Origin of the sequence: Selenomonas dianae (genome assembly GCF_030644225.1) — a bacterium.
Classification (GTDB): domain Bacteria; phylum Bacillota; class Negativicutes; order Selenomonadales; family Selenomonadaceae; genus Centipeda; species Centipeda dianae.
Genome location: NZ_CP128650.1, coordinates 2,057,652 through 2,115,322, shown reverse-complemented (window position 1 = coordinate 2,115,322; position 57,671 = coordinate 2,057,652). Strand labels below are relative to the sequence as shown.

The 57,671-nt window shown below is 58.7% G+C and carries 45 protein-coding genes and 3 riboswitches (2 of these 48 cut by a window edge); of the genes, 37 read left to right on the top strand and 8 right to left on the bottom strand.

All coding sequences use genetic code 11. The features are described 5' to 3' along the window. Positions 1–460, top strand: partial view of a YwqG family protein gene (locus tag QU667_RS10275; RefSeq protein ID WP_304987082.1) — the 3' end only. Its footprint begins 758 nt before the window's first position; only the last 460 of its 1,218 coding nucleotides appear in the window; the start codon falls outside the window, past its left edge; its stop codon occupies positions 458–460. A 293-nt stretch (positions 461–753) separates the two neighbouring features. Here the strand turns inward: QU667_RS10275 and QU667_RS10270 are convergent, their stop codons facing one another. Then, the gene (locus QU667_RS10270) at positions 754–1,509 is read right to left on the bottom strand and encodes a hypothetical protein (protein WP_304987081.1); all 756 of its coding nucleotides are present in this window, start codon (positions 1,507–1,509) and stop codon (positions 754–756) included. A gap of 153 nt (positions 1,510–1,662) precedes the next feature. Next, positions 1,663–1,819: riboswitch (molybdenum cofactor riboswitch) on the top strand. A gap of 99 nt (positions 1,820–1,918) precedes the next feature. Between QU667_RS10270 and QU667_RS10265 the strand changes: the two genes are divergently transcribed. The 11 genes from QU667_RS10265 (at position 1,919) to QU667_RS10215 (ending at position 12,886) form a co-directional block, all read left to right on the top strand. Then, positions 1,919–2,923 (top strand): FecCD family ABC transporter permease, encoded by a 1,005-nt coding sequence (locus QU667_RS10265; RefSeq protein ID WP_304987080.1) that lies wholly within the window; start codon positions 1,919–1,921, stop codon positions 2,921–2,923. Beyond that, a complete protein-coding gene (locus QU667_RS10260) occupies positions 2,923–3,708 on the top strand; it encodes an ABC transporter ATP-binding protein (RefSeq protein ID WP_304987079.1) in 786 nt (261 codons plus the stop codon). Before QU667_RS10265 ends, QU667_RS10260 begins: the two co-directional genes overlap by 1 nt. Before the next feature lie 215 nt (positions 3,709–3,923). Further along, positions 3,924–4,979 (top strand): ABC transporter substrate-binding protein, encoded by a 1,056-nt coding sequence (locus tag QU667_RS10255; RefSeq protein WP_304987078.1) that lies wholly within the window; start codon positions 3,924–3,926, stop codon positions 4,977–4,979. A gap of 104 nt (positions 4,980–5,083) precedes the next feature. Continuing rightward, positions 5,084–6,331, top strand: a complete 1,248-nt coding sequence (locus QU667_RS10250) for an S-layer homology domain-containing protein (protein WP_304987077.1) — start codon at positions 5,084–5,086, stop codon at positions 6,329–6,331. 73 nt (positions 6,332–6,404) lie between these two features. Next, positions 6,405–7,535 (top strand): ABC transporter substrate-binding protein, encoded by a 1,131-nt coding sequence (locus tag QU667_RS10245; RefSeq protein ID WP_304987076.1) that lies wholly within the window; start codon positions 6,405–6,407, stop codon positions 7,533–7,535. After that, positions 7,532–8,551 (top strand): FecCD family ABC transporter permease, encoded by a 1,020-nt coding sequence (locus QU667_RS10240; protein WP_304987075.1) that lies wholly within the window; start codon positions 7,532–7,534, stop codon positions 8,549–8,551. The genes QU667_RS10245 and QU667_RS10240 overlap by 4 nt, the downstream gene beginning before the upstream one ends. Beyond that, positions 8,548–9,321: an ABC transporter ATP-binding protein gene (locus tag QU667_RS10235; protein ID WP_304987074.1), complete on the top strand. Its 774-nt coding sequence runs from the start codon at positions 8,548–8,550 to the stop codon at positions 9,319–9,321. Before QU667_RS10240 ends, QU667_RS10235 begins: the two co-directional genes overlap by 4 nt. A 239-nt stretch (positions 9,322–9,560) precedes the next feature. Next, positions 9,561–9,694: riboswitch (molybdenum cofactor riboswitch) on the top strand. Positions 9,695–9,774: 80 nt separating this feature from the next. Then, a complete protein-coding gene (locus tag QU667_RS10230) occupies positions 9,775–10,584 on the top strand; it encodes a molybdate ABC transporter substrate-binding protein (RefSeq protein ID WP_304987073.1) in 810 nt (269 codons plus the stop codon). Further along, positions 10,581–11,393: an ABC transporter permease gene (locus QU667_RS10225; RefSeq protein ID WP_304987072.1), complete on the top strand. Its 813-nt coding sequence runs from the start codon at positions 10,581–10,583 to the stop codon at positions 11,391–11,393. The genes QU667_RS10230 and QU667_RS10225 overlap by 4 nt, the downstream gene beginning before the upstream one ends. Beyond that, on the top strand, positions 11,377–12,105 hold the full coding sequence (locus QU667_RS10220; RefSeq protein WP_304987071.1) for an ATP-binding cassette domain-containing protein: 729 nt from the start codon (positions 11,377–11,379) through the stop codon (positions 12,103–12,105). The genes QU667_RS10225 and QU667_RS10220 overlap by 17 nt, the downstream gene beginning before the upstream one ends. A gap of 13 nt (positions 12,106–12,118) precedes the next feature. Next, on the top strand, positions 12,119–12,886 hold the full coding sequence (locus tag QU667_RS10215; RefSeq protein ID WP_304987070.1) for a Rossmann-like domain-containing protein: 768 nt from the start codon (positions 12,119–12,121) through the stop codon (positions 12,884–12,886). 322 nt (positions 12,887–13,208) lie between these two features. On the opposite strand, the gene QU667_RS10210 is transcribed toward QU667_RS10215, so the two are convergent. Next, positions 13,209–13,343, bottom strand: coding sequence for a secretion protein HlyD (locus QU667_RS10210; RefSeq protein WP_304987069.1), 135 nt, complete (start codon positions 13,341–13,343; stop codon positions 13,209–13,211). Positions 13,344–13,850: 507 nt separating this feature from the next. On the opposite strand from QU667_RS10210, the gene rpoB reads away from it, so the two are divergent. From rpoB to QU667_RS10185, 5 genes are all read left to right on the top strand, one after another. Next, entirely contained in the window at positions 13,851–17,597 is a 3,747-nt protein-coding gene (gene rpoB / locus QU667_RS10205) for a DNA-directed RNA polymerase subunit beta (RefSeq protein ID WP_304987068.1), read from the top strand. Between the two features lie 209 nt (positions 17,598–17,806). After that, positions 17,807–21,805 (top strand): DNA-directed RNA polymerase subunit beta', encoded by a 3,999-nt coding sequence (rpoC, locus tag QU667_RS10200; RefSeq protein ID WP_304988452.1) that lies wholly within the window; start codon positions 17,807–17,809, stop codon positions 21,803–21,805. A 411-nt stretch (positions 21,806–22,216) separates the two neighbouring features. Further along, complete coding sequence (locus QU667_RS10195) at positions 22,217–22,771, top strand: biotin transporter BioY (protein ID WP_304987067.1); 555 nt, start codon at positions 22,217–22,219, stop codon at positions 22,769–22,771. A gap of 322 nt (positions 22,772–23,093) precedes the next feature. Further along, entirely contained in the window at positions 23,094–24,788 is a 1,695-nt protein-coding gene (locus tag QU667_RS10190) for a methyl-accepting chemotaxis protein (protein ID WP_304987066.1), read from the top strand. A 137-nt stretch (positions 24,789–24,925) separates the two neighbouring features. Further along, positions 24,926–25,735 carry a dCTP deaminase domain-containing protein gene (locus tag QU667_RS10185; protein ID WP_304987065.1) on the top strand — a complete coding sequence of 270 codons (810 nt, stop codon included), beginning with the start codon at positions 24,926–24,928 and terminating at the stop codon, positions 25,733–25,735. A 124-nt stretch (positions 25,736–25,859) separates the two neighbouring features. On the opposite strand, the gene sstT is transcribed toward QU667_RS10185, so the two are convergent. From sstT to QU667_RS10165, 4 genes are all read right to left on the bottom strand, one after another. Next, a complete protein-coding gene (sstT, locus tag QU667_RS10180; RefSeq protein ID WP_304987064.1) occupies positions 25,860–27,107 on the bottom strand; it encodes a serine/threonine transporter SstT in 1,248 nt (415 codons plus the stop codon). A 109-nt stretch (positions 27,108–27,216) separates the two neighbouring features. Next, on the bottom strand, positions 27,217–28,071 hold the full coding sequence (rfbD, locus tag QU667_RS10175) for a dTDP-4-dehydrorhamnose reductase (RefSeq protein WP_304987063.1): 855 nt from the start codon (positions 28,069–28,071) through the stop codon (positions 27,217–27,219). Between the two features lie 84 nt (positions 28,072–28,155). Further along, the gene (locus tag QU667_RS10170; protein ID WP_304987062.1) at positions 28,156–29,586 is read right to left on the bottom strand and encodes a sensor histidine kinase; all 1,431 of its coding nucleotides are present in this window, start codon (positions 29,584–29,586) and stop codon (positions 28,156–28,158) included. Beyond that, positions 29,570–30,259, bottom strand: a complete 690-nt coding sequence (locus QU667_RS10165) for a response regulator transcription factor (RefSeq protein ID WP_304987061.1) — start codon at positions 30,257–30,259, stop codon at positions 29,570–29,572. The genes QU667_RS10170 and QU667_RS10165 overlap by 17 nt, the downstream gene beginning before the upstream one ends. A gap of 178 nt (positions 30,260–30,437) precedes the next feature. Between QU667_RS10165 and rsmI the strand changes: the two genes are divergently transcribed. From rsmI to QU667_RS10110, 11 genes are all read left to right on the top strand, one after another. Beyond that, positions 30,438–31,292, top strand: a complete 855-nt coding sequence (gene rsmI, locus QU667_RS10160) for a 16S rRNA (cytidine(1402)-2'-O)-methyltransferase (protein ID WP_304987060.1) — start codon at positions 30,438–30,440, stop codon at positions 31,290–31,292. Between the two features lie 304 nt (positions 31,293–31,596). Next, the gene (locus QU667_RS10155; protein WP_304987058.1) at positions 31,597–33,021 is read left to right on the top strand and encodes an ATP-binding protein; all 1,425 of its coding nucleotides are present in this window, start codon (positions 31,597–31,599) and stop codon (positions 33,019–33,021) included. Between the two features lie 102 nt (positions 33,022–33,123). Then, positions 33,124–34,662 (top strand): methionine--tRNA ligase, encoded by a 1,539-nt coding sequence (gene metG, locus QU667_RS10150; protein WP_304987057.1) that lies wholly within the window; start codon positions 33,124–33,126, stop codon positions 34,660–34,662. Continuing rightward, positions 34,659–35,447, top strand: coding sequence for a TatD family hydrolase (locus QU667_RS10145; RefSeq protein ID WP_304987056.1), 789 nt, complete (start codon positions 34,659–34,661; stop codon positions 35,445–35,447). Before metG ends, QU667_RS10145 begins: the two co-directional genes overlap by 4 nt. A 42-nt stretch (positions 35,448–35,489) precedes the next feature. Continuing rightward, entirely contained in the window at positions 35,490–35,639 is a 150-nt protein-coding gene (locus QU667_RS10140) for a secretion protein HlyD (protein WP_071985981.1), read from the top strand. A 217-nt stretch (positions 35,640–35,856) separates the two neighbouring features. After that, positions 35,857–36,594, top strand: a complete 738-nt coding sequence (locus QU667_RS10135; protein ID WP_304987055.1) for a ubiquitin-like domain-containing protein — start codon at positions 35,857–35,859, stop codon at positions 36,592–36,594. A gap of 107 nt (positions 36,595–36,701) precedes the next feature. After that, a riboswitch (cobalamin riboswitch) is annotated at positions 36,702–36,934 on the top strand. Positions 36,935–37,379: 445 nt separating this feature from the next. Then, positions 37,380–39,563, top strand: coding sequence for a methylmalonyl-CoA mutase family protein (locus QU667_RS10130; protein WP_304987054.1), 2,184 nt, complete (start codon positions 37,380–37,382; stop codon positions 39,561–39,563). Next, positions 39,563–41,761, top strand: a complete 2,199-nt coding sequence (scpA, locus tag QU667_RS10125) for a methylmalonyl-CoA mutase (protein WP_304987053.1) — start codon at positions 39,563–39,565, stop codon at positions 41,759–41,761. The genes QU667_RS10130 and scpA overlap by 1 nt, the downstream gene beginning before the upstream one ends. A gap of 222 nt (positions 41,762–41,983) precedes the next feature. Then, complete coding sequence (gene meaB / locus QU667_RS10120) at positions 41,984–43,162, top strand: methylmalonyl Co-A mutase-associated GTPase MeaB (RefSeq protein ID WP_304987052.1); 1,179 nt, start codon at positions 41,984–41,986, stop codon at positions 43,160–43,162. A gap of 8 nt (positions 43,163–43,170) precedes the next feature. Beyond that, on the top strand, positions 43,171–43,728 hold the full coding sequence (locus QU667_RS10115) for a peptide-methionine (S)-S-oxide reductase (RefSeq protein ID WP_304987051.1): 558 nt from the start codon (positions 43,171–43,173) through the stop codon (positions 43,726–43,728). A gap of 129 nt (positions 43,729–43,857) precedes the next feature. Further along, complete coding sequence (locus QU667_RS10110; protein WP_304987050.1) at positions 43,858–45,060, top strand: type IV pili methyl-accepting chemotaxis transducer N-terminal domain-containing protein; 1,203 nt, start codon at positions 43,858–43,860, stop codon at positions 45,058–45,060. Between the two features lie 94 nt (positions 45,061–45,154). Here the strand turns inward: QU667_RS10110 and QU667_RS10105 are convergent, their stop codons facing one another. Together QU667_RS10105 and pfkB are read right to left on the bottom strand one after the other, a co-directional pair. After that, entirely contained in the window at positions 45,155–47,056 is a 1,902-nt protein-coding gene (locus tag QU667_RS10105) for a PTS fructose transporter subunit IIABC (protein ID WP_304987048.1), read from the bottom strand. Between the two features lie 21 nt (positions 47,057–47,077). Continuing rightward, the gene (pfkB, locus tag QU667_RS10100; RefSeq protein ID WP_304987047.1) at positions 47,078–47,986 is read right to left on the bottom strand and encodes a 1-phosphofructokinase; all 909 of its coding nucleotides are present in this window, start codon (positions 47,984–47,986) and stop codon (positions 47,078–47,080) included. Between the two features lie 193 nt (positions 47,987–48,179). Between pfkB and QU667_RS10095 the strand changes: the two genes are divergently transcribed. The 9 genes from QU667_RS10095 to QU667_RS10055 form a co-directional block, all read left to right on the top strand. Next, positions 48,180–49,085, top strand: coding sequence for a YitT family protein (locus tag QU667_RS10095; RefSeq protein ID WP_304988451.1), 906 nt, complete (start codon positions 48,180–48,182; stop codon positions 49,083–49,085). 20 nt (positions 49,086–49,105) lie between these two features. Beyond that, a complete protein-coding gene (gene rfbG / locus QU667_RS10090) occupies positions 49,106–50,167 on the top strand; it encodes a CDP-glucose 4,6-dehydratase (RefSeq protein ID WP_304987046.1) in 1,062 nt (353 codons plus the stop codon). Between the two features lie 116 nt (positions 50,168–50,283). Then, positions 50,284–51,123 (top strand): N-acetylneuraminate synthase family protein, encoded by an 840-nt coding sequence (locus QU667_RS10085; RefSeq protein ID WP_304987045.1) that lies wholly within the window; start codon positions 50,284–50,286, stop codon positions 51,121–51,123. 2 nt (positions 51,124–51,125) lie between these two features. Then, positions 51,126–51,593 carry an HAD family hydrolase gene (locus QU667_RS10080; protein WP_304987044.1) on the top strand — a complete coding sequence of 156 codons (468 nt, stop codon included), beginning with the start codon at positions 51,126–51,128 and terminating at the stop codon, positions 51,591–51,593. After that, positions 51,590–53,374: a thiamine pyrophosphate-binding protein gene (locus tag QU667_RS10075; protein WP_304987043.1), complete on the top strand. Its 1,785-nt coding sequence runs from the start codon at positions 51,590–51,592 to the stop codon at positions 53,372–53,374. The genes QU667_RS10080 and QU667_RS10075 overlap by 4 nt, the downstream gene beginning before the upstream one ends. A gap of 120 nt (positions 53,375–53,494) precedes the next feature. Beyond that, positions 53,495–54,562 carry a radical SAM/SPASM domain-containing protein gene (locus QU667_RS10070; protein ID WP_304987042.1) on the top strand — a complete coding sequence of 356 codons (1,068 nt, stop codon included), beginning with the start codon at positions 53,495–53,497 and terminating at the stop codon, positions 54,560–54,562. Next, positions 54,562–55,602 (top strand): radical SAM/SPASM domain-containing protein, encoded by a 1,041-nt coding sequence (locus QU667_RS10065; RefSeq protein WP_304987041.1) that lies wholly within the window; start codon positions 54,562–54,564, stop codon positions 55,600–55,602. The genes QU667_RS10070 and QU667_RS10065 overlap by 1 nt, the downstream gene beginning before the upstream one ends. Then, positions 55,599–56,534, top strand: coding sequence for an FkbM family methyltransferase (locus QU667_RS10060; protein WP_304987040.1), 936 nt, complete (start codon positions 55,599–55,601; stop codon positions 56,532–56,534). Before QU667_RS10065 ends, QU667_RS10060 begins: the two co-directional genes overlap by 4 nt. A gap of 8 nt (positions 56,535–56,542) precedes the next feature. After that, positions 56,543–57,671, top strand: partial view of an FkbM family methyltransferase gene (locus tag QU667_RS10055; protein ID WP_304987039.1) — the 5' portion only. 8 nt of this gene lie beyond the right edge of the window; 1,129 of the gene's 1,137 nt are visible here — the first part of the coding sequence; its start codon is at positions 56,543–56,545; its stop codon lies beyond the right edge, outside the window.

Sequence of the window (57,671 nt, the reverse complement as noted above, 5' to 3'; positions counted from 1 at the left end):
GAAGGAGTGGAGCGTGGGCGAACAGGCACTGACGTTTGCGGATGCCGTCAGTCTCCTGTCGTCCTTTGCATACAGCCGCAGGAGCGGGAAAGAGGTGGATTGGGACACCTACAACGAACTGCGGGCGGAGTTCGGATACGATGCTGCCGCACACGAGGACAATCCCATGAAGATGCTCGGCTATGCGGATGAGATTCAGGGCGAAATGGAGCCGGAGTGTGAGCTTTACAGCAGAGACATCGAGGGGGATGTGCACGCACGGCGCCCCGAAGAGGAGGATGCGGATCCGGTGGAAACATCCGTGGATCGTTGGGTATTGCTGCTGCAAATGGGGACGGTGACGGACGAGGATACGGAGCTGATGTACGGCGACTGTGGTCTGATCTACTTCTGGATTCGGAAGGAAGACCTTGCCGCACGGAATTTCGACCGTGTCCACCTGATTTTGCAGTGCGGTTGACGTGTGTTTAATGGGATTGATTTTTTGCGCAAATCAGATACAATGACCATAGAACCGCGCGTGTGTCGCCGCTCAGAGTGCGACCACAACAAACGGAGAGGGGCGATGCCTTCGTTTGCTTTGATATGGACAGAATAAAGGAATCGCTGATAAAATAGACCCTCAGATTGGCGTAGATTTTTTCGTCCGATTTTCGCCTGTCGCGGGCATTACAACTGAGCCCAATACCCATTTACAAAAAACGAGGAACCCTTGCACGTTTGCAGGGGCTCCTCGTTTTTGCTTGCCAATCTTTAGTTCTTGACGTTCGTCTCGTTCGGTGTTACGTCGATGGGAGCGTCCTCAATGACCTGCTGCGGCTCCTCCTCCGTCTCCTTGCGTCTGCGGAGGAAGAAGAACGCGCACGCGCCGAGGAGAACGACGACAAGGACGACCGCGCCGATGATCGCCGTCTTGTTCCAGATGCGGAACGCGACCTCGATCTTGGACGACTCGCCTGTTACGAGGGTCTTGCCGAGGTTCCATGTGAGCTGCTTGCCGTCGTCCTCCGAACGGTCGGCGTTCGAGCTCGTGGGTGCGACGGGCAGCGTCATCTGATACGTGAACGTGATGTTGCTCGCAAACGCACCCGCGCCGCCGCCGTTCTGGCTGCCCTCAAAGAGCAGGTCGAAGTTGTAGTCCGTGTAGAACAGGCTCTTGTTCGCGGTGATGCCCGTGTTTTTGCCCTCGTTCGCCTTGAAGAAGTCGTTCTCCGACAGCTTTTCGACCGTCGCGTAGTGCTCCGTGATCTCGTAGCCGGACATATTCTCCTTCGTTACGGGCGTGACCTGCGCATCCGGATTCTTTGCCGTCGTCGCTGTCTTGCTCTGCTCGACGATCTCGGCGAGCATCGGCACGCTGATGAGCGTGGTCTTGAGGTCGGCACTGCCGTCCTCGTTGATGACGACGTCCACATCGCCGCTGAAACAGCCGCTCGTGAGTGCGAGTACGCCCAGCATCGCCGCAGCGAGGACGGTGCGCATCGCGTGCGTGCATCGTATCAGAAACATAAGATACCTCCTATAAATTCAAATCATACCAATCTTATTCCATTTTACATGAGCACGCCGCCTTTTGCAAGATGGACGTTTGGCAGGGGCAATACAGTGATTTTTCTCATTGTATTATTTTGAATCTCATGCTATACTCATACAAACTACATTTGTTTTTCAGTTTTTCGAGCTGCCGTACCTGTGGCGTATGCTATGGTGCGTCGGCCTGACTGCGGTGGGGATCGCGGTCGCGGGGGAAGGTATGGAAACGTCCTTCCCTGCCCGCAGACATTTGTCTGCATTGCAAAGGAAAACCGGCAGGGGGAGGACTGCGCTCTTTTTGTGCGCTGTAATTGCTCACCGGATTTTCCGGCGGGCATTTTTTGTTGGGAAAATTTGGAGATTTGCGGAACGGGAAAGGGGCTTTATGGGGCAGTATGCGCGTATGATGGCGGCGGGCAGTGTGCTCGCTGTGCTGTTTTTCGTCCTCTCACTTTCGGTGGGGCGGTTTTACGTCCCGTTTGATCAGGTGGTGGCAATTCTCGCGTCGAATTTTATCGAACTACCGATCACGTGGGACGCGTCGATGTATAACGTGGTCATGGTGATCCGTCTGCCGCGCGTGCTCGGCGACATTCTCGTGGGTGTTGCGCTCGCGGTGTCGGGCGCGGCGTATCAGGGGGTCTTCCGCAACGATCTCGTATCGCCCGACCTCCTCGGTGTCTCGCAGGGCGCGAGCGTGGGCGCGTGCCTTGCGATTCTCGCGCATCTGACGCTCGGCGGCACGGCGGTCGCGGCATTCCTCGGCGGCATTGCGGCGGTTACGATGACGCTTATGTTGCCGAAGCTCGTGCAGAGCCGCTCACGCATCGTGCTCGTGCTCTGCGGCATCATCGTGTCGGGCTTTATGGCGGCGGTGATCGGTCTGCTGAAATACCTCGCCGACCCCGATACGGAGCTCGCGGATATTGTCTACTGGCAGCTCGGCAGCCTCGCAAAGGTCTCGTGGGACAACCTGCTCTACGTCACGCCGATCATCGTCCTCACGCTCGCGGGGCTGCTTGCAATGCGCTGGCGCATGAATGTGCTTTCGCTCTCGGATCAGGAGGCGGCGAGTCTCGGCGTGAATGTGAACCGTGAGCGGCTTGCCGTGATCGCGCTCGCGACACTCCTCACGGCATCGGCGGTATGCCTGAGCGGGACGATTGGGTGGATCGGCCTGATCCTGCCGCATCTGGCGCGGATGCTCGTCGGCGGCAACCACGCGCAGCTCCTGCCCGCAACGGCGGTACTCGCGGCATCCTTCCTGATGCTCGCCGATCTCCTTGCACGCACGCTGACCTCGGCAGAGGTGCCGCTCGGGATTCTCTGCGGCTTTGTCGGCACACCGTTCTTCGCGTGGATTCTCTACCGCCAGCGGAGGTATTTCTGATGGAGCGCGCAATGCTTTGGCTCGACGACGGCTCGTTTCGCTATCGCGCGGATGCGCCGTACATCTTCGAGCATATCTCGTTCTCGATCAAGGGTGGCGAGGTGCTTGCGCTCCTCGGGCGCAACGGTGTCGGCAAGTCCACGCTCCTCGCGTGCCTGATGGGCTTTCAGGAGCTGACACAGGGACGCATCTATACGAACGGACACAACATCTATGCAATGTCGCCGCGCGAGCGTGCGCGGGAGATCGCGTTCGTTCCGCAGATTATCAGCGCAGAGAGTTCGTTCACGGTGCGCGACTATGTGTCCTTCGGTGCGACGGTGCGCACGGGGATGTTCTCCGCACCGAGCAAGGCGGACTACGGGCAGACGGATGTGATTCTTGAGGAACTGGGCATCGCGCACATCCGCAACCGCCAGTGCAGGGAACTCAGCGGCGGGCAGCGGCAGCTGGTCGCCATCGGGCGCGCACTGCTTCAAAATACGAGGCTGATCCTCATGGACGAGCCGACGGCGGCGCTCGATGTGCGCAATCAGGTGCTCGTCCTACAGACCATCGACAACTTGCGTGCAAAGGGCTACGGTGTGGTCTTTACAACGCATCTGCCCGAGCAGGCGCTGCTGCTGAACAGCCGCGTCGCGCTCTGCTTCGGCACACATATGGATTTTTACGAATCCGTGGACGAGGTACGGGCATCGCATCTGGAGGAACTGTACGGAACGAAGCTGAGCCTTTTCCACAGCGACAATGTGGGGCGTACGGTCTGCGTGATTCCGCGGCTGTAGTATGTCGTGCATCCCCCTCGCGAACGCCTCGTTGCACAAGCGGTCGCACACTTATCTGCCTAAATACCTGCGGATTCCAAACGCGCTTCGCTTGAACGAATAAAATCCGCAGGGGGCAGAACGTGTGCTTTTCCCGCTTGTTCCACTAGGGTTCGCTACGGGGGATTACACGCTCACAATAAATTTTCAGGTTTTCAGATGAAAGGATGTATGCAATGAAGAAAAATCTCATTGCGCTGCTGGCACTCATCATGGTGCTTGCAGCACTCGTGGGCTGCGGGACGGAGAACGCTGCGCAGGGCAAACAGGAAAGGGCGCGCACAGTCACGGACATCGACGGCACGGAGGTCAAGATCCCCGCGAACGTCGAGCGCATCGCCGACCTCTGGCACGCGAACAATCAGGTCGTGCTGCTCCTCGGCGGCGCGGACAAGCTCGTCACGACGACGAAGAACGTGCAGGGGCTCCCGTGGTTCGCGCAGGTCTATCCGCGCATTGCGGAGATCTCCGCACCCGTCAAGGGCACGGATGTGAACTGGGAAGAGGTTGAGAAGGAGAAGCCGCAGGTCGTGCTTGCGAGCAACAAGGAGCAGATCGAGACGGCACGCAAGAACGGCTATACGGCGGTGCGTGTCAACTTCGCGACCTATGACGGGCTGCGCAAGGTTGTGAAGATCACGGGCGATGTGCTCGGCGGCGATGCCGTGAAGAATGCGGAGACATACCTCTCCTACCTCGACGAGAAAACGAAGTTTACGGATGAGCGCACGAAGAAGCTCAGCGATGCCGAACGCCCCGTCGTGCTCCACATTGTCGGCGGCGACGACCTCTTCAAGGTGGATGGCGTGGATACGATCATTGACGAGTGGATTCGCTATGGCGGCGGCAGGAATGCCATCACGGCGAAGGGGCCGCAGATCAAGACGACCATCGAGGAAGTCCTCAAGGCGGATCCCGACATCATCATCATCGGCGGCACGCAGTCCGCGAAGGGCATTGAGGCGATCAAGAACGATCCGCAGTGGTCGAGCCTCAAGGCGGTGAGGAACGGGCGCATCTATGCGAACCCCGTTGGCACGTTCAACTGGGATCGCTACAGCGCCGAGTCTGCTCTGCAGCTCCTCTGGGCGGCACAGACCATCCAGCCGCAGCTCTTTGCCGATGTCGATCTCGTGAAGGAGACGGTGGACTTCTACAAGCGTTTCCTCCACTATGATCTGAGCGAGGCGGATGCACAGCGCATCATCAAGGGCGAAGCACCTGCGAAGTAATTGTTTCATTGCTTGTCGGCACTGTTCCAGAACTCTCTGCGGCAGTGCAGCAATATATTTTAGGACAGCGGGGACTCCTCGCGAAGAAAGGACTGTTTTATCTTATGAAGAAGAATCTTGTTGCGGCGTTTGCCACAGCACTCACGATTGGCGCAGCATCGACGACGTTTGCGGCGGCGAATCCGTTCAGTGATGTTCCGCGTGACCACTGGGCGTACGACGCTGTGACGCAGCTCGCAGCGGACGGCGTGGTCGAGGGCTACGGCGACGGCACGTACCGCGGCGACCGCAGCATCACGCGCTATGAGATGGCGCAGATGGTTGCAAAGGCGATGGCAAAGGAGAACGTTCCCGTCTCGGACAAGGCGCTCATCGACCGCCTTGCCGCTGAGTTCGCCGATGAACTGAACAATCTCGGCGTGCGCGTGGCGAAGCTCGAAAAGAACGCCGATATGGTGAAGTGGACGGGCTTCTTCCGCTATCAGTACACAAGTGATCGTCATGATGGCAATGCGCGTACGAATCAGAATATGGCGATGTTCCGCGTGCTTCCGACGGCTGAGGTCAACAAGAACTGGAAGGTGACGGCGCGTCTGACGGGCTCTTATCTGATGGATAAGGATGCAGGCGACGGGAAGGGCAGCGAAAACTTCAAGGTAGATCGTGCGCATGCCATCGGTACGTTCGGCAAGTTCGAGGTGCGCCTCGGTCAGATGCCGCTCTTCTCCGACGTGGATAACGGCATGGTTTCCGATCCTCCGACGATGTCCGGCGCGACGGTGCGCTTCGGCAACGTCGTGAGGGCAAAGGTTGCAGCGGGGCGCGTCAGCAAGCTGGGGACTTCGAGTGATCCTGCGGCGAACGTGCAGGTGATCGAGCTGACGGGCAAGAGCGGCAAGATCAATGCGGGCGTTGGCTACTACCATGCGAACAGCGAGAAGTATCGCGTGGCGGGCTACAAGAACTCCGGCTCGACGGACGAGGCACGGATCTTCTCCGTGGGCGGCACCTATACTTTTGATAAGAATGTCAGCCTCTCGGGCGCATATGCGCAGAACACGGAGGCGGATCACTATAAGAAGGCGGACAGCGTGCAGCTCTCGTACAAGGGCGCGAAGAAGTCGGATGTCGGCTCGTGGGGGATGTTTGTCACCTACCGCAATCTTGGTGGCAATGCTGTGTTCAAGCCGACGTACAACGCGATCAGCGCAGGACAGAAGGGCTGGGAAGCCGGTCTCCATTACGTTCCGTTCAAGAACGTTGTCGGCAAGGTCGAGTATTTCCGCGGCAAGGATCTCAAAGGCGATAAGGATGCGAGCAAAATCTTCGCGCGTGTAGATTTCAATTTCTAAACGAATTATTTTCACACTGAACCACCCGATGACACCCATCGTCGGGCGGTTTTTCTAAACGAAAGGAGATTTTATGAGAGACACATTCATCCTGCGGCGTGTCTTGACCGCCCTTTTCGCCGCCGTCTTTATGGCAGCACTGCTTGTGGGCTGCGGGCAGGACGCAAAACAGGCGGCGGAGCAGAAGCCCGCAGCAGCGGAGAGCTACACGTTCACCGATCAGGCGGGCAACGAGGTCACGGTGAAGGCACCTGTGGAGCGCATGGTCGTTCTGCAGCATCACTCGCTCGACATCATCTGCCAGCTCGGCGGGCAGGATAAGATCGTCGGTGTCGAGTCGACGTGGCAGCGTGACCTCGGTGACTACATCGCGGACATCTGGCCCGCGATCAAGGATATGCCGACACAGGGTACGCTCACGCAGCCGAACATCGAGGAGATTGCCAAGCTGAAGCCCGACATCGTGATCGTCGCATCGCAGTCCGACCAAGGCTCGGCGGCAAAGCTGCGCGAGATGGGCATTCCCGTTGCGGTCATTTCGCTGCGCGGCGAGGGCAAGCAGGCGGAGGCGCAGAACCCGCGCCTGTCGAATGCGGACAAGGCGTATACGGATGGGCTGCGCGGTGCGATTGAGATTCTCGGACACCTCACGGGGCGCGACGCGAAGGCAAAGGAACTCTGGGCGTTTGCCGAGGAGAGCCGTGCCATCGTCGAGAAGGCGGTTGGCAGCATTCCCGACGATCAGCGCGTGACGGCGATCCCCGTCAGCAGCAAGCACATGGTCTACGGCAACGACAAGTACGTCGGCTGCATGCTCCTGCGTGCGGGCGGCATGAACCCCGCAGCGAAGGACATCCAGGGGAACGGCGAGTATAACGTCGAGTCGCTCGCGAAGTGGAATCCAGAGGTCATCATCTCGCAGGACCGCTACCCCGAGATCTACAAGGAACTCACGACGGATCCCGCCTACGCACAGCTGCGTGCGGTGCAGAACGGCAATGTGATCGAAGCCCCGTACTGGGCAAAGCCGTGGGGCAACCCCGATGCGGACTCGGTCGCGCTCGGCGAGCTGTGGCTTGCACATATGTTCTATCCGGACAAGGTGAGCGCGGACGTGGTCATGGAGCGAGCGAAGAAGTTCTATGAGACGTTCTACGGCGTGCCGTTCACGGGCAAGGTCGCAGACGGCATCGTGCGGAAATGACGCGCGTAAGTAAATACGTCATGGGGGGGCAGGGCATTCTTTTCGTCCTGCTCCCTTTGGCGTGCATCCTCTACTCGCTGACGCTCGGTGCGTATCATATCTCGCCGACGCACGTCTACCAGATTCTCCTTGCGGACGTCACGGGCGTTCTGCCGCCCGACGTGACGGCGATGGAGGTGTCGATGATCTATGACGTGCGCCTGCCGCGCATCCTCGGCGCAGTCGTCGCGGGCTGCGGGCTTGCCGTTGCGGGCGGCGTCTTTCAGGCACTTTTCGGCAACCCGCTCGCGAGCCCCTATACGCTCGGCGTATCGAACGGAGCGGGCTTTGGCGCTGCACTTGCGATTGTGCTGTCGCTGCCGGCGGCGGGCGTGCAGATGGCGGCACTCGCGTTCGGCATCGTGTCCGTGGGGCTGACGTTCCTCCTCGCGGGGCATAAGCGCGGCGCGTCCGTCACGATGATTCTCTCGGGAATGCTCGTGAGCGCGTTTTTCTCCTCGCTCGTGGCACTCTTAAAATTCACCGCCGACCCGCAGGAGAAGCTGCCGCAGATCGTCTACTGGCTCATGGGCTCGCTCGCAAGTGTCAAGTTCGATGGGCTGCTGCTCATCCTGCCCGCGTATCTTGCGGCACTGACGCTGCTGTTCCTCTATCGTTGGCGCATCAACATCCTCAGCATGGGCGAGCAGGAGGCACAGTCGATGGGCGTTGCCGTCCGACGTGACCGCGCCATCATCATTCTTGCCGCGACGCTTGTCACGGCACTTGTTGTGAGTATTTCGGGCATTATCGGCTGGGTCGGCATCGTCATCCCGCATCTCGCGCGCATGATCGTCGGCCCCGACTTTCGGCGGCTGATGCCCGTGTCCGCATCGCTCGGCATTGTCTATCTGCTTGTGATCGACGACCTCTGCCGCACACTGACGGCACTTGAGATTCCGATTGGTGTCATTACGGGCATCGTGAGTATTCCGATCTTCATTTACTTCATCCTGAGAAAGAAGGTGCGCTGGTGAGACTGGACGTAGAGCAGTTGGGCTTTTCCTATGATGCACAGCGCACGATCTTGGAGAATGTGACATTCTCCCTCGCGGGCACGGGGATCTACTGCATTCTTGGAAAGAACGGCACTGGCAAGAGCACCCTGCTGAAATGTATCGTGGGCGAGCACGGTGGCACGGGGCGCGTGCTCCTCGATGGGAAGGAGCGCAGCGCGTACGGACAGCGGGAACTCGCGCGAAAGATCGCCTACATCCCGCAGAATCACACGCCGACCTTTCCCTTCCGCGTGCTCGATGTCGTCATGATGGGGCGCACGGCGCACATGCGCTACTTCGGTTCGCCCGGGACGCGCGAGGCGGAGATCGCCCTGCATCATCTGCGTTTTCTCGGCATCGCTCATCTCGCGGAGCAGCCCTATACGAACATCTCGGGCGGCGAGCGCCAGCTCGTCCTGCTCGCGGCGGCACTTACGCAAAGCCCTGCGTTTCTTATCCTCGACGAGCCGACGGCGCACCTCGACTTCGGCAACGCGCACCGCTTCCTCGATCTCGTCCTGCGTCTCCACGCGCAGGGCATTGGCATCCTGATGACGACGCACTTTCCAGATCATGCGCTTTATCTTGCTGCGGAAACACTTATCTTAAAAGATAAGACTCTCTGGAAGCACGGCGCGGCGGCGGAGGTTATCGACGAGGCGGGTATGACCGCACTCTACGGGCTGCCTGTGCACATCGGACAGATCGGCACGCGCACGGTCTGTGTCGGCGGGGATATTGGTGTGTAAGTTGTAAAATAAATTGACGCAAAAGAGTAGGCGTACGCTTGTGTGGAGGCAATGAAAACGGGCATCGGATGCTGCGCAGATTTCTTCCCATATAAGACAGCAAACGATATGTATGCCCCGATGATATAATTTGCCCAAATTTAACGAGGTCTTGCGCCAATTAAACTTGCAATTTGCCGCGCTCCATATCGGAGTAATTTATCCTTGCATTTCTCTAATGTTTTTACTATACTGTCGTCAAATACATATTGTTCCAAGCAATCATCGCTGTGTACTGTTCGTATATGTGGTGGTTGCCGGAGCTTCGGCTCCCGAGTCAGCTCGGAAACGAACTGGCTTTCCGTGCTTGAGAAGGAATATCTGCGACAGATGGATGTCATCTGCCTGTTTTTGTGTGTCGTAGGCACGTCCTTCAAGGGCGTGTCTTTTTTATGTATAGGAGGATGTTTTGCGATGCGTTGGAAAAAAGAATTGCTTGTCTTTGGGTTGATGTCGGCTGTGGCTTTGAACGTTGTCGGCTGTGGGGGGACAGCGGAGCAGCCTTCGAGCAGTACGACAGCATCCTCGCCGGTGGCTGCAGAGACGGAGAACCTGACGGGGCAGGTGCTGCGCATCTACTGTGGTGCGGGGATGCAGAAGCCGTTCCAGAAGATTGCGGATGCGTTTCGGGAAAAGACCGGCTGCGATGTGCAGGTAACCTATGCGAATGCAGCGCAGATCCAGACGCAGATCAAGACATCGCAGGAAGGCGATTTCTTTATCGCGGGCTCTGAGCAGGAGGTAAAGCCGGTGCAGGAATCCGTGAAGGAGAGCAAGCCGCTCGTCCGACACATTCCCGTTCTGGCAGTCAGCAAGGGGAATCCGAAGGGGATCGACAGCCTGAAGTCCCTGACGAGAGGGGATGTCCGCGTGGTGATGGGCGATGCCCAATCGACGGCAATCGGAAAGCTGTCCGAAAAGGCGTTTCAGGATGCGGGGATCAAGGAGGCGCTGAATATCACGTCGACCACGACGACGGCACCCCAGATGGCGACGCTCCTCTCCATGCAGGAGGCGGATGCCGCAATTCTTTGGAAGGAGAACTGCGGGGATGGCGTGGACATTGTTTCGACGGATGATCTGAAACCGTACATCAAGACGATTCCGGCGGCGCGTCTGAAGTTCCGGTCCGACAATCGGGCGGCGGATGCTTTTTCGACGTTCTTGGATAGTGACGAAGCCCATGAAATCTGGAAATCGTTCGGCTATGAACTTGCCTCATGAGAAAATCGGGGGTTGATCCGTTCCTGCTGCTCTGTCTTTTCATAACGCTGTTGGTGTTTGCACTCATTGGCGGCAATATTTCCATTATCCTGTTGGATGGCCTGCGGACGCTGCCGCAGCATCTTTCGGATGCGGAGAACCAATTCGCGCTGATGCTCAGTGTGCGGTGCGCCAGTATTTCCACGGTGCTCTGTTTTCTCCTTGCCGTTCCGACGGCGTATATGCTCACGCGGGAGCAGCTGCCGTGCAGGCGTGTGGTCGAGGTGATCTTGGAGCTGACGATGTCCCTGCCGTACATTGTGTTGGGGCTTAGTCTGCTGATTCTGTTTTCGTCGCCGCTCGGCAAGGAACTGAAGGCGGCGGGGCTGCCGGTGGTATTTGATACCAACGGGATCATCATGGCGCAGCTTGTTGTGAATCTCCCGTTTGCGATCAAGCTCTGTGTAATGGCACTGCAGGGGGTGGATCATAAGATGGAGTTGGTGGCGGGGCTGCTCGGCGCATCGCCGTGGCAGCGATTCCGAACGATCCTGCTGCCGCTGTGCCGCAACGCCTTGATCGGCTCTCTGGTGCTGATCTGGTCGCGTGCGTTGGGCGAGTTCGGTGCGACACTGATGTTGGTGGGGGTGACGCGGATGAAAACGGAGACGCTGCCGGGCAATATCTATCTGAATGTGAGCAGCAATGATCTGGACAGTGCCATGGCAAGCGCTTTTGTTCTGCTGCTCTTGTCAGGGCTCTCCCTGGCTGCATCCAATCTATTGACGGGACGAGAGGGGATGCGGAGACGCTATGCAGCCGGAGGCTGACATCATACTGGAGGTCAGGGATGCCGCACTGACACGGGGGGCATTTCACCTGCAGCCGGTGCGCTTTGCCATCGGGGCGGATGAGGTGCTTGCGATCATCGGGCAGACCGGATCCGGCAAGACGATGCTGTTGGAGCTGATGGCGGGATTTCACCCGCCGGATGCCGGTGCGGTGCTGTTGAACGGGCGGGATATGAGAGAGCTTGCCCTGCATGAGCGAAGGATCGGCTATCTCTATCAAGAGTACTGCCTGTTTCCGCACATGACGGCGGCGGAGAATATCGCGTACGGTCTGCGGATGAAGAAGGTGAGCGGCGCAGCTTGCAGGGAACGGGTGCAGGAGATTGCGGAGCAGTTCGGCATCCGTCACCTGCTCACACAGTATCCATCGACACTGAGCGGCGGCGAGCAGCAGCGTACGGCTCTGGCGAGGGCGCTCATTACACATCCGTCGCTGTTGCTGCTGGATGAGCCGTTTTCAGCACTCGACCCGGTGACAAAGGAGTCCATGTATGAGATGATCCGTCGGATTCGAGCGGAGTATCACTGCGCGATTGCGTTTGTCACCCATGATTTTCACGAGGCGGCGGAGCTCGCCGACCGCGTCGGGATTCTGCTGCATGGCGCGATGCAGGCAATCGTCCCTGCAAAGGAGCTGTTTACGCACCCTTGGAACGAGGCGACAAAAAAGTTCCTCGGGATTACGAAATGAGTGAAGAAGCAACATGACGAAAGAAGAGTTGTTTGGACGGCTGCGCAGCCGCTTTGGCGAGGTCTTGCGGCGGTATCATATCGAGGATGATGCGGTCGATATTACCTGCCGCTCGCTGACGCCGGAGGAGGCGATCGGCAGTCATACGAAGCGCAAGGATTTCCCGATTCTGACGGGCAAGGATGTGATGCTACAGGCGGAGTATCGGGGGTGCAAGGGGCAGGCATTTACGGATGCGCCCGCAGAGTACCACGGCAGGCTGAAGGATGTGCTGACCATGGATCTGTGCGGCGACCGATATGCGCGGAGTCTCTTCCTGGCGACGCTCAACGCCGTCATGGGCGCGGTCGGTCTCTGTATCGGAACACGTCACTGCCGCAACGACGGCCCGGAACAATGTGCGGTGGATATTCGCGCATATCTGGATGAGTTCTATCCCCGTGTCAAGCGCATCGGACAGGTGGGCTTTCAGCCGGCGATGGTGGAGATGTTGGCGAACTCCAACTATGAGGTTCGCGTCATGGACTTGAATCCGCAGAACATCGGGCAGATCAAATACGGCATTCAGATCGAAAATGGTGCCGACCCTGCGGTAAAAGAGGACATCGTCAAAAACTATGCCGACATCATCCTTTGCACGGGCAGTACGCTTTCCAATGGAACCATCGTGGACTATCTGGATGTTCAGCCGGAGGTTCACTTCTACGGCATCACGGCGGCGGGAGCCTGTGCTCTGCTGGGGCTGAAACGCCTTTGCTTTGCCCATCGGTATGAGGGGTAAGGAAGCGCTGATAAATTCAACTTGGGGGCTGCTGTGATCGTGCTTAAATATGGTGGGATTACAATTTTCCGATGCGTCCCCTCGGATGGAAGTCTCCTCGTGAGACGCTTTCTCCGCTTCTCTCTTGTGTAACATATGATTGACAAACCTACACAGAAGAATAAACACACGTGAGACGTTCTTCTTGAAATCCGAAGTGCACTGTGCTATACTATGCGTAGGCAAACACGGACTGACATAGACGTCACAAACGACGAAGCCCCCGCGAAGAACTGGAGATTCTTCACGGGGGCTTCTCGCACATTTATAGGGCGTGCTCAATCTAGGGAAGCACTGATAAACTCAGCCGTGCCATCTTGGCGCATCTTTTTCGCCCTGTCTTTGTCGACAAATCCTCCACATAGCCTTTGCTATGCGTCCGGTTTGTCTCCTTGACAGGACAAAAAATCTGCACCAATCTGACAGACTTCGTTTTATCAGCGATTCCCCGGGCTAGCTACTCAACGAAGGCAGCTGTCTAGCCACTGGCAAATATAATAGGCTATTATACTTGCTATGACAGCCTGCGCAAAGGTACGAACTGACATGACATCACCCCTCCGCTACTTGAGTGTCGGGGAGAGTAGCATGAACAGTATAGCATACAATATGTGTTTTTGACAGAAAGTCAGGTAAAACTAAAAATACCCCTTGACACGGGGCTTTTGAATGTAGTATCATACAATGACCTATTGAATAAGAATGGGGATTTGTGCGCTTTTTTTCGGGGAGGAAAAGGAGATCGCCGACCAATAAAGTCTGTCAAATTTGTGCAGCTTTTATCGGTGACCCGCAGCCTTCACGGCTCGTGTTAGAAAGGAACAACAGAGCAAGGTATTCAGATCGTTGCCTTGTTCTTTTTGTGTCTTTTTATTCCGACGCACAAATCACCATACGATAATCCAGCGAAAGGGTGACAGCGTTCATGTTCAATCCTGTGTCGGTCGGCCGTCGCACCCGGTACAGCTACGCGCGTATCAAGGAAGTTATGGAGATGCCGCATCTCCTCGACATCCAGCGCACGAGCTACCGGTGGTTTTTGGAGGTGGGGCTCGCGGAGATCTTCCGCGACATCTCACCCATTCAGGATTTCTCGGGGAATCTCATCCTTTCGTTTGAATCGTTCGCGCTCGGTGAGCCGAAGTACGATCTCGACGAGTGCAAGGAACGCGATGTGACTTATGCGGCTCCTCTGCGTGTCAATGTGCGTCTTGTGAACCGTGAGACGGGCGAGATCAAGGAGCAGGAGGTATTCATGGGCGATTTCCCGCTCATGACGGATACGGGAACCTTCATTATAAACGGCGCGGAGCGCGTCATTGTCAGTCAGCTTGTCCGCTCGCCCGGTACGTACTACGGGGTCGAGATCGACACGACGGGCAAGGAACTGTTCAACGCGACGATGATCCCGAACCGCGGCGCGTGGATCGAGCTCGAGACGGATGCGAACGATGTCGTGTCCGTGCGCATTGACCGCACGCGCAAGATGCCTGTGACCTACCTCATTCGTGCGCTCGGCTACGAGTCGGACGATGAGATCCGTGCGCTCTTTGGCGATGATCCGCGCATCCTCACGACGCTTGAGCGCGACACGGACGAGGTCAAGACGCGCGGCAAGGCGGTCATAGAGATCTATCGCCGTCTGCGTCCGGGCGAGCCCGCGAACGAGGACAATGCGCGGCAGCTCCTGGAGGTGCTGTTCTTTGACCCGCGCCGCTACGATCTGGCGACGGTCGGCCGCTACAAGCTGACGAAAAAACTCGGCTGGCGCCGCCGTCTCTTGGGCAAGGTGCTGGCAAATCCCGTCATTGACAAGGAGACGGGCGAGATCGTATTCCCGAAGGGCGAGGCGATTACACAGGACATGGTGGATGCCGTGAGCGCGGAGCGCGAGACGGCGCTTTTCGGCGAGGGCGAGATCGTCGCCTTTGACGTGCAGAAAAAGGACGGCGAGATCCATCGGATGCTCTGTGCGCCGACGCGGGACTACCAGTTCCGCACGGTGACGCGCGAGGATGTGATGGCGGCGATCAGCTATCTCCTCGGGCTTATGGACGGATTCGGCAATACGGACGACATCGACCACCTCGGCAACCGCCGCGTGCGTGCGGTCGGCGAGCTGCTGCAGAACCAGTTCCGCATCGGCCTTTCGCGTATGGAGCGCGTCGTGCGCGAGCGTATGTCGATCCAGGAAACGGAGAGCATCACGCCGCAGGGGCTCATCAACATCCGCCCCGTCGTGGCGGCGGTGAAGGAGTTCTTCGGATCTTCACAGCTCTCGCAGTTTATGGATCAGCACAACCCGCTTTCGGAGCTTACTCACAAGCGCCGTCTCTCAGCGCTCGGCCCCGGCGGTCTCTCGCGTGAGCGTGCGGGCTTTGAGGTGCGCGACGTGCACAACTCGCACTATGGGCGTATGTGCCCGGTCGAGTCCCCCGAAGGTCCGAACATCGGCCTCATCGGCTCACTCGCAAACTATGCACGCGTGAACCGGTTCGGCTTTATGGAGACCCCGTACCGCCGTGTGGACAAGGAGCACCGCCGCGTGACGGACGAGGTGCGCTACCTGACGGCGGACGAGGAGGACGAGCTCATCATCGCACAGGCGAACGAGCCGCTGGATGAACATGAGTTCTTCGTCAACGAGCGCGTTACGGCGCGCTGCCACGAGGAGACGGGGCTGCACCCGCGCGACCGCGTGGACTATATGGACGTGTCGCCGCGTCAGGTGTTCTCCATCGCAACGGCGATGATCCCGTTCCTCGAAAACGACGATGCGAACCGTGCGCTCATGGGCGCGAACATGCAGCGTCAGGCAGTGCCGCTCCTGCGGACGCAGGCACCTCTGGTCGGGACGGGCATGGAGTACAAGGCGGCGTGCGACTCGGGCGTGATGGTGCTCGCAAAGCACAGCGGCGAGGTCACGGAGGTCACGGCGGATGCGATTACCGTCCGCTCGGACGAGGGCGCATTTGACCGCTATAAACTGCAAAAATTTGTCCGATCGAACCAGGCGACGTGCATCAACCAGAAACCTCTGGTCTACGTCGGCGACCGCGTGACGGAGGGGCAGCCCATCGCGGACGGCCCCTCGACCGACAGCGGCGAGCTGGCGCTCGGCTACAACATCATCGTCGCCTATATGCCGTGGGAGGGCTACAACTACGAGGACGCGATTCTCCTCAGCGAAAATCTCGTCAAGCGTGATCTCTACACCTCGATCCACATCGAGGAGTACGAGTGCGATGCACGCGATACAAAGCTCGGACCCGAGGAGATCACGCGCGACATCCCGAACGTTGCGGAGGACGCGCTCAAGGATCTCGACGAGGACGGCATCATCTCCATCGGTGCGGATGTGCGCCCCGGCGACATCCTCGTCGGCAAGGTCACGCCCAAGGGCGAGACGGAGCTGACGGCGGAGGAACGTCTCCTGCGTGCGATCTTCGGCGAGAAGGCGCGTGAGGTGCGCGACACCTCGCTGCGCGTGCCGCACGGCGAGGCGGGCAAGATCATCGACGTGAAAATCTTTACGCGCGAGAACAACGACGAACTCCCGCCGGGCGTGAACCGCCTCGTACGCGTCTACATCGCGCAGAAGCGCAAGATCTCGGTCGGCGACAAGATGTCCGGCCGTCACGGCAACAAGGGCGTCGTCTCGCGCATCATGCGCCAGGAGGATATGCCGTTCCTGCCCGACGGTACGCCTGTGGACATCGTGCTGAACCCGCTCGGCGTTCCGTCGCGTATGAACATCGGGCAGGTGCTTGAAACACATCTCGGCATGGCGTGCCGCGTGCTCGGTCAGCGCATCAAGGCGGGCGATCCGCAGGTGGAGAGCGACCTCCGTGCGGCGGGCTATGATTTTGATAAAAACGGGATGCCCATCCCCGATGTGGCGGGCATCCACATCGCGACCCCCGTCTTTGACGGTGCGGGCGACGACGATGTATTCGGTACGATCCGCGCGGCGGGACTGCCCGACGACGGCAAGACGGTGCTCTACGACGGGCGTACGGGCGAGCCGTTCGAGAACCGCGTCACGGTCGGTTGCGTCTATATGCTGAAGCTGCACCACCTCGTCGATGATAAGATTCACGCGCGTTCCACGGGACCGTACTCGCTCGTCACCCAGCAGCCTCTGGGCGGCAAGGCACAGTTCGGCGGACAGCGGTTCGGCGAGATGGAGGTCTGGGCGCTTGAGGCGTACGGCGCGGCATACACCTTGCAGGAAATTCTGACCGTGAAGTCCGACGATGTCGTGGGTCGTGTCAAGGCATACGAATCCATCGTCAAGGGCGACAACATCCCCGAGCCGGGCGTTCCCGAGTCGTTCAAGGTGCTCATCAAGGAACTGCAGGCAATCGGTCTCGACATCAAGGTGCTCAACGAGGATGCGAAGGAAATTGCGATCCGCGACGAGGAGGACGAGGACATCGGGGAAAAGGCGCGCTCGCTCGATCTCGACGTGGAGGGCGTGGACGAGAGCGGCAACCCGCCTCCTCCCCCCGCCGACTCCTACGATGAGGAGGACGCAGCGGAGGAGGAGACCCTCGACGAGGCGGATCTCATCGCCCATATCGACGGCGCGGATGATCCGGTTGACGATGTGGAATCCCTGATGCGCGGCGGGCTCGACGACATCGACGCGCCGAATGAGGATGACTTATAAGGAAGCACTGATAAATTCAGCCCATCATCTTGGCGCATCTTTTTCGCCCTGCCTGTGTCAACAAATCCTCCACATAGCACAGCGACTATGCGTCCGGTTTGTTTCCTTGCCAGGACGAAAAATCTATCGCCAATCTGAAAGACTTCATTTTATCAGCGATTCCTTGAAGGGAGTGGCATCTGTTGCTGGATGTAAACAATTTTGACTCAATGCGGATCGGACTCGCTTCCCCCGATAAAATTCGTGCGTGGTCGTACGGCGAGGTAAAGAAGCCCGAGACCATCAACTACCGCACGCTCAAACCCGAGCGCGACGGTCTGTTCTGCGAGCGCATCTTCGGCCCGACGCGCGACTGGGAGTGCCACTGCGGCAAGTACAAGCGCATCCGCTACAAGGGGGTCGTCTGCGACCGCTGCGGTGTCGAGGTGACGCGTGCGAAGGTGCGCCGTGAGCGCATGGGGCACATCGAGCTTGCTGCGCCCGTCTCGCACATCTGGTATTTCAAGGGCATCCCGAGCCGCATGGGGCTCATCCTCGATATATCCCCGCGTTCGCTCGAAAAAGTCCTGTACTTCGCCTACTACATCGTCATTGATGCGGGCGAAACCGACCTCAAGAAAAAAGAACTCCTCTCCGAGCGCGAGTATCACGATGCGCTGGAGAAGTATGGCAATACGTTCCGCGTCGGCATGGGCGCGGAGGCGATCAAGGAACTGCTCGAAGAGCTCGATCTCGAAAAGATGAGCGAGCAGCTCCGCAGCGACGTGCGTACGACCTCCGGACAGAAGAAGGTGCGTGCGATCCGCCGTCTGGAGGTGGTCGAGGCGTTCCGGAAATCCGGCAACAGACCTTCGTGGATGATTATGGATGTCGTGCCGGTCATTCCGCCTGATCTGCGCCCGATGGTGCAGCTCGACGGCGGCCGTTTCGCGACCTCCGACCTCAACGATCTCTATCGCCGTGTCATCAACCGCAACAACCGTCTGCGCCGTCTGCTCGATCTCGGTGCGCCCGACATCATCGTGCGCAACGAGAAGCGGATGCTGCAGGAGGCGGTGGACGCGCTCATCGACAACGGCCGCCGCGGCCGCCCCGTCACGGGACCCGGCAACCGCGCCCTAAAGTCCCTCTCGGATATGCTCAAGGGCAAGCAGGGTCGTTTCCGTCAGAACCTCCTCGGCAAGCGCGTCGACTACTCGGGGCGCTCCGTTATCGTCGTCGGCCCCGAGCTGAAACTGCATCAGTGCGGACTGCCGAAGGAAATGGCGCTCGAACTCTTCAAGCCGTTTGTCATGAAGAAACTCCAGGCGGACGGCGCGGCGCACAACATCAAGTCGGCAAAGCGCATGGTGGAGCGTGCGCGTCCCGAGGTCTGGGACGTGCTGGAGGATGTCATCAAGGAGCATCCCGTGCTGCTCAACCGCGCACCGACGCTCCATCGTCTCGGCATTCAGGCATTCGAGCCTGTTCTCACCGAGGGACGTGCGCTCAAGCTGCACCCTCTGGCGTGTACGGCGTACAACGCAGACTTTGACGGCGACCAGATGGCGATCCATCTGCCGCTGTCGGCAGAGGCGCAGACCGAGGCGCGCGTGCTCATGCTCGCGGCGAACCACATCCTTGCGCCGAAGGACGGCAAGCCCATCATCGTCCCCTCACAGGACATGGTGCTCGGCTCGTACTACCTCACGAAGGTGCGGCCCGGTGCAAAGGGCGAGGGCAAGGTGTTCACCGGCATTGCGGAGGCCCTGCTCGCCTATCAGGAGAAGGTGCTTGACCTGCAGGCGGAGATCCGCGTACAGGTGGCGGGCTACGGCCTCGTCCGCAGTTCGCTCGGCCGCCTCATTTTCAGTGAGATCCTGCCCGAGGAGCTCCGCCATTATCGACAGGATACGGAAACGGGGGAGTGGAGTCTCGGCGTTCTCATGAACAAGAAGGAGCTCGGCAAGCTCGTCGCGAACTGCTACGATCATTTCGGCGCGACCAAGACCGCCGAGGTCATCGACAATGTGAAAAATCTCGGCTACCACTACGCCTGCATCGCGGGCATGACGGTCGCCGTCTCCGATGTCATTGTGCCGCCGAAGAAGAAGGAGATCATCGGAGAGACACAGGGACAGGTCAACAAGGTTGAGCGCCAGTATGCGCGTGGTCTGATCACCGAGGATGAACGCTACAAAAAAGTCGTTCAGCTCTGGACGAAGGCGACGGACGATGTCGCGGACGCGATGATGGACAACATGGATCCGTTCAACCCCATCTTCATGATGGCAGACTCGGGCGCACGCGGCAACAAGCAGCAGATGCGCCAGCTCGCGGGGATGCGCGGACTCATGGCAGACCCGTCGGGCAAGATCATCGACCTGCCGATCACGGCGAATTTCCGCGAGGGGCTCACCGTTTCCGACTACTTCATCTCCTCCCACGGCGCACGCAAGGGGCTTGCCGATACGGCGCTCCGCACGGCGGACTCGGGCTATCTGACGCGCCGCCTTGTCGATGTGGCACAGGATGTCATCGTCCGCGAGGAGGACTGCGATGTCTCCGCGATCAACCTCATGCAGATTCGCGCACGGCTCGCGGAGTCCGCATTTGACGCACTCGAACTCCTCGTTGAGAGCCTTGCGGGGCGGCTTCTCGCTATGGCGATCTACGATCCCGAGACGAAGGATGTTCTCTATCCGCAGGACACCGTTCTTGACGATGAAGTCCTTGAGACCATCGGCGAGCGCGACATCCGCGAGATCATGGTGCGCGGCTCCTCTGTGAGCGTGGAGGGCGTCGTCAGCAATGCAATGGTCACGGAGAGCATCACACTCGGCGAGCCGGACGCAAAGAAGCGCAAAAAGGCACGCGCAGCGATTGTCCGCGAACTCAGCGGCAAGGAAGTCGTGCGCGATGCCGCTCTGGACGACGGCACGATGCTTGCCGCCGAGGGCGATCTGCTCACGGACAAGATGGTGGAAGCCATCATCGACTCGGAACTGCACGAACTCCACATCCGCAACAACAACGTGCGTGGCATTGAGGTCGAGGCAATCACCGAGGGCACGGGTGTCATCGAGTCGCTTGCCGACCGCATCGTCGGCCGCGTGCTTGCCGAGGACATCGTGGACGAGGCGACGGGCGAGGTGATCGCCCGGATCAACGACCCCGTGGACGAGGCACTGGCGAAGCGCATCGAGGGGATGCGTAAACGCGTATCCATCCGCAGCGTCCTCACGTGTAAATCGCAGTTCGGCGTCTGCATGAAATGCTACGGGCGCGACCTCGCCAATCAGGCGGAAGTCGAGATCGGCGAGGCGGTCGGCATCATCGCCGCGCAGTCCATCGGCGAGCCGGGCACACAGCTCACCATGCGTACGTTCCACTCGGGCGGCGTTGCGGGCGACGATATTACGCAGGGTCTGCCGCGCGTCGAGGAACTCTTTGAGGCGCGCAAACCCAAGCACAACGCCATCATCGCAGAGAACGAGGGCGTCGCCCACATCGACGACACCGGCAAGGGGATGCGTACGGTCACGATCACGCCCGAGGGCGGCGTACCGCGTGAGTACGCCGTACCGTTCGGTGCACGCATGGCGGTGCGCGACGGGATGGAGATGAAGATCGGCGACAAGATCACCGAGGGCTCGGTCAACCCGCACGACATCCTGCGCGTCTGCGGTCTGCAGGCGACCCAGCGTTACCTCGTCTACGAGGTGCAGAAGGTCTACAAGTCGCAGGGTGTTGAGATCAACGACAAGCACATCGAGGTCATGGTGCGGCAGATGCTGCACAAGGTCAAGATCGAGGAGTCGGGCACGACAGAGTTCCTGCCCGGTGAATACATCGAGATCAATGCGTTCGAGGCGGCGAATACCAAGGCAATCGAGGAGGACGGCGAGCCCGCCGTGGCGAAGCCCATCCTGCTCGGCATCACGAAGGCATCGCTCGCGACGGACTCCTTCCTCTCGGCGGCATCGTTCCAGGAGACCACGCGCGTCCTCACGGATGCGGCAATCAAGGGGAAGATCGATCCGCTCGTCGGGCTGAAGGAGAACGTCATCATCGGCAAGCTCATCCCCGCAGGCACGGGCATGACCCGCTACCGCAACCTCGAAATTGTCGATTTTGCGCCGCAGGTCGCAGACGAGTCCGAGCAGGAGACCGTCGAGGAAGTTCACGAGGAGGTCGACCTCTCGCGGCTGGAGCAGCTGAGCAGCTGAGCGCTTGCATTTGACGCTGTAACGTGTTATACTTTCTATAAGAAATCTTGGTGAGGGTTTCGAAATCAACAAAAATCCCGGCAGGTGCGAACTGCCGGGATTTTCTATGCCGTTCTTGCGAGGGTGGCTCAAGCCCTATGCTGGTTGCTTAGCTCATCGTCTGTCCAGCCATTTGCAAATGTAGTACGAGGTTACATTTGCTGCGACAGAAATAGTAAAAATGGTGAGTAGCTCCAAAATCAACACCCCTTTCTGTTGCCAGTATGGGGGAAGCAACATCAACAGTATAGCATAGAAACATCTGTTTTGTCAGTAAAAACTTCCTCATGGAGTGATGTCTACCGATTCTATAAAACAAGTTGACGAATCTCTCCATTCGCTGTAAAATACCAACGAAAAGGAGCGATTCTCATGACAACACGCGATGATAAATTCTTTTCCGTACGCAATACCACGCGCATGGCACTCTGCATTGCGCTGATCTGCGTGAGCGCGTACATTGCGATCCCCGTGCCGTTCATGGCGCCGCTGACGATGCAGACCTTCGTCATGTGTCTTGCCGCGCTTGTCTTAACACCGCGCCAGACGGCAGTCGTCCTCGTGGGGTACACCGTGCTCGGTGCGATCGGGCTGCCCGTGTTCGCGGGCGGCGTCGGCGGGCTCGGCATCATCATGGGGCCGCGCGGCGGATTCTTCATCGGTTTTCTGCTCGCGTACACCCTCATGAGTATGGGCAAGGGCAGCGAGCCGTCCTTTACGCGTTATGCGCTTGTCGGTACGCTCGTGAGCGTACCCGTCACCTACCTCATCGCAACGCTCTGGCTGACCATCCTCTTTGGGGATAAGTTCGCAGGGCTTGTCGCCGCGTTTATGGCGCTCGTCCAGTACATCCCGGGCGACCTCATCAAGGCGGTTGCCGCCGCCGCGCTCGGCGTGACGCTGAACAGGCGGCTGCGCTATCTGTGACGACACGACACAATAACAAATCATAAGAACAATCAACCGGACGGAACGGAGCGATAGAGATGCGCCGTTCCGTTTCCATATATGGAAGAATCATCATAAAACATCTTGTGGAGAAGCGGCGTTCAGTGCTATAATGACAATGGCATAACATCCGTTATCCTGCATTGTTTTTTGAGGATGGATGTGAAATCAAGCGCGATACGGGACGACGTACCGTATTGTTCCGCAGGGGAGGGAGTTCCTAACGCCGGTGAATATCCTGAGATGGTTTTCGGAAAGGGAGGAAAAAATGAACGGGCTCACCGTATCGAAAAAAATCATTTTGAGTTTTGCAATACTCATCGCGATCTTTTTGGGGTTTGGCGTGTATGCGATCCAGTCGGCAAGGGCGCTCAACGCATCGACGAAGGATGTGATGGACTGGACGATTACACTCGGGGCGGCATCAGATCTCTCGGACAGGGCGAACATCGTACGGCGGCGTGCGGTGATGCGGGCACTGACGAAGGACCCCGCTGCGCGCGAGAAGGCGGAGAACGATCTCGCGGAGGCGAAAAAGGCAGTGGACGATGCCTTTGCAAACTATGAGAAATCACTCTCCTCCATCAGCTACGTCTCGGCAGAGTCGGAGCAGAAGGATCGTGCGATCTTGGAGAACGAGCGCAAGGCATGGCAGGCATATCTCGATACGGGCAAGGAGATCGAGCCTCTGATGGCTGCGGGCGATCAGAATGCGATTCTTTCCTATGCACAGGGGCCGACGCGGGATGCCTATCGCGCCTTCACCAAGCTGGTGATGGAGGATCAGGCACGCTCCATCAAGGGGGCGCAGGAGGCAAATGCGGAGAGCGATACCGTATATAATCGCGTCATCATGACCACGGTCGTCGTCGCCGTCGCCGCCATCCTCCTGGCTTGTATCAGCGGGTTCATCCTCCTGCGCGCCATCTCCACCTCGGTGGACATGATGCTCGGTTCCCTGCGCAAGGTGGCGCAGGGCGATCTCAGCGTCCATCTGCCGACGGACTCGGGCGATGAGTTCGGGCAGATGGCAGACCAGACGAACAAGATGCTTGAGAACATCCGCGGCATGACCAAGACCATCCAGAAGACGGCGGAGACGGTCTCCGACTCCTCGGGGACGCTCACGAGCACGTCCGAGCAGTCGGCACTGGCGACGCAGAACGTCGCGCAGTCCATCACGGAGGTCGCCGAGGCGGCACAGACCCAGATGGACTCCGTTGCGGAGGCAAAGCATCAGGTGCATGCCTTTACACGTGGCCTGACGGATGTCACAAAGACCATCGAGAACGTCGGTACAGACATCGCGCAGACATCACAGAAGGCGGAGGAGGGCAACAAGCTCGTTGTGGCGACTGTCGATCAGATGAATACCATCGCGGATACGGTCATTTCCTCCTCGAATGTCGTGGCGAAGCTCGGCGAGCGCTCGAAGGAGATCGGCAACATCGTCGAGGTCATCTCCGGCATCTCGGGGCAGACGAACCTGCTCGCACTCAACGCAGCGATCGAGGCGGCGCGTGCGGGGGAGCACGGGCACGGTTTCGCTGTCGTCGCTGAGGAGGTCAGAAAACTCGCCGAGGAGTCGCAGAACGCCTCCAAGCAGATCGGCGATCTCATCCGTACCATTCAGGAGGAGACGGAGCAGGCGGTCGCTGCTATGGAGAGAGGTCGCGAAGAGGCGGAGAAGGGACGCGAGAACGTTACGGCGACGGGCGAGGAGTTCTCGGAGATCCGCGCGATGATCGACCGTCTCCAACAGTACTCTGCCAACATCGGATCGACGATGGACGATCTGACCGCGCGTGCGGCGAAGATCGACGATGCGACAGGCAAGATTCACGATGCCGCCTCGAAGGTCGCGGCAGAATCGCAGAACGTTTCTGCGGCGACGGAGCAGCAGGCGGCGGGCATGGAGGAGATCGCAGCGAGCAGCCGCGGACTCTCGGACATGGCGCACGATCTGAACGTTGCGGCGGCAAAGTTCAAGACCTGAGTTCATCCATAAAAAAAGAAGTGGCAACCGCAGAACGAAGCGATTGCCGCTTCTTTTTGTTTGGCTTAAGGGAAGCACAGCCCATCTTGACGCCGGTGGTACAATGAATACAGAGGTGTATTGTTGGAGGCATCGTCATGTTTGTAGCGGACAGAAACATAAAAGCGGCAGGCGAACAACTTATTTCTCCGTTTTCGGAAGAACGTGTCGGTCCGATCTCGTATGATCTGTCGTCGAAAGAATTCCATACGACAAAAGACGGGGAGATCATCACGCAGTCCGGAATCAGCTTAAACCCCGGGGAATCGGTATTCGTTTCTTGTGAGGAGCAAATTGATTTGCCCTCGGATATGGCTGCAATCATCAATGCACGAAATTCGAAAATCAGACAGGGCTTGCGCTTGGACGCACCAATATACTATCCGGGACATAAAACGCGCGTTTTTTTTCGCATCTCAAATGTATCGACCGATACGATTAAGTTTTCAAAAGGGGAACAATATGCTGCCATTTATTTCATAAAGGTGGATGGCAGTGTTGACAAGCCCTATGAGGGGACGTTCAATAACGAACTGAATTTCAGCGGTATGGCGGAATATCGCGGCGCATATCAAAAGACCATGCAGAAATTCGAGTCGCAAAAAGATGAATTGAAAAACATCGAAAAGGGCATCTATGCGAATGTTCTTGTCCTGCTTACGATATTTGTCGCCCTGTTCAGTTTGATCAATATCAATGTGGGACTGGTAAGGGACAGTACGGGCGCCGGCACTGTGTTCAGAATGCTCGTATTCAACTTTGGGACGGTGGGCAGCATTGCCATTTTGATCGGTTTTGTTCAACGTATGATCAGCAGTAAACCCGTGAATCAACATATGCTTTGGATTGAAGTCGGCATTGGTCTTGCTTGTTTTGTTGCCGCATCTGTTTTTGCAACTTGGCTGTAAGCCGGGGAATGATCCGAATCCTTACACATGAAAACACGGTATGAATGTGAAAATCACGTCCATACCGTGTTTTTGTGTCTGTTTACAGATGAAGTTGATGCGCGTGCTCCCTTGTATGAGCCGTTCAGTCCTTCGGCGTCATATCCTCTGCGGTGAGCGTCCCTGCCTTTGCCCGCTCGGCGAATTCCGCCGTTGCGGTAAAGAGCGCGTCAGAGGAGCTGTTGAGCGCGGTCTCGCAGGAGTCCTGCAGCACGCCGATGATAAAGCCGACGCCGACGACCTGCATGGCGATGTCGTTGCTGATGCCGAACGAGGAGCAGGCGACGGGGATGAGGAGGAGCGATCCGCCCGCAACGCCCGATGCGCCGCACGCGCCGACCGTAGCGATGAGGCACAGGAGCAGCGCCGTCGGCAGATCGACATTGACACCGAGTGTATGTGCCGCCGCGAGCGAGAGAATCGCAATCGTGATCGCCGCGCCGCTCATGTTGATGGTCGCGCCGAGCGGGATGGAGATGGAGTAGACCTCGGGGTTGAGGCCGAGCCGTTTGCAGAGCTGGAGGTTGACGGGGATGTTTGCCGCAGAGCTGCGTGTAAAGAATGCGTAGATGCCGCTCTCACGCAGGGTCGTAAGGACGAGCGGGTACGGGTTGCGGCGGATGTGCGCCCAGACGATGATGGGATTCATGATGAGGGCGACGGAGAAGAATGCGCCGAGTAGGACGGCGAGGAGCTGAAGATAGCTGACGAGGGCATCCACGCCGCTCGTGCCGACCGCATCCGCCACGAGCCCCATGATGCCGAACGGGGCAAAACGGATGACCCAGAGCACGATCTGCGTCATGACGACGGCAAAGTCGCGCACGGTGTTCTTCGTCGTCGGGCTTGCCTTCTGGAGGGCGATTCCCGCGAGGATGCTCCATGCGAGGATGCCGATGTAGTTCGCATTTGCGATGGCGTGGAGCGGGTTGTCAACAACGTTCATGATGAGGTTGTGTACGACCTCGACGATGCCGCTCGGCGGCGCGACGGTCGCATCCGCTACGACGAGATGGAGCGTCGAGGGGAAGGCGAAGGAGAAGCCGACGGCGACGACGGAGGCGAGGAAGGTCGCGATGACGTAGAGCCGGACGATGGGCTTCAGTGCCGCGCCCGCGCCGACGGTGCGCTGCGCCATGGCGTTCATGACAAGGACAAAGACGAGGATCGGCGCGACGCCCTTCAGGGCGCGGACGAAGACATCGCCGAGCACGGCGACAAGGGGGATGAGCGCGGGTGCATAGAGCGCGATGAGGATGCCGATGATGAGTCCGACCGCGATGAGCTTGATGAGTGCCGTTTCGCGGTACTTGCGGCTGATGTTGGTGAACAAGAAAATTCCTCCTTTGAGCAGAAAAAATATGCCTCATTATAGCAGAATGAGGCATATTTGTCACGGGTCTGTTAGGGTATACAATACGGCGAGAGGGATAACGTTTCCTCTATGCCCTTGCTTCTCTCAGCTCCTCCAAGAACCGCCCAACCGCATCCTCCCACGCCGGCAGCCGGGGAAAGCCCGCCTCGTCGAGGGATTTTTTGCTCAGGCGCGAGTTCTTCGGGCGCGTCGCCTTCGTCGGGTACATATGCGAGGGGACGGAGGTGACGTTCACATCCAAGCCCGCCTGACGGAAGATCTCGGCGGCGAATTTTGCCCACGAGCAGTACCCCTCGTTCGTTGCGTGATAGATGCCGTACTTCTCCGATTCGAGCATATCCACGAGCAGCGGGGCGAGGTCGCGCGTATAGGTGGGCGAGCCGATCTGATCGGCGACGATGGAGAGGCTCTTGTGGGTTCCCGCGAGTTCAAGCATGGTCTTTACGAAGTTTTTGCCATGCGCACCGAAGACCCACGAGGTGCGCACGATGAAGTATTTGTCGAGGTGCTGCTGTACCGCCTCCTCACCCGCGAGTTTCGACGCACCGTAGACGTTGTGCGGAGCAGTGAGCGCGTTCGTTTCGTGCGGGGTGTCGCCCGTGCCGGGGAAAACGTAGTCCGTGCTGACGTAGAGGAGCTTTGCATCCCGCTCGCGGGCGAGCCGTGCAAGGATCTCCGTGCCCGCCGCATTGACCTTGTGGCAGAGACTCGGCTCGTCCTCCGCCTTGTCCACTGCGGTGTATGCAGCCGCGTGGAGGATGGCGTCGGGCTCCGTCGCCTCAAGGACGGCACGCATGACGTTCTCGTCGGACAGCGGGAAGAGCTTTGAGGAAACACCGTGTACCTCGTGCCCGCGCGCTTTGCACTCCTCCACGCAGTCGTACCCCAACTGTCCTGTTGCTCCGGTGATGAGGATTTTCATAGCAATCCGCCTTTCTTTTTCTTTTTTTCCATTGTATCACAAAAGGCGCTGTCTGTGTACCGCACAGACAACGCCTTTTCTTGTTCATTCGTGTATGGTTGGGATCATGAGGGTGATGGTCGTCCCTTTGTTCACGGCACTCTGAAGCGAGATCCTGATGTCATGCCGATCGGCGATCCAGCGTGCGATGGAGAGTCCGAGTCCGGAGCCGCCCGTCTCCTTCGTGCGTGAGGAGTCGACGCGGTAGAACCGATCGAAGATGCGCGGCTGATGCTCGGGCGCGATGCCGATGCCGTCGTCGGCGATGGTTACCATGACCCTGCTGCCGTCCGCCGTCTCCACGGAGGAAACGCGGATGTGACCGCCCTCCGGCGTATACTTGAGACTGTTCTCCAGGAATACGCGCAGCAGCTGCCGCAGGAGTACGGGGTCGCCGTTGACGAGGGCGGGATCGTTCGTGCCGAGGGCGACCTCGTGCGAGGTCGTGACGGTCTGCATCTTCTCCATCGTATCGGCGAGCAGCGCGGCGAAGTCGACCTCCTCCTTGTTGACTGCCTGCCGCTTTTGGTCGGCACGCGCGAGGAAGAGCAGCTTTTCGATGAGCTGCTGCATATTCTCCGCCTCCGAGCGGATGGCGGTGATGCCCTCGTCGAGTGTGTTCCTGTCCTCGCGCCCCCAGCGTGAGAGCATATCCGAGTAGCCGAGGATGACCGTGAGCGGCGTGCGCAGCTCATGCGAGGCATCCGAGACAAAACGCTGTTGCTGCAGGAAGCCCTCCTGCAGGCGGTCGAGCATCCGGTTGAACGTCTGCGCCAGCTCCGAGAGCTCGTCGCGTGCGTGCGGTACGTCGAGGCGTTTGCCGAGGCGTTCCACCTCGATGCTGCGTGCCGTCCATGTGATCTCGCGGATGGGTTTCAGGATGCGTACACTGATGAAATGCGCCGCCGCGAGCGCGAGGACGAAGCAGATGGCGACGGTGTAGAAGAGAAGCCGTTGGAGGGCATTGAAAAAATCCTTTTCCGTCGTAATTGTGCGAAAAAAATGGATCTGATAGGACAGTCCGCCGAACGAAACTGTGCGCCGCGCGTGATAGACCGCCCCGTTGCGGAAGTCCGAGACCTCCATCTCGGGATTTGCCCAGATCGGTGTCGGCACACGCGCCGCCTCAATCGTTTCGATGGAGGGGAAATGGGCATCCGTGTCGAGCACAACGCGCCCGGTCTCATCTGTGATCCGCACGATGACACCGGGGATGACAGGTCCCTCGAACCAGAACTTTGCCTCCGCCGCATTTCCGCTCTCGATGTTGCTCATCACATGGTGAATGCTGCGGTCGAGATCCACCTCCGCCTGTCGGTAGAAATAGATGTACGCGCCCATCCCCAGAATCGCCGTCGATATGATGAGGACGAAAAAGAGGATGGCTGCGTACATGAGCGTGATCTTCGTGGAGATGCGGACGTAGAAATACCGGTCGATCCAACGGCCAAAGCGTGTCCTAGTCGCGGACAACATACCCGACGCCCCGCACCGTGTAGATGTACTTCTTGTTGAAGCGGTCATCCAGCTTGGCGCGCAGGTAACGGATATAGACATCGACCACGTTCGTCTCGCCCGTGTAGTCGAACCCCCATACCTCCTGCAAAATCTGATCGCGTGTCAATACCGTGCGCTTGTTGCGCAGGAGGTATTCGAGCAGGTCGTATTCGCGCTTTGTGAGGGCGACGGTCTCGCCGTCCACCTGCACCTCGTAGCGCGAGAGGAACATGATGAGGTTCTTCACCGTGAGACGGTCGGAGGCATCCTCCGTCGAAATGTCGCGGCGGCGCAGTGCGTTGCGGATACGTGCGAGCAGCTCGGGCACGGCGAACGGCTTCGTGATGTAGTCGTCCGCGCCGGTGTCAAGCCCCTCCACGCGATCCTCGACCGCGTCGCGTGCCGTCAGCATGATGATGGGCACGTTCGAGACCGTACGGACACGGCGGCAGATCTCGATGCCGTCCATGCCGGGCAGCATCACGTCGAGCAGCACAATGTCGAAGTTCTCCTGAATGATGCGCTCGTACGCACGCGTGCCGTTGCCCTCCGTCTCCGCCTCAAAGCCCTCGTGCTCCAGCTCCATCTGGAGGAAACGTGCAATGCGTACCTCGTCCTCCACAATGAGGACGCGTGTTTTCTTTTCATCCATAAAATCCACCTCGTTTGCATTCTAATATTATGTTCTTACTATATACGAACATGGAGGAAATGAAAAGATCGAAACGGGAAATATAATCGAACTTTTAGTCGTTAGCGTTTTTTATAAGCCTCGCTTGACAATGCTTCATTCGTGCTCCACAATGGGAGAAAATGAACGGAGGAATGACATGGAACAGACGGGACGGCTCTATCTGTGTGCGACCCCCATCGGCAACCTCGCGGACATCACCTATCGCGCCGTCGAGATGCTGCGCACGGCGGATGTGATCGCCGCCGAGGACACGCGGCACACGCGCGGACTCCTCGCGCACTACGACATCCACACGCCCATGACGAGCTACCACGAGCACAACAAGGAGGAAAAGGGCGCGGAGCTGATCGAACGCCTCCGTGCAGGGGAAGACATCGTCTGCGTCAGCGACGCGGGGCTGCCGGGCATTGCCGATCCCGGCGGCGACCTCGCACGGCGAGCCATCGCAGCGGGCATCCCCGTCACCCCTCTGCCGGGCGCGAACGCTGCACTCTCCGCACTCATCTGCGCGGGACTGCCGCTCGATGGCTTTACCTTCGTCGGATTCCTCCCGCGCAAGGAGAAGAAGCGGCGCGAACTGCTCGCCCGCATCGCCGCTTACCCCGAGACACTCATCTTCTACGAGGCACCGCACCGTCTGCGTGAGACGCTTGCCGCGCTCGCGGCGGGGCTCGGCGCACAGCGGCGTGCGTGTGCCGCGCGGGAACTGACGAAGAAGTTCGAGGAGTTTCGCCGCACGACCCTCGGCGAACTCCTCGCGCACTATCGGGAGCACGAACCGCGCGGCGAGTTCGTCCTCATCGTTGCGGGCGCGGACGAGAATGCTCCTGCTGCGGATGCGGCGGAGGAGATGTCTCTCACGGAGCGTTATGCGGCACACATCGCCAAAGGTTTGGACAAGAAGGAAGCCATGCGCCGCACCGCCCAGGAACTCGGCATCGCGCGGCGGGATGTGTATCAGGCACTCTTGGCGGGGGACGTGGTTCTCTGATAAGTGTTACGGCAGAATGCGAACAGCGATGCTCCTAAGCAAACCATAGTGGAGCAAGCGGGAAAAGGGGGCGGTACGCCCCGCTGGACTTCTTTCGTTCAAGCGTAGCGCGTTTAAGAAGTCCGGCGGTATTTGAGCGTACAAGCACACGAACGCTTGCGCAACTAAGTGTTTGCGTGGAGCACGCATGTCCGCAACATTTGACGTAGCCCCGGGGACGCGTGAGCCTTGCGATTTTTTCGCTGTTGTTGTATAATTTTCTAATCACGATTATTATAATCACGATTAGAAAGATGGTGATGCTGTGTTTATTGGGCGCACCTGCGAACTTGAATTTCTACAAGAGTGCTACGACTCTCCGCGCGCTGAACTTATCGTCCTTTATGGACGGCGGCGCATTGGAAAAACGGAGCTTCTGCAGCAGTTCGCGCGGGATAAGGCTGCTGTGTTCTACGCCTGTACGGAGTGTACCGATCAGGAGCAGCTTGCCCGCTTTTCAAAGCGCATCTTGCAGACAGGTCTCCCTGCGGCGCGGTTTCTGACCTCGTTTTCGGATTGGGAGACGGCACTCAGGAGCATACAGGAGGTTCCATCCGAGGGGAAGAAACTTCTCATCATCGACGAGTTCCCCTATATGTGCGCAAGCCATCCCGAACTGCCGTCCATCCTGCAAAATCTTTGGGATCATGAGCTCTCGCGTGCAAACGTCATGCTCATTCTCTGCGGCAGTGCGATGAGCTTTATCGAGAACGAGCTGCTTGCCGAGCGGAATCCGCTGTATGGGCGGGCGACGGGCATCTACAAGCTGCTGCCGCTGCCCTTTGTCAGCGTACGGGAGTTTTTTCCGCAGTACAGTGTGGAGGATCAGGTCGCAGTCTATGCGATTCTCGGCGGTATTCCCTACTATTTGATTCAGTTTCAACCCGAGAAAACTCTCGAAGAAAATATCTGCAAGAACATCCTGCAAAAGGGCTGCGTGCTCTACAGCGAGGTGGAGTTTCTGCTTCGACAGGAGCTGCGCGAAACGAGTGTCTACAATGCCATCATTGAGGCGGTGGCACTCGGCAACAACACATTGGCACTCATCCACAGCAAGACGCAGATCGAGAAAACGAAGATCAGCGTTTATCTGAAGAACCTCATGGAGATTGGCATCATCGAGCGCGAGTTTTCTGTGCTCTCCACTGTGAAGGAACGCACGGGCAGCGGGCGGGGACTGTATCAGCTGACGGATGCGTATTTCCGATTTTGGTACGCGTTCCTCTACGGCAGCCACTCGGAGCTTGAGGCGGGCGATGTGCGCGGTGTGTGGCAGCATCTCATTGCGCCGCAGCTGCATTCGTATGTCGCGCGTGCCTTTGAGAAGATCTGTGTGGAGCATCTGCGTGCGTGCAATCAGGCGGGGACGCTGCCATTTCACTTTGTCAAGATCGGTCGATGGTGGGAGAAGGTCACGCACACCGCAGATGGGAAAAGGCGTACCGTGTCGGAGGAGATCGACATTGTTGCCGCAGATCGCACGGAGCAGAACTTTTTACTCGCGGAATGTAAATTTCGTCGTGCACCCGCCGATCTTGACGTACTTCGACAGTTGCAGGACAAATTTCCGCAAAAGAAATATCCCGGGAACTATCACTATATGATCTTTTCCTTCTACGGCTTTACCGAGCGTTTGCGGGAGGCTGCGGCACGGGAGAATGTGCGGCTCGTGTCCGGAGAGGACTTGTAGCTGTTATGGATAGGGGTTCAGGTGCGATATTGAAAGCGCGCCGCGCGTGTGCTACTATATAATACATCAAATAATACATCAAATCGAAACGAGGCATGATTTATGAGCGAAAAGACACCATTTTACATCACGACACCCATCTACTACCCGAGCGCGAAGCTGCACATCGGACACGCATACTGCACGACGGTCGCGGACACGATCGCGCGGTTCAAGCGGCTTGCGGGCTACGATGTGTTCTTTCTGACCGGCTCGGATGAGCATGGGCAGAAGATTCAGCAGGCGGCGGAGAAGGAGGGCGTGACGCCCCTTCAGTACGTTGACCGCATTGTTGCGGGCTTTCAGGAGCTGTGGCGGCTGCTCGGCATCTCCTACGACGACTTCATCCGCACGTCGGAGGAGCGTCATCACGAACTCGTACAGCATATTTTCCAAAAAATCTACGATCAGGGCGACATCTACAAGGGCGCGTACAAGGGGCTGTACTGTACGCCGTGTGAGAGCTACTGGACGAAGCTGCAGCTCGATGAAAACGGCTGCTGCCCCGACTGCCATCGCCCCGTGCAGGAGGTTGCGGAGGAGGCGTACTTCTTCCGCATGAGCAAGTATGCGGATCGTCTGCTTGCCTACATCAAGGAGCACCCCGACTTTATTCAGCCCGCCTCGCGCCGCAACGAGATGATTGCGTTCATCGAGCAGGGGCTTGAGGATCTGTGCGTCTCGCGCACCTCGTTCGACTGGGGCATCCCCGTGCCGTTCGACCCGAAGCACGTCGTCTACGTCTGGTTCGACGCGCTCACGAACTACCTTACGCCGATCGGCTACATGGACGACAAGGCGAAATTCAACCACTACTGGCCGGCGGACGTACACCTTGTCGGCAAGGAGATCGTGCGTTTTCACACGATCATCTGGGGCTGTATGCTGATGGCACTCGGGCTGGATCTTCCGAAAAAGGTCTACGGGCACGGTTGGCTCATCGTGGACGGCGCAAAGATGTCGAAGTCCGTCGGCAACGTGGTCGATCCGATTGCACTCATCGAGGAGTTCGGTGCGGATGCCGTGCGCTACTTCCTGCTGCGCGAGATCACGCTCGGGCAGGACGGCAACATCTCCCGCGACACGCTCATCGGGCGCATCAACGCCGATCTGGCGAACGATCTCGGCAATCTGCTGCACAGAACCCTTTCGATGGCAAAGAAATATCGGAAGGGCGTTGTCCGGAAGGGCGCGGGGCGCACGGACTTCGATGCGGCGCTTGAGGAAATGGCACAGGAGACCGTCAAGACCTATACGGCGCAGATGGAGCAGATGGAGCTGTCTGCTGCGATTAAGACGGCGTGGGCACTGATCTCGCGCACCAATAAATACATTGATGAAACAGCGCCGTGGACGCTCGCAAAGGACGAAGCGCGGGCGGCGGCGCTTGACGCCGTGCTCTATCATCTCATCGAATCGCTGCGCGTGACGAGCATCCTGATCTCGCCGTTCCTGCCCGTGACCGCACGTCGCATCCACGAGCAGCTGGGCTTTGCGTCGGACTTTGACAGCGTGCAGCTCTCCGATGCCGTGTGGGGCGGCACGGAGGACGGGCATACGGTCGGCACAGCGGAGCAGCTTTTTCCGCGCATCGAAGTATGAGCGCGGTATTCATCGACACCCACGCCCACCTCTGCGATGAGAAATTCGACGAGGATCGCGTGGAGGTGATTGCACGCGCCGCCGAGGCGGGGGTCGCGCAGATTATCAGCATGGGGGACACGATGGCGGCATCGGCACAGGTCGTTGCGGATGCGGAGCAGTATCCCGCACTCTATGCCGCCGTTGGCGTGCATCCCGAGAGCGCGTGCGTGCTGACGGATGCGGAGCGCGCACAACTTCTTGCGTGGGCGAATCATCCGAAGGTGGTCGCGATCGGTGAGATCGGGCTCGACTACTACTGGGAGAAAGATCCGCAGGTGCGTGCCGTGCAACGGGAGATGTTCGTCACGCAGCTGGACATTGCACGTGCGGCGGGACTGCCCGTCTGCATCCACGACCGCGAGGCGCACGGCGATACACTTGCGATACTGAGGACGGAGGGGCAGGGGGTTACGGGCGTGCTCCACTGCTACTCGGGCAGTCTTGAGATGGCGCGTGCGCTGTGGAAGATGGGGTACTATATCGGCATCGACGGACCCCTTACGTTCAAGAATGCGGCAAAGCTGCCCGACATCGTGCGCGAAGCGCCGCGTGAGCGTTTGCTCATCGAAACGGACAGCCCCTACCTCGCGCCCGTACCGAGGCGCGGCAAGCGCAACGAGCCCGCCTATGTCGCCTTTGTTGCGGCAAAGATCGCAGAGCTGCGCGAAGAGAGTGTGGAGGAGGTCGCGACGTACACAACGGAGAACGCGCGGCGGCTGTATCCGAAGCTGGGTGTGGGATGACGCACGGCGCAAGCCCGATGTACCTAGGGAATCGCTGATAAAATGAAGTCTGTCAGATTGGTGCAGATTTTTTGCCCTGTCAAGGAGACAAACCGGACTCATAGCAAGGGCTATGTGGAGGATTTGTCGACAATGAGAGGGCGAAAAAGATACGCCAAGATGGCACGGCTGAATTTATCGGTGCTTCCCTAGCTCTTTGAAACAGCATTCCAACGATTTTCTTGTTCTATCGTATATCATCGCCCTGTGCGTGGAGAAATTCTCTGCGTGCAGGGCTTTTGTGTGGGACGAATATCCTTCTCAGTGGCGGGAAAGGTGTGAAAACACGGGCTGAAAATATTCTGAATCCCATTTTTCATGAAAAATTCAGCGTAAAGTGGGAAAATGCCATCAGCAAAGGGGGAGTTCTATGCAGTGGAAGAAACTGGGACAGCTGATTCAGACAAAGAAAAACACCTTGTTCTGCGCTACGTTGGCGGGGATGATGCTTTTTTCCAGCGGATTCACGATGAACGGATTGCCGAAGAATATGCAGCGCGTGAGCGTGCACGTGGACGGCAAGACCATCACCGACATGACGGTGCAGACGAGACCCGATGATATTTTTGAGAAGCTTGGCGTACAGCTCGGTGCGAAGGACACCTACGAGGTGTTTCACAACGAGGGGGAACGCCATACCGAGATTTCTGTGCGCCGTGCCGTTCCCGTGAGCATCTCGTTCTGGGATGACACGCAGCAGGTTATGACGAGCGGGCGCACCGTCGGCGATGTCATAGCGGAGTACGGCTATAACCCGCATGAGGTGGACGTAACACCGTCCATGGATACCCCCGTCACGGCGGATCTTGTGATCGAACTGACGGAGAACGAGCAGGCAGCCGAACAGCGCCGTGCGCGTGAGCGCGAGGCGGATCGCGTGAGCCGCGGCATTCCGCGCTACCGTGCGGCATACACGATGTACGCATCGGCGTACCTTCCGGGGGACGGCGGCGGCAGCGGTGTCACGGCGACGGGCATGGTCGCCCGCCGCGGCGTCGTCGCGGTCGATCCCGACATCATTCCGCTCGGCTCGCGCCTCTACATCCCCGGCTACGGCGAGGCGATTGAGTTCGGCCGTCGCAGCGTCGAGGTCTATGTCATCGACTAATTGAATTTATGCATAAAAGGAATCACTGTGAGATAATTCACGCAGTGATTCTTTTTTTGTTGACAAAGGAAGTCTTTAGTGGTACTATTCTATCGTACCATAAAAACTAAATATGTATTGGATCAAGTGCAGAGGTTTTGTTTGACAGAGCCTCGATTGCTTCATAGGGAATCCGGTATGGGAGTTATGGACTTCATAAGCCGGAGCGGTCACGCCACTGTAACAGGGAGCGAGTCCACGCGCTGACCTTGCGTCAGCAGTCACTGGGGGGAAATCTCCGGGAAGGTGTGGATGAGCGATGAACTGGAGCCAGGAGACCTGCTTGATTGACAATCACCGATTGACCTGCGAGTGATGGGGATGGAGATTTTGCGGATTCGTTCGCCTCAAGAGAGAGTTTGGCATCATAGACCGAACCAAATGGGGAACTGAGTAACGATACCGAAAAAGCCCGTTCTGCACACCGTGGAATGGGCTTTTTCTTTGCATACATTCCGGTGGTGCGTGGAACGATCCTGAGGAGATCTGTGTGTATGTGAAAAGAATCCCATACCCAGAGATTTCCCCGGGATGAAGGAGTATGCGCTCCTTGGGGAAACATTGCTCATCTTTTCAGTTCTCGTTTTGCTTCCTATATGGAAGCTACGCTCTGAGGGTGGAAGCTCAGGGCGATTTTTTTTCAAGGAATGCAATTCCGCGCAATATGCCAGAATTGCTTTTTTCTTAGTCTGTTCATCCATTGAACGGACAGAGCCTTCCCGCAATAAATTAAAGGAGGACGTACTATGCCGGAAGAAAAAGAACGGTCGAGTGACGAGGAACTTCAGAAACTTCTGAAGAAATCGGCGGACATTGAGGATTTCCCCGACGTTCCGCTCGATGAATTCACGCCGCCCACAGACGAGGAGTGGAAAGCCGCGTGCGAGGCACTCCTCAAGGGCGCACCGTTTGAGAAGAAGATGTTCACAAAGACCTACGAGGGCATCACCTTCGACCCGATGTATACGCGGAAACACACGGAGGAGATCCTGCCGAAGAGTGTGATGCCCGGCATGGGAGACTACCTGCGCGGCGTGGACGCGGCAGGCTACATCGGGCGGCCGTGGGGCATCGCGCAGGCGTGCGATGAGACGCTGCCGTCGGAGAACAATGAGCTCCTGCGCCACGAGAACGACAAGGGCTCGACGATCTACCACATCGTACTTGACTCCGCTTCACGTGCGGGGATTGACGCGCGTCAGGCGGAGAAGGTCGGCGACCTCGGTACGAGTGTCACGACGGTCGAGGATATGCACACCATGCTCGCGGGACTTGATCTTGCGAAATTCCCGCTCTATATCTATGCGGGCGCGAATGCCGTCCCCCTGCTCTCCCTCGTTGCGGCGGCGCGTCGCGCGGCGGGCGAGGATGTGGGGAAGCTGCATGGCATCATCGGCGCGGATCCCATCGGCGCATTCGTGACGGACGGGAAGCTCCCCGCCTCCCTCGATGCCCACTATGACAGCCTCGCGGCGGCGGCACGTTGGGCGACGGCACATGCGCCGCGCGTCAGGACGGTGTTCGTCCGCAGCGATGTCTACAGCAGCGGCGGCGCAAACGATGTGCAGGAGGTCGCTGCGTGTCTGGCGACGGCGGCGGCGTATCTGCGCGCACTGTGCGAGCGCGGGCTGACGATTGACGAGGCGGCGGCGCAGATCGCGTTCGGCTTCTCCATGGGCGCGAACTTCTTCCTGCAGATCGCAAAGCTCCGCGCTGTGCGTCCGATCTGGGCGCAGATTGTAAAGGCGTTCGGCGGCAGCGCCGAATCGCAGAAGATGCACATCCACGCACGCCCCGCGCTCTTCTTCAAGACCATCTACGATCCGTATGTCAATATGCTCCGCAATACGACGGAGATCTTCTCGGGCGTCGTGGGCGGTATCGACTCGTTCGAGAGTGCGCCGTTCGACGAGCCGATCCGCAAGGGGGACGAGTTCTCGCGCCGCATCGCACGCAACATCCAGATCATGCTCCAAGAGGAGTTCGGCCTCCTCCAGCCCATCGACCCCGCGGGCGGCTCGTGGGCGGTCGAGACGCTGACGCGCCAGATGAAGGAAAAAATCTGGGCGCAGTTCCAAGAGATCGAGAAGCAGGGCGGCATCGTCGCGGCACTGCGCAGCGGCTTCGTGCAGGAGGGCATCGCCAAGGTGCTTGAGAGCCGCTTTAAGAGTGCGGATCTGCGCAAGGATCGCATTGTCGGCAACAATATGTACCCGAACATGACGGAGACCCTGCTCGACCCGCGTCCTGAGGACACGGCGGCGCTCAAGGAACAGCGCACGAAAGACATCGAGGCGTATCTCTCGGACATCGACACGGTGCATCGCGATGAGGCGCTTGCGGCATTCAAGGCGGACGGCACCCTTGACCATGGCATCGAGGCGGCGCTTGCGGGAGCGACGATTGCAGAGCTCATGGCGGCGGTCACGGAAGGGAAGGGCGCGGAGCAGATCGCTGCGATTGCGCCGCACCGTTGGAGCGAGCGGTTCGAAACGCTCCGAAGGCGCACGGAGGACTACAAGGCGGAGAAGAACGACAACGTGAAGATCTTCCTCGCGAACATGGGTCCGATCCCGCAGCACAAGGCGCGCGCGGACTTTACCACGGGCTTTTTGCAGGTCGGTGCGTTCGAGGTGCTGACGAACGACGGGTTCAAGACCGTCGAGGAGGCGGCGGATGCGGCACGTGCGAGCGGTGCGGATGCGGTCGTCATCTGCTCCACGGATGCGACCTACCCCGAGATCGTCCCCGCACTCGCGCCGAAGCTCCACGAGGTACTGCCGAATGCGCGCGTGTTCCTCGCGGGCGCTGCGCCGAAAGATCTGCTTGAAACGTACAAGGAAGCGGGCATTGACGAATACATCTCCGTCCGTGCGAACTGCTATGAGGTGCTTGAGAGCCTTCAGAAAAAGAAAGGGATGATTGCGTAATGGCAGGCTTTACGAACCCGGATTTCACGGGGATGAGCCTCGGCGAAAGCCCGTCCGCAGACTCCAAGGAGTGGCGCGCCCTCTTCGAGGGGGCGACGGGGCGGACGTTTGAGGCGCTCACGCACAAGACGATGGAGCGTGTGCCCGTGAAACCGTTCTATGATCACGATGTATACGCGCACATGAACCACCTCGACTTTGCGAGCGGCATCCCGCCGTGCCTCAGAGGCCCGTACTCCACGATGTACGTGTTCCGTCCGTGGACGGTGCGCCAGTACGCAGGCTTCTCGACGGCAGAGGAGTCGAACGCATTCTATCGTCGCAACCTCGCCGCAGGGCAGAAAGGTCTTTCCATCGCGTTCGACCTCCCGACCCATCGCGGCTATGATGCAGACAACCCGCGCGTCGTCGGCGACGTGGGCAAGGCGGGCGTTTCCGTCTGCTCCATGCTGGACATGAACATCCTGTTTTCGGGCATCCCGCTCGATCAGATGTCCGTCTCCATGACGATGAACGGCGCCGTTCTGCCGATCCTCGCCTTCTTCATCGTATCGGGCGAGGAGCAGGGCGTTGACAAGAAGATCATGGCGGGGACGATCCAGAACGACATCCTGAAGGAGTTCATGGTTCGTAACACGTACATCTACCCGCCGGAGATGTCCATGCGCATCATCGGCGACATCTTCGAGTACACGACGAAGTATATGCCGAAGTTCAACAGCATCTCCATCTCCGGCTACCATATGCAGGAGGCGGGCGCACCTGCGGACATCGAGCTGGGCTACACGCTCGCGGACGGTCTTGAGTACATCCGTACGGGCATCAAGGCGGGGCTCGCCGTCGACGACTTTGCAAAGCGTCTCTCGTTCTTCTGGGCAATCGGCAAGAACTACTTCATGGAGATTGCAAAGATGCGTGCGGCGCGTGTCCTGTGGGCGAAGATTGTCAAATCCTTCGGCGCGAAGAACGACAAGTCGATGGCGCTCCGTACGCACAGTCAGACCTCGGGTTGGTCGCTGACGGCGCAGGATCCGTTTAACAACATCGCCCGCACGGCGATGGAGGCGATGGGCGCGGCGCTCGGCCACACGCAGTCCCTCCACACGAACGCACTCGACGAGGCGATCGCGCTCCCGACGGACTTCTCTGCACGCATCGCACGTAACACGCAGCTCTACATCCAGGATGAGACGAGCGTGTGCAAGATCATCGACCCGTGGGGCGGCTCGTACTACGTTGAGGCGCTCACGAACGAGATCATCCGCCGCGCGTGGGCGCACATCCAGGAGGTCGAGGCACTCGGCGGCATGGCAAAGGCGATCTCGACGGGACTGCCGAAAATGCGCATCGAGGAGGCGGCGGCACGCCGTCAGGCGCAGATCGACTCCGGCATCGAGAGCATCGTCGGCGTGAACAAGTACCGTCTCGAAAAGGAAGATCCCCTGCAGATCCTCGCCATCGACAACACGGCGGTGCGTCAGGCGCAGGTGGAACGCCTCGAAAAGCTGCGTGCAGAGCGCAATGCGGACGATGTGCGCCGCTGCCTCGAAGGGATTACCAAGGCGGCGGAGAGCCGCGACAACGGCAACCTGCTCGAAGCGGCGGTCGATGCGGCACGCGTACGCGCCTCGCTCGGCGAGATCTCCGATGCGGTGGAAAAGGTCTCGGGACGCTTCCAGGCGGTCATTCACACGATTTCGGGCGTCTACTCCTCCGAGTTCACGGACAAGACCGAGCTCGAACGCGCCCGCGAGATGGCGGACGAGTTCGAGGAACTGACGGGTCGCCGTCCGCGTATCTTCGTCGCGAAGATGGGACAGGACGGACACGACCGCGGACAGAAGGTCATCGCGTCCTCCTTCGCCGACATGGGCTGGGACGTCGACGTGGGACCGCTCTTCCAGACCCCTGCCGAGACGGCGCAGGATGCCGTCGACAACGACGTACACATGGTCGGGTTCAGTTCACTGGCGGCGGGACACAACACACTCCTGCCGCAGCTCGTCGATGAGCTGAAGAAGCTCGGACGTGACGACATCATGGTCTGCATCGGCGGCGTCATCCCCGTGCAGGACTATGACAACCTCTACGAGCACGGCGCGGTCGCGATCTTCGCACCGGGCACGAACATCCCTGAGGCGGGCATCAAGCTCCTGACACTCCTCATTGAGCGGGCGAAGGAAGAAGCCGCAGGATGATATAGGGGAACACGGACGAAATCATCCACTCATCTAAGTGCATCTTTTTCGCCCTGCCATCGTCGCCAAATCCTCTGCATAGACCACTATGCGTCCGGTTTGTCTCCTTGACAGGACAAAAAATCTACACCAATCTGAGCGGATTCAATTCATCCGTGCTCCCCTGCGGCGCCGCCCTCGTTTTTGAGGGCGGCGTTTTGCCATATCACGAAAGGAGGAATTATGAGCGAAAAATATACCGTTGAACGACCCGACTGGGTACCCGAGGATGCCGACTGCAAATTTACGACCAGTGTCATGGGCGGGATCGAGGGCATCAAGGATCTGACCGTCGGCAATATCAATCCGAAACTCTTAAAAGGCACGGGAATGCCGCGCCGCAAACTCGTCATGAATGAGGACGACTATGTGACGGGTGTGGAGCGCGGCGACCGCATGACGCTCTCGCGTGCAATCACGCTGATTGAAAGCAACAGCAGCAAGCACTTCAAGCTCGCACAGCGCGTACTCCAACGCCTGCTGCCGCGTACGGGCAACGCCCTGCGCATCGGCATCACGGGTGTTCCGGGCGCGGGCAAGTCCACGATGATCGAGGCGTTCGGCAATATGCTCTGCGATGCGGGACACCGTGTCGCCGTCCTCACCGTCGATCCGACCAGTTCCGTGACAAAGGGCTCGATCCTCGGCGACAAGACGCGCATGGGCACGCTCTCACGCCGCCCCGAGGCATTCATCCGTCCCTCGCCCGCCGGCGGCACGCTCGGCGGCGTTGCACGCAAGAGCCGCGAAACGATGCTGCTCTGCGAGGCGGCGGGCTACGATGTCATCATCATCGAGACGGTCGGCGTCGGACAGTCCGAGACGACCGTGCGCTCGATGGTTGACTTCTTCCTGCTCGTCGTGCTAACGGGTGCGGGCGATGAACTGCAGGGCATCAAGAAGGGCATCATGGAGCTTGCCGATGCGATCGTCATTAACAAGGCGGACGGCGACAACCTGCTCAAGGCAAAGGTTGCGCGCGGGCAGTACGAGCGCATGATCGAGTTCATCCGTCCCGCGACGCCGGGCTGGGAGACGCACGCCTACCTCGCCTCCGCCGTCGAGAAGACGGGGCTTGCCGAACTCTGGGAGGTCATTCGCATCTTCCGCGATGTGACAACGGAGAGCGGCGTGTGGAAGAAGCGGCGTGACAGTCAGCTGCTCGACTGGATGAACAGCATGATCGACGAGCACCTGCACAACCTGTTCTTCGACGATGCCGTCGTGCGCGGACGGATGCCCGAGGTGAAGAATGCAATCCTCACAGGCGGCATCTCGCCGACACAGGCGGTCGCCGAACTCCTCGGCGTGTTCGACGTGCGCCGCGCGGCGGGGCGGCAGGTTGATCTCTTTACGAATTGAGGTGCGCCATGACTAAACGCATCTGCCTCTCGGGCGCGGATATGTACGAGCTGGAGGAGGTCTTTCGCGGACGGCGCGGCATCGCAAGCGTCCGCACGGGCTACATCAACGCCGTAGCGAACGCCGCGCATGAGGACGTGGCGACAGGTGCGGCGGGCGGGCGCATGGGCGTTGAGATCTGCTACGATCCGAAGAAGATCGACATCTCGCAGCTCCTCGACCTGCACTTCGCCGTCGTCACGCCGTACAGCATCGACGGTCAGGGCTATGTGCGCGGCAGTATGTACCGCGCCGGCATCTTCTACGAGAGCGCGGAGGACGAGCCGCAGATCGCACTCTACCTCACCTTCCTCGCGGGTAAGGGGCGGTGTCCCGCCACAGGCGAGCACCTGACGCTCAACGATCCGAACAGCAGCGCGGCGGCGCGGCGTATCCTGCACGCGACCATGGAGCGGCTGACCTCCTTTCAGGCGGCATCCGACGAACATCAAGGATATTTGCAGCGTCATCCCGAGATAGAGCCCTACATCGACCTTGCGCGTCTGCGCGAACTTGTGAAACTTTGACAGAACGACCATCGGCACAGTTGTCGATGGTCGTTTTCTCTGTTCATTTATTGTTTTTTTCTCATTTTCATTTTTCAAATGAGTTTTTATGTTATAATTGAAAAAATGGAAACTGCTAGGAGAAAACAGATGATGATTCGAAACAAATTGCGGGCAATCCTCCTCGTGCTTTTTGCCTTTATTGTCGGACTTGTTGCACTGAATTTTTATACATTTGAGAAATTGGAGGGCGACGCTCCTGCCGTCAACGCATCCGGCTCGCTGCGGATGCGTGCGTATCAACTCGCGTGGCTCTCGGCACGGCTCGTCTCCGCGGATGCAGACACGGCGGCGGATCTCCGGAGGACAATGGTGGCGCAGATTGAAACGTATGACCGTATCCTTGCGGGACTTCGCCGGGGGGATGCGGAGCTGAACCTCCGTCCGGCATCGGACGAGACGATTAAAGAACAGCTTCGCACGCTGCAGCCCTTCTGGGAGGAGTATCGTACAGATGTATTCGCCGTCACGGGGGCTGTGGGGACGGAGGAAAAATATGCGGCAAATGCCGTGGTTGCCGCCGAAGTCGCGTCGTATGTCGACGAAGTGGACAAGCTCGTTACGGCATACGATACCGCCAGTCAGGCAAAGATCGCCGCCTCGCAAAAGATCGAAATCGCCGTGATCATACTCTCCGTTCTGATCGTGGGTGCTGCGACCTATCTCATCATCACGCAGATCCTCATACCGCTTGCCATGCTTACGGCATCGTTCCGCGAGGTCGCGGGCAAGGAGGCGGACCTCACGCAGCAGCTTCGCGCCGCCCGCTATGACGAGATCGGGCGCATCGTGCACTCGTTCAACAGCTTCGTCAGTGACCTGCGTCAGATCATGCAGCGTGCAAAGGCGTGCTCCACCGAGGTCTCGGGGCTGTCGGATACGGTCTGGCGGGCGAGCGTCGAGAACAGCAAGGCAGTCGAGTACAATGCCGTCGCCGTTACGAATGTGGCGGCGCATACCGGTGATCAGGACGAGAACATCCAAATGATCGCGGCGAGCGTGAACGGCATCTCGGGACATCTGGCCGAGATGCAGGAGCTCATGAAGGAAGATGAGGTCAATCGCAGCACCCTCTTTGCCTCGCTCGAAGCCGCGCGCGCCTGTGCACAGGCTGCGGCTGCTGCTGCGGAGAGCGTCGCAAGGACATCGCGGGAGATCGCGGGACTGACCGAGGAATCCGCCGCCGCCATCGAGGAGGAAACCGCCTCCCTTGAGGCATTCGCTGCGACCGCCGAGCAGCTCAAGGGACTTGCAGGTGAACTTGACACGCTCGTCGGCAGGTTCAAGGTATAATCGGCATATCTCAGAGCATTTCGTCAAAACACGACTAAAAAAATCCCGTCTTGCCGTGATTGGCAGGACGGGATTTTGCTATGCTGTGATTCCTTTACTCCTTGATTGGTTTCTTCAGCAGCGAAAGAATGATCGCGCCGACGATGGCGCCGATGAGGATGCTCACGAGGTACATGAGCGGGTTGCCGATGGTCGGGACGACGAAGATGCCGCCGTGCGGTGCGCGCAGGGTGCAGTCAAAGAACATGGTGAGTGCGCCCGCGAGTGCAGAACCTGCGACCATCGAGGGGATGACGCGCACGGGATCGGATGCCGCGAACGGGATCGCGCCCTCGGTGATGAAGGAGAGTCCCATGACATAGTTCGTGATGCCCGCCTTGCGCTGGCTCTCGGTGAAGCGGTTCTTAAAGAAGGTGGTCGCAAGCGCAATCGCAAGAGGTGGAACCATGCCGCCCGCCATGACTGCCGCCATGACATGATACTCACCCGAGGCGAGCAGTCCCGTACCCGTGACGTACGCCGCCTTGTTGATCGGACCACCCATATCGACCGCCATCATGCCGCCGACGATGAGACCCATGAAGATGCGTGCCGAGGGATCCATGCCGCCGAGCGTCGCGATCATCCAGTTGTTGATGGCAGAGACAGGCGGGGCGATGATGTAGAGCGAGATGAGCCCCATGATGAGGATGCCGAAGAACGGGTAGAGCAGGATGGGCTTGATGCCGTCGAGGGAGGCGGGCAGTCCCGCGAATACCTTCTTGAGAAAGTTGACGGCGTAGCCGCCGACGAAGCCCGCGAGGAGTGCGCCGAGAAAGCCCGTGCCCGTTGCGCCCGCGAGCGAACCGCCGACGAAGCCGACGGCAAGACCCGGGCGGTCGGCGATGGACATACCGATGAAGCCCGCGAGGACGGGGAGCATGAAGCCGAACGAGGCACCGCCAACCTGCATGAAGAATTTGGCAAGCGGGGTGTTCGAGCCGAATTTCGACGGGTCGATGGCGTAGTCGTCAAAGAGAAATGCAAGGGCGATGAGGATACCGCCGCCGACGACGAACGGCAGCATATGTGAAACGCCGTTCATGAGGTGCTTGTAGATCTGGCGGGCAAGGCTTTCGTCCGTGCCGCCGTCCGCGCTCTCCACCTCGTCCGCGCCGCTCGCGCGGTAGACGGGCGCACTGCCCGAGAGGGCGCGGTCGATGAGCTCGTCCGCCTTGTTGATGCCGTCCGCGACCTTCGTTATGACGACGCGATGTCCGTCAAAGCGGGACATGGCGACGTTCTTGTCCGCTGCGACGATAATGCCGTCGGCGGCGGCAATCTCCTCGGGGGTGAGGGCGTTCTTGATGCCCGCCGAGCCGTTCGTCTCGACCTTGACGGTGAGGCCGCGCTTCTTCGCGTGCTGCTCGATGCTCTCCGCCGCCATAAAGGTGTGTGCGATGCCGGTGGGGCAGGCGGTGACGGCGAGGATCTGGATGTGGTCGGCGGTGGGCTTTGCTTCTTCCGCCGCCGTTTCCGTGCGCGGCGCAACAAAGCGGTCGTTTTCCTTATCGTCGATGAGCTGACGGAACTCCTCGACGGTCTTGGCGGCGATGAGTGCCTCCTTGAAGTCCGGATCCATAATCATGGTCGCGAGCTTCGAGAGGATGGCGAGGTGTTCGTCGTTCGCGCCGTTCGGTGCGGCGATCATGAAGAAGAGGCGGCTCGGGTTGCCGTCCATGGCGGCAAAGTCCATGCCGGCGGGGACGGTCATTGCGGCAAGCCCCGCCGCCTTCACGCCGTCGCTCTTGGCGTGCGGCGTTGCGATGCCGTCGCCGAGCCCCGTGGTGCCGCTCTCCTCGCGGGCGAGCACGTCCCTCACGTACTGTTCTTTGTCGCTGAGGTTGCCGCCCTTCTCCATGGAATCGGCGAGGAGGCGGATCGCAGCCTCCTTCGAGGCGGGGGCAGAAACGCCGAGGGCGATGCTCTCCGGTTTTAGAAGATCGTTGATATGCAAGGGAAAACCCCTCCTTTTTCACTAGACGATAGTTTTCAGCAGCGCAAGCGCCTCCTCGCGTGTGGCGAGGTTCGGAGAGAATGCGGAGGCGGAGCCGGTCGCAACGCCCATGTAGAAGGCGCGTTCATAGCTGCCGTCCGACTCCATGAACCCTGCGAGGAAGCCTGCGACCATCGAGTCGCCCGCGCCCACGGAGTTGACGAGCGTTCCCTTCGGTGCGGCGGAGCGGTAGAACACACCCTCCGCAGTGAGGAGGATCGCGCCGTCGCCCGCCATGGAGATGAGGACGTTCGTCGCGCCCTCCTCCTGCAATTTTTTGGCGTGGAAGATGATGTCGTCGTCCGTTTTGAGTTCGACACCGAACATCTCGCCAAGCTCGTGATTGTTCGGCTTGATGAGGAACGGGCGGTACTTCAGCACGCGCCGCAGCAGGTTCTTCGTCGCGTCCACGACGATGCGGATGCCGCGCCCCGCGAGATGCGCCATGATGCGCTCGTAGATGTCGTCGGGCAGTGTGTTCGGAATCGAGCCGGCAAGCACCAGCGTATCGCCCTCCGTGAGGCGGTCGAGCTTTGCAAAGAGCGCACGCTGCGCCTCCTCCGTGATGACGGGACCCTGCCCGTTGATCTCGGTCTCGCTCTCCGCCTTGACCTTGACATTGATGCGCGAGAAGCCTTCATCGAGGCGCACGAAATCATCCGTAACGCCGAAGGAGTGCAGCATCTGCTGCATCGCAGTGCCCGTGAATCCTGCGAGGAAACCGAGTGCGGTCGATTCGTGCCCGAGATTTTTCAGCACGATGGAGACGTTGATGCCCTTGCCCCCCGGCAGGATCTGCTCGTAGTTCACGCGGTTGATCTCGCCTGCAGTGAACTGCTCCAACCGCACGATGTAGTCGATCGACGGGTTGAAGGTGACGGTGTAGATCATACCTATCCCTCCCTAACTATGATTCAAATAAAAATATTCCCATTAAAACAATCATATAGCGTAGACCTCCTAAAGTCAAGAAAACCATTCTCGGGCGGCGGGGTTGTCAGCGGTTTTTCTTTCCTTTATAATAAGAGTGAAAAACGGAATGGAACAGGGGAGTATTATGACCGCAGCAATGGAACCGGAAACAATGGACGCACAGCAAAACACAGCGCAGACACCGACCGCGCCGAAGCAGGGGAAGCCGCCCAAGGGGGTGCTTTTCTATGTCAAAAAGATCGCCTTCCTCATCCTCGGCGCACTCATCACCGCCGTTGGACTGGAGCTGTTTCTCATCCCGAACCATGTCATTGACGGCGGTGTGGTCGGCCTGTCGATCATGTCACAGACGATTACGGGGATGGGGCTCGGTGTATTTCTCGTGCTCTACAACATCCCGTTCGTCTATCTCGGGTACAAGCAGATCGGCAGGAGCTTTGCGCTTTCGGCCGTGTTCGCGATCATCATGCTCTCCGTCTGGTCGGGCGCACTCCACGGTGTGCCGCAGGTGACGAACGATCCCTTCCTTGCTGCGATCTTCGGCGGTGTGGTGACGGGGCTCGGGGTCGGCATCGTCATGCGCACGGGCGGCTGCTTCGATGGCACGGAGATCGTCGCGATCATCATGGACGCACGGACGCAGTTCTCCGTCGGCGAGGTCGTCATGTTCATCAACCTCTTTATCCTCTCGTCGGCGGGACTGCTCTACGGCTGGGACAAGGCGATGTACTCGCTCTTTGCCTATTTCGTCATCGCCAAGATGATCGACGTGGTGCTCAAGGGTCTCGACGAATCGTATGCCGTCATGATTGTCACGAGCGAGCATGAGGAGATGACCATTGCGCTCAACGAACGCCTCGGGCGCGGCGTGACCATCCTGCATGGTGCGGGCGGCTACACGGGAGAGGCAAAGGAAGTCCTCTACTGCGTCGTCACACGGTTGGAGCTCGACAAGCTCAAGGAGATCGTGCTCGACAAGGACGAACGCGCCTTCGTCACCATCAATGCCGTGCACGACATCGTGGGCGGACGGTTCAAGAAAAAAGCGATTCACTAGAGGGGGGAACGGAGCGTACCATGGATCTGAGTTTTTACAAAGGGAAGCGCGTATTCCTCACGGGGCATACGGGCTTTAAGGGGATGTGGCTCTCCCTTCTGCTCCTGCGGGCGGGCGCGGAGGTCACGGGCTATGCGCTGGACGCGCCGACCGACGGCGGGCGTGAGGCGCTGCGCCGCCTCGGCATATTGAAAGAAATGCGGGATGTGCGCGGTGATGTGCGCGACCTCGCTGCGCTCTCCCGCGCATTTCATGAGGCGCGTCCTGCGGTGGTGTTCCACCTCGCGGCACAGCCCATCGTGCGCGAGAGCTATCGTCAGCCCGTGGACACCTTTGCTGTGAATGTGATGGGAACGGTGAACCTGCTCGAATGTGTCCGTACGTCGGATACGGTGTGTTCCGCGCTCATTGTGACGACGGACAAGGTCTACGAAAACAAGGAATGGGCATGGGGCTACCGCGAGAACGAGCCGCTGATGGGGTATGACCCGTATTCCGCGAGCAAGAGCTGCGCGGAGCTTGCCGTCTACAGCTATCGGCAGAGCTTTCTTGCGGCGCAGGATGTGCGCGTCTCGACGGCGCGTGCGGGCAACGTGATCGGCGGCGGCGACTTCGCTCCCGACCGCATCATCCCCGACTGCATTCGTGCCGCCGTGCGCGGGCAGACCATCGACATCCGCAATCCGCACGCGACGCGCCCCTATCAGCACGTCCTCGAACCGCTCTCCGTCTATCTCACGGTTGCAGCGCGGCAGACAGCGGACGCATCCCTTGTCGGTGCGTGGAACGTCGGTCCCGACGATGCGGACTGCGTGACGACAGGGGAGCTTGCAGACATCTTCTGCCGTGCGTGGGGCGATGGCGTGCGCTGGCGGGCGCACGCGGACGGCGGCCCGCACGAGGCGCATTTTCTGAAACTCGACTGCTCGAAAATAAAGAGTGAACTCGGGTGGAGACCGCGCTGGCACATCACTGAAGCGGTCGAGAAAACCGTGGCGTGGGCAAAGGCGTGGGACGAGGGCGCGGATATGCGCATGGTGAGCGCGGAGCAGATCACGGATTTTTTGGGGGGAAGATGCTAGGGGCGTACAGCGGATGCGCCCCCTTAAGTGCGGGAAAAAACGTGCGATATTTATAATAAGGGAACGCAGTCATGGAACTGCGTGCAGGAGAACGTATCAGGGAGGTTTTAAGCGCAATGGAGAACGCAAACAAAAAGGTCTTTTTCATCGCCGAAATCGGCATCAATCACAATGGCGATATGAAGATCTGCAAGGAACTGATTGATGTCGCCGCAGATGCCGGATGCGATGCGGTGAAGTTCCAAAAGCGTACGGTGGACAAGGTCTATACGGCGGAGTATCTGGCAAGTCCGCGCGAGAGCCCGTGGGGGACGACGCAGCGCGAGCAGAAGGAAGGGCTTGAGTTTGACCTTGCGGACTATCAGGAGATTGACCGCTATTGCAAGGAAAAGAATATCGAATGGTTTGCGTCGGTCTGGGATGTGGATTCTCAGATTTTTTTGCGCCGGTTCGAGCTGAAATACAACAAGGTCGCCTCTGCGATGCTCGGCGACATGGAGCTCCTTGAGGAAATGGCGAGTGAGGGGCGCTATACCTTCATCTCAACCGGCATGAGCACGTGGGACGAGGTCGATGCCGCCGTCGCCGTATTCCGCCGTCATGGCTGCCCGTTCGAGCTGCTGCACTGCAACAGCACCTATCCGATGGCGGTCGAGGATGCGAACCTCCTGCTTATCCCGGAGATTCGCAATCGCTACAATGTTCCGACGGGGTTCAGCAGTCACGAAACGGGCTATGTGGCGACGCTCGGCGCAGTCGCTCTTGGCGCGACCTCCATTGAGCGTCACATCACGCTGGATGTGAATATGTACGGCTCGGATCAGAAAGCCTCCATCGAGCCGGAGCCGCTCAAGGCTCTTGTGCGTGACATTCGCCAAATGGAGTCGGCGCTCGGGACAGGGAAGAAAACACTGAGCCCGGCGGAGATGGCAGTACGAAAGAAGCTCAGAGGGTGAGTGTGAAAAGAATTAAATACATCTTTGCAGATATGGACGGTGTTCTGACCGACGGTACCGTCCGTATTGATGAGAAGGGCAGAGAGAGTAAAACCATCTGTTTTCGCGATCTGGACGCCATCGGCATTGGCCGCAGGGGCGGCATTGAGTTCGCCTTTGTGACCGGAGAGGATACGCCGATCGCACACTTTATGGCAAGCCGTTTTGGTGTGGACATCGCCGTCTTTGGGGCAAAGGACAAGAAGGCCGCCCTTGAGCAACTGTGCGTTCAGCTCGGGCTGACGGTGGACGAGATCTGCTACATCGGCGACGCGGCGCGCGATGTGCCGGCAATCGAGTGCGCCGGCATCGGTGCGACGGTACAGGACGGCGTGCTCGCCGCACGTAGGGCGGCAGACATCGTGACGGAGTGCTGCGGTGGAACGGGCGCATTGCTTGAACTCGTTGAAACACTATTGGAGAGAAGATGACCATGAAACTATCCGACTATGTCATGGAATTTTTGGAACAAAAGGGGATCAAGTATGTGTTCATGCTGCCCGGCGGCGGCTGTATGCACCTCGTCGATTCGCTCGGGCGGAGTGAGCGTCCGGAATACATTGCCTGTCTGCATGAGCAGGCGGCTGCGATTGCGGCGGAGAGCTACGCACAGAACACCAATGAAATCGGCGCAGTCCTCGTTACGACAGGCCCCGGCGGCACGAACGCCGTGACGGGGCTCGCGGCGGCATGGATCGACTCGACCCCTGTGATATTTCTCTCCGGACAGGTAAAGCGCAGCGATCGCATTGGGACGAGCGGCGTGCGGCAGATGGGATCGCAGGAAGTGGACATTGTTCCCGTTGTGCGACCGCTTACAAAGTACGCCGTCACCGTGATGGAGCCGACGGAGATCCGCGCTGTGCTCGAACAGGCGTATTACCTTGCAATGCACGGACGGCGCGGACCCGTGTGGATCGACATCCCGCTCGACGTACAGGCGGCGGAGATCGAGCCGAGCGAATTGCGTGGTTATGTACCGGAGGCAGAGACGACCGAGATTCCTGCCTCTGCCATTGCGCAGATCAGAGAACTCATTTCGGCGGCAAAGCGTCCCGTCCTCCTCGTCGGAAACGGGGTCAAGGCAGCGGGCGCGGAAGATGCTCTGCAAAAACTGCGTGCGAAAACGGGCATCCCAACCCTTCTGACGTGGAAAACCATCGATCTCTTGGATTTTGACGACCCACACTTCTTTGGATGTCCCGGCGGTATGGGACATCGCTACGCGAACTTTGTGTTGCAGAATGCCGATCTCCTGCTCGTACTCGGCAGCCGTCTCGACAGCAGCCTCACGGCGTGGAATCACAAGAACTTTGCGCCGCACGCGAAGAAGATTGTGATCGACATTGATCCCGCTGAGACGGATAAACTTGACATGGACATCGCCGTGCGCGTGGACGGCGATCTTGCCGCCGTTTTGCCGCTCCTTGCGGAACAGGATTATGAGATGGCGGCAGATCTTCCCATATGGCAGACATACTGTGCACGCATGAAGGAAAAGTACCCTGCAATTACGATGGAGATGCGTGCGGAGAAGGATTACGTCGATGCCCATGTCTTTATTGACGAACTCTCACGTCAACTGACGGCAGACGATGTGATCGTTCCCGAGAGCTCGGGTGCGGCGGGCGAGATCACCTATCAGGCACTGCGTGTCAAACATGGGCAGAAGGTGAAAAACGCCGCAGGACTTGGCTCCATGGGGTTCGGTGTACCCTATGCTCTCGGTGCCTGTTTCGCAAATGGAAAACGCCGTACCATCCTCATCGATGGGGACGGTGCATTCCAGCTCAACATACAGGAGCTGGCGACCATCGCACAACGCAGACTGCCGATCAAGATGTTCCTCTGGATGAACGGCGGCTATGCCAGCATCATGGGAACGCAGCGGAACTTTTTTGAGGGGCGTTACGTCGCTGCAGATGCAAAAAGCGGGCTTGCGATCCCCGACATCGGCGCACTCGCGGCTGCCTATGGCTTCCGCGTCTTTCCGATGGAGCACGCGAGCGACCTGCGAACCGTGATGGCGGAGGCGCTTGCCGCAGAAGGCCCCGTGCTCTGCCTTGTGCGCGTCTCGCCGTTTGCAACAGCGAGCCCGCGGACAAAGGCGGTTCAGCTCCCGAACGGCTCGATGATGTCGAAGCCGCTTGAGGATATGTGGCCGTTCCTGCCCGCCGAGGAAGTCGCAGAGAATATGATTGCAAGAGAGTGAAACGTACCGCTTGAAAAACTCCACAAATGCGTCCCGCTGTGCAGGAACGTATTTTCGGCACGATGATGCCGATGAGATGACGGCGGTATGCTATGCCATACCATAATAGGAGAACATATTTTGGAAAAGTCCGATTACCAGAAGAAGGTGGAGCACGACCGCCGCGAGGCACTGCGTAAAATCAAGCCGAAAGTCGTTGCGAAGTTTGAAAAATACGAGGAACTGCACGCGCGCGGGCAGTACACCCCTATCATAGAGTTTACGTATGATTATCGTTGCAATATGCACTGTCCGCATTGCAGCAACCTCTGTTTCGCAGAGAAGCGCCGCACCCTCACGCCCGAGGTCATCGGGCGGGTTGCCGATCAGGCGGATGCACTGGGGCTTGCCCAGCTCGGCATCTCCGGCGGCGAGCCGCTGACCTTCCCCGACTTGGAGGATGTCATACGCGCCATCGGACCGGATCGCTTTCATCTGTTTATCAGCACGAACGGCACCCTGCTCACGGCGAAAAAGGCAAGGTGGCTGAAGGAGATCGGAATTGACAAGGTCAAGGTCAGCCTCGACTGCGTCGATGAAGATGGTCCCATCTTCCACGATGAGGGGCAGACCACATCGGCGCTGCAGGCACTTGAAAACGCGAAGAATGCAGGGCTTCAGGTCATAGCACAGACGGTTATCACCCATCAGAACTGCCGTACGGAGGCGACGGAGCGCATGACGGCATACTGTCAGGAGCACGGCTATCAGGTGGATGTCATGCTGGGCAAGGCGGTCGGACGTTGGGAGGGACAGCATGACATCCTTGTGGACGGTGCCGACCTTAAGCATCTGCGGGAGTTGCATGAAAAATATCCGCTCCTGCACCTCGATACCTTTCCGACCTATCACGAAAAGCAGGGCTCGTGCGGTGCGGTCAAGAAGATCCTTGAGGTGACACGTTATGGGGATGTTATGCCCTGCGTATTCATCCACATTGCAATCGGCAACGTCTTTGACGACAGCCTTGCCGAGATCATGGAGCGCGGGCTTTCGATCCGCCATTTCCGCAAGGACAGCCCGATCTGTCTCTCGGGGGTCGATCGGAACTTTATCAAGAACCATATGTCGAAGTTCTACGGGAAGCCGTTGCCAATCAGCTATAAAGATGCGTTTACGGAAGAGGATTTCGTCAAGGATGATGAGTGATGGAGATTGTTCGTTACACCGAACTGAAGAATACAAAGAGGCATAACCTTGCCGACGTGATCCCGCTCGAAAAGCCCTATACCCTCCTGATCGAGCCGAGCAGTTCGTGCAACTTCCGCTGCCGTATGTGCTTTCAGAGTGCGGCACAGGAGAAATTCAAGGACAAGCGGCACACGATGGATATGGGGCTTTTTCGACGTGTAATCGCACAGGCGCAGGCATGGGCGGGCGAGCGGTTCAAGGTGCTGAAGCTCTGTATCTACGGTGAGCCGTTCACGAATCCGCACTTTACTGAGATGCTTCGTCTGGCACATGAGGCAGACATCGCCGATCGGATCGAGACGACGAGCAATGCCTCTCTTTTGACTGAGGAAATCTGTCGTGGTCTCGTGCGTGGAGGTCTTGATTATCTGCGCGTATCCATCTACTCGGCAATTCCGCAGAAACATCTTGAGATAACGGACTCCCATGTGCCGATGCAGCGTATCCATGACAATCTCGCCATGCTCCAACGTATCAAGCGGGAGATGGGCAGCGAGCGTCCGTTTATTGCGTGCAAGATGCTGAACACCTTTGACGAAGCGGAAAATCAAATCTTTCGCGATGCCTATGCCGACGTGGCGGATGAGATCTATATCGACGAGCCGCACAGCTGGGTCGAGATCGACGGAGAGCAGTTCATTGACCGCCTTTATGGCGATGCGATGGCGAAGGTCAAGCGGCAGATGACGGGACGCGCTGCGTGTCCCATGCCGTTTACGACGCTTGCCGTGCGCTCGGACGGGGCGGTATCACCCTGCTGCAACGACTGGTATGGCGGGACGAACCTCGGCAATGTGCAGGAGGAAACGCTCGCGGAGATCTGGAACGGGTGGAAACTCTACGATTTCCAAGTCATGCAGCTCGAAAAGCGCAACCGTGAGAACATCAGCTGTCGCGGCTGCTCGGTCTACAAGAGTGCCCACTATACACGGGATGATATTGACGACGTGCCCGTTACGCAGCTGCGCCGTCCGAACGGGGAGAAAAGAAACACATGAACGAGAGAACATTGGTCTACGGGCTCGGTAAGGAATACCAAGAACACAAGGACTGGGTCGCCGAGAACTTTAACGTGACGGGGTACTGTGATCAGGTTGTCGAGCGTATGCCGGCAGAAGGAGCGGTACGCAAGGAGGAGCTGAAGGAACACCTCGCCGCGTTCGATCTCGTGCTCGTTACTGCTGACCCTGTGAGTATTGTCGCTGACCTCATCGAGGAGTTCGGCGTGCCAATGGAGAAGATTCGCGTGCTCTACTATGAACTTGCACAGCGGGAGATGCCGCTGCGCACCTTCTATGGAGAGAATGCCGAGGATGCCGTGCTGATGCTCCTCGTGAGCGAGCTTGGTCTCCCCCTCAATGGACTCTCCTATCTTGAGATCGGCACGAACGATCCCGTACGGTTCAACAACACCTATAACCTCTACCGCCTCGGCGCGCGTGGACTTCTCGTCGATCCGCTGCCGACGGTCGGCGCACTGATCCGTATGGTGCGTCCCGCAGATCGTTTCCTTCATGCGGCTGTCTCCGGGGGGGGGACAGACGAACCTGCTCAGAGGACGTTCTATGCCAGCAAAAGCTCTCTCGTCAGCAGTCTTTCCTACGAACACCACAAGGCGTGGGACGGCATCACCCGCAACGAGGTGCGCGCGATTCCCGTCGATGTACTTGGCATCAACGAGGTCATGGAGCAGATGGGCAGTGTGCCGGATCTCCTGCTCGTCGATGCTGAGGGCGAGGATGAGAAGATCATGCGTGCGTTTGATTATGCACGGTTTCATCCAAAGGTCGTCATGGTCGAGATGGATCATCTGGACACGTCGCGTGAGAATATGATCCGTTTTATGGACGATCATGGCTATATCGTGTATACAACCATCGCATACAACACGATTTTTGTGGCGGCGGATGTGTGGAATGCACGCAAGTAAAGGAAACTATGGAAAATCAGAAAGAGAAGGCGGGACGACTTGTTCGTGAGCGGCTGGCATCCACCCTTGCCGAACGTATATCGTGGCGGGAACAGGTGAGAAAGTTTCTGCGCGAGGAACAGGATATTTATATCTGGGGGACCGGTCAGCTCGGACAGCGTGCGGTGCATGAGCTGCGCGGCATGGGGGGACGTCTGCGTGCCTTTGTTGACAATGATCCGGATCGCTATGGGCGGGAGATGGACGGAGTTCCCTGTATTTCGCCGGCGCAGCTGGAAACGGTGCGGGATCCGCTTGTGCTGATCGGTGTGGGGATGCATTCCGGCGCGGTCGCCAAACAGCTTGCCGCGATGGGGGTGCGCCGTACACTGGAGATGCAGGATTTTTACCTGAACGGGCTGTTTGCGGATCTTCTCCGTGCAGATCCCGCAGATGTGGCTGTGCGTGTGGAACGCTGCTTTGAGCTGTTGGCGGATGAGCACTCCTGCGATGTGCTGCTGGCAAAGCTGGAGGGATTCTTTCACTTTGTACCGGGATTTGGCAGACAGAACTATTATGACCGTGTTTGTCGGGGCGATCAGTACTTTCAAGACGATCTCATCCACTTTACGGAGAACTCCGTGCTCGTGGACTGCGGCGCATATACGGGGGACACGATGCAGGATTTTCTGCGGCGCGGATACCCGTTTCGCAAGTACATCGCCTACGAACTCAGTCGGCGCAACTATGATGTGTTACAAGAAAATATGCGGAATGTACGTGGGGGGGGGACAGATAAACTCGTCGCGTACAACTGCGGCGTAGGGGAGCGGAATGAACAGATCTGCTATGATGATGTCATTTCTGCTTCGTCTGTTTCATCCGTCGGTGTCCCCGGGAAGGTCGTCCGTATGTCCGACCACCTGCGGGACGAGGCGGTCAGTTTTATCAAGATGGACATCGAGGGCGCGGAGATGGGGGCGCTGAAGGGCGCTGCGGAGCTGATCTGCCGCCGCCGTCCCGATCTCGCCATCTGTACCTATCACTCGATCTCCGATCTCTATGAGATACCGCTTTATATTCACTCGCTTGTGCCGGAGTATCGTCTGTATCTCCGGCACCATACGCCGGTCTTTTGTGAGACGGTTTGTTATGCTG

Excerpts from the sequence above, each read along its gene's own strand:
- QU667_RS10215 (WP_304987070.1), top strand. The coding sequence starts at position 12,119 with ATGACGAAAGAAGAGTTGTTTGGACGGCTGCGCAGCCGCTTTGGCGAG.
- QU667_RS10165 (WP_304987061.1), bottom strand. The coding sequence starts at position 30,259 with ATGGATGAAAAGAAAACACGCGTCCTCATTGTGGAGGACGAGGTACGC.
- rpoC (WP_304988452.1), top strand. The coding sequence starts at position 17,807 with ATGCGGATCGGACTCGCTTCCCCCGATAAAATTCGTGCGTGGTCGTAC.
- rfbD (WP_304987063.1), bottom strand. The coding sequence starts at position 28,071 with ATGAAAATCCTCATCACCGGAGCAACAGGACAGTTGGGGTACGACTGC.
- QU667_RS10075 (WP_304987043.1), top strand. The coding sequence starts at position 51,590 with ATGACCATGAAACTATCCGACTATGTCATGGAATTTTTGGAACAAAAG.
- QU667_RS10110 (WP_304987050.1), top strand. The coding sequence starts at position 43,858 with ATGATGATTCGAAACAAATTGCGGGCAATCCTCCTCGTGCTTTTTGCC.
- QU667_RS10245 (WP_304987076.1), top strand. The coding sequence starts at position 6,405 with ATGAGAGACACATTCATCCTGCGGCGTGTCTTGACCGCCCTTTTCGCC.
- QU667_RS10265 (WP_304987080.1), top strand. The coding sequence starts at position 1,919 with ATGGGGCAGTATGCGCGTATGATGGCGGCGGGCAGTGTGCTCGCTGTG.
- QU667_RS10095 (WP_304988451.1), top strand. The coding sequence starts at position 48,180 with ATGGACGCACAGCAAAACACAGCGCAGACACCGACCGCGCCGAAGCAG.
- meaB (WP_304987052.1), top strand. The coding sequence starts at position 41,984 with ATGAGCGAAAAATATACCGTTGAACGACCCGACTGGGTACCCGAGGAT.
- QU667_RS10140 (WP_071985981.1), top strand. The coding sequence starts at position 35,490 with ATGAAGTCTGTCAGATTGGTGCAGATTTTTTGCCCTGTCAAGGAGACA.
- QU667_RS10185 (WP_304987065.1), top strand. The coding sequence starts at position 24,926 with ATGTTTGTAGCGGACAGAAACATAAAAGCGGCAGGCGAACAACTTATT.
- metG (WP_304987057.1), top strand. The coding sequence starts at position 33,124 with ATGAGCGAAAAGACACCATTTTACATCACGACACCCATCTACTACCCG.
- QU667_RS10225 (WP_304987072.1), top strand. The coding sequence starts at position 10,581 with ATGAGAAAATCGGGGGTTGATCCGTTCCTGCTGCTCTGTCTTTTCATA.
- rpoB (WP_304987068.1), top strand. The coding sequence starts at position 13,851 with ATGTTCAATCCTGTGTCGGTCGGCCGTCGCACCCGGTACAGCTACGCG.
- QU667_RS10260 (WP_304987079.1), top strand. The coding sequence starts at position 2,923 with ATGGAGCGCGCAATGCTTTGGCTCGACGACGGCTCGTTTCGCTATCGC.
- rfbG (WP_304987046.1), top strand. The coding sequence starts at position 49,106 with ATGGATCTGAGTTTTTACAAAGGGAAGCGCGTATTCCTCACGGGGCAT.
- scpA (WP_304987053.1), top strand. The coding sequence starts at position 39,563 with ATGGCAGGCTTTACGAACCCGGATTTCACGGGGATGAGCCTCGGCGAA.
- QU667_RS10060 (WP_304987040.1), top strand. The coding sequence starts at position 55,599 with ATGAACGAGAGAACATTGGTCTACGGGCTCGGTAAGGAATACCAAGAA.
- QU667_RS10170 (WP_304987062.1), bottom strand. The coding sequence starts at position 29,586 with ATGTTGTCCGCGACTAGGACACGCTTTGGCCGTTGGATCGACCGGTAT.
- QU667_RS10240 (WP_304987075.1), top strand. The coding sequence starts at position 7,532 with ATGACGCGCGTAAGTAAATACGTCATGGGGGGGCAGGGCATTCTTTTC.
- QU667_RS10115 (WP_304987051.1), top strand. The coding sequence starts at position 43,171 with ATGACTAAACGCATCTGCCTCTCGGGCGCGGATATGTACGAGCTGGAG.
- QU667_RS10145 (WP_304987056.1), top strand. The coding sequence starts at position 34,659 with ATGAGCGCGGTATTCATCGACACCCACGCCCACCTCTGCGATGAGAAA.
- QU667_RS10230 (WP_304987073.1), top strand. The coding sequence starts at position 9,775 with ATGCGTTGGAAAAAAGAATTGCTTGTCTTTGGGTTGATGTCGGCTGTG.
- pfkB (WP_304987047.1), bottom strand. The coding sequence starts at position 47,986 with ATGATCTACACCGTCACCTTCAACCCGTCGATCGACTACATCGTGCGG.
- QU667_RS10085 (WP_304987045.1), top strand. The coding sequence starts at position 50,284 with ATGGAGAACGCAAACAAAAAGGTCTTTTTCATCGCCGAAATCGGCATC.
- QU667_RS10270 (WP_304987081.1), bottom strand. The coding sequence starts at position 1,509 with ATGTTTCTGATACGATGCACGCACGCGATGCGCACCGTCCTCGCTGCG.
- QU667_RS10250 (WP_304987077.1), top strand. The coding sequence starts at position 5,084 with ATGAAGAAGAATCTTGTTGCGGCGTTTGCCACAGCACTCACGATTGGC.
- QU667_RS10130 (WP_304987054.1), top strand. The coding sequence starts at position 37,380 with ATGCCGGAAGAAAAAGAACGGTCGAGTGACGAGGAACTTCAGAAACTT.
- QU667_RS10065 (WP_304987041.1), top strand. The coding sequence starts at position 54,562 with ATGGAGATTGTTCGTTACACCGAACTGAAGAATACAAAGAGGCATAAC.
- QU667_RS10135 (WP_304987055.1), top strand. The coding sequence starts at position 35,857 with ATGCAGTGGAAGAAACTGGGACAGCTGATTCAGACAAAGAAAAACACC.
- QU667_RS10220 (WP_304987071.1), top strand. The coding sequence starts at position 11,377 with ATGCAGCCGGAGGCTGACATCATACTGGAGGTCAGGGATGCCGCACTG.
- QU667_RS10255 (WP_304987078.1), top strand. The coding sequence starts at position 3,924 with ATGAAGAAAAATCTCATTGCGCTGCTGGCACTCATCATGGTGCTTGCA.
- QU667_RS10195 (WP_304987067.1), top strand. The coding sequence starts at position 22,217 with ATGACAACACGCGATGATAAATTCTTTTCCGTACGCAATACCACGCGC.
- rsmI (WP_304987060.1), top strand. The coding sequence starts at position 30,438 with ATGGAACAGACGGGACGGCTCTATCTGTGTGCGACCCCCATCGGCAAC.